The sequence below is a fragment of the Streptomyces sp. NPDC035033 genome (assembly GCF_040636735.1).
GTDB lineage: Bacteria > Actinomycetota > Actinomycetes > Streptomycetales > Streptomycetaceae > Streptomyces.
In genome coordinates, this window is sequence record NZ_JBEZUZ010000061.1 from 1 (window position 1) to 46,734 (window position 46,734).

The 46,734-nt window shown below is 74.1% G+C and carries 46 protein-coding genes, 1 other RNA gene and 1 pseudogene; 20 read left to right on the forward strand and 28 right to left on the reverse strand.

Annotation, left to right across the window (positions count from 1 at the left end; all coding sequences use genetic code 11):
- Positions 1 to 187 precede the first annotated feature (187 nt).
- The 13 genes from AB0E83_RS23200 to AB0E83_RS23260 form a co-directional block, all read right to left on the reverse strand.
- Positions 188 to 856: a DNA methyltransferase gene (locus AB0E83_RS23200; protein ID WP_362114979.1), complete on the reverse strand. Its 669-nt coding sequence runs from the start codon at positions 854 to 856 to the stop codon at positions 188 to 190.
- Between the two features lie 169 nt (positions 857 to 1,025).
- On the reverse strand, positions 1,026 to 2,840 hold the full coding sequence (locus tag AB0E83_RS23205; RefSeq protein WP_362114982.1) for a M28 family peptidase: 1,815 nt from the start codon (positions 2,838 to 2,840) through the stop codon (positions 1,026 to 1,028).
- The gene (locus tag AB0E83_RS23210; RefSeq protein WP_362114985.1) at positions 2,833 to 4,986 is read right to left on the reverse strand and encodes an FAD/NAD(P)-binding protein; all 2,154 of its coding nucleotides are present in this window, start codon (positions 4,984 to 4,986) and stop codon (positions 2,833 to 2,835) included. The genes AB0E83_RS23205 and AB0E83_RS23210 overlap by 8 nt, the downstream gene beginning before the upstream one ends.
- On the reverse strand, positions 4,983 to 6,410 hold the full coding sequence (locus AB0E83_RS23215) for an amidase (protein ID WP_362114988.1): 1,428 nt from the start codon (positions 6,408 to 6,410) through the stop codon (positions 4,983 to 4,985). Before AB0E83_RS23215 ends, AB0E83_RS23210 begins: the two co-directional genes overlap by 4 nt.
- Positions 6,411 to 6,414: 4 nt before the next feature.
- Complete coding sequence (locus tag AB0E83_RS23220; protein WP_362114991.1) at positions 6,415 to 6,648, reverse strand: hypothetical protein; 234 nt, start codon at positions 6,646 to 6,648, stop codon at positions 6,415 to 6,417.
- Entirely contained in the window at positions 6,645 to 8,645 is a 2,001-nt protein-coding gene (locus AB0E83_RS23225; RefSeq protein ID WP_362114994.1) for a hypothetical protein, read from the reverse strand. Before AB0E83_RS23225 ends, AB0E83_RS23220 begins: the two co-directional genes overlap by 4 nt.
- 76 nt (positions 8,646 to 8,721) lie before the next feature.
- A complete protein-coding gene (gene clpX / locus AB0E83_RS23230) occupies positions 8,722 to 10,014 on the reverse strand; it encodes an ATP-dependent Clp protease ATP-binding subunit ClpX (protein WP_362114997.1) in 1,293 nt (430 codons plus the stop codon).
- Between the two features lie 11 nt (positions 10,015 to 10,025).
- On the reverse strand, positions 10,026 to 10,976 hold the full coding sequence (locus tag AB0E83_RS23235; protein WP_362115115.1) for a Ppx/GppA phosphatase family protein: 951 nt from the start codon (positions 10,974 to 10,976) through the stop codon (positions 10,026 to 10,028).
- 46 nt (positions 10,977 to 11,022) lie between these two features.
- Positions 11,023 to 11,868, reverse strand: a complete 846-nt coding sequence (locus AB0E83_RS23240; RefSeq protein WP_362115000.1) for a phytanoyl-CoA dioxygenase family protein — start codon at positions 11,866 to 11,868, stop codon at positions 11,023 to 11,025.
- Positions 11,869 to 11,901: 33 nt separating this feature from the next.
- On the reverse strand, positions 11,902 to 13,134 hold the full coding sequence (locus AB0E83_RS23245; RefSeq protein ID WP_362115003.1) for a hypothetical protein: 1,233 nt from the start codon (positions 13,132 to 13,134) through the stop codon (positions 11,902 to 11,904).
- A gap of 87 nt (positions 13,135 to 13,221) precedes the next feature.
- Positions 13,222 to 13,431: a hypothetical protein gene (locus tag AB0E83_RS23250; RefSeq protein WP_362115006.1), complete on the reverse strand. Its 210-nt coding sequence runs from the start codon at positions 13,429 to 13,431 to the stop codon at positions 13,222 to 13,224.
- Between the two features lie 208 nt (positions 13,432 to 13,639).
- Positions 13,640 to 14,923, reverse strand: a complete 1,284-nt coding sequence (eno, locus tag AB0E83_RS23255; RefSeq protein WP_362115009.1) for a phosphopyruvate hydratase — start codon at positions 14,921 to 14,923, stop codon at positions 13,640 to 13,642.
- A gap of 159 nt (positions 14,924 to 15,082) precedes the next feature.
- Positions 15,083 to 16,051: an alkaline phosphatase family protein gene (locus tag AB0E83_RS23260; RefSeq protein WP_362115012.1), complete on the reverse strand. Its 969-nt coding sequence runs from the start codon at positions 16,049 to 16,051 to the stop codon at positions 15,083 to 15,085.
- A gap of 133 nt (positions 16,052 to 16,184) precedes the next feature.
- On the opposite strand from AB0E83_RS23260, the gene AB0E83_RS23265 reads away from it, so the two are divergent.
- On the forward strand, positions 16,185 to 17,279 hold the full coding sequence (locus AB0E83_RS23265; protein WP_362115015.1) for an aminotransferase class I/II-fold pyridoxal phosphate-dependent enzyme: 1,095 nt from the start codon (positions 16,185 to 16,187) through the stop codon (positions 17,277 to 17,279).
- A 16-nt stretch (positions 17,280 to 17,295) separates the two neighbouring features.
- Here the strand turns inward: AB0E83_RS23265 and AB0E83_RS23270 are convergent, their stop codons facing one another.
- The 3 genes from AB0E83_RS23270 to dhaM all read right to left on the reverse strand — a co-directional run bounded on the left by AB0E83_RS23270 (position 17,296) and on the right by dhaM (position 19,817).
- Positions 17,296 to 18,066 (reverse strand): LuxR C-terminal-related transcriptional regulator, encoded by a 771-nt coding sequence (locus tag AB0E83_RS23270; RefSeq protein WP_362115018.1) that lies wholly within the window; start codon positions 18,064 to 18,066, stop codon positions 17,296 to 17,298.
- A 1,069-nt stretch (positions 18,067 to 19,135) separates the two neighbouring features.
- On the reverse strand, positions 19,136 to 19,441 hold the full coding sequence (locus AB0E83_RS23275) for an HPr family phosphocarrier protein (protein ID WP_362115021.1): 306 nt from the start codon (positions 19,439 to 19,441) through the stop codon (positions 19,136 to 19,138).
- The gene (gene dhaM / locus AB0E83_RS23280) at positions 19,425 to 19,817 is read right to left on the reverse strand and encodes a dihydroxyacetone kinase phosphoryl donor subunit DhaM (RefSeq protein ID WP_362115024.1); all 393 of its coding nucleotides are present in this window, start codon (positions 19,815 to 19,817) and stop codon (positions 19,425 to 19,427) included. The genes AB0E83_RS23275 and dhaM overlap by 17 nt, the downstream gene beginning before the upstream one ends.
- A 92-nt stretch (positions 19,818 to 19,909) precedes the next feature.
- Between dhaM and AB0E83_RS23285 the strand changes: the two genes are divergently transcribed.
- The 4 genes from AB0E83_RS23285 (at position 19,910) to AB0E83_RS23300 (ending at position 23,108) form a co-directional block, all read left to right on the forward strand.
- Positions 19,910 to 20,686 carry an IclR family transcriptional regulator gene (locus tag AB0E83_RS23285; protein ID WP_362115027.1) on the forward strand — a complete coding sequence of 259 codons (777 nt, stop codon included), beginning with the start codon at positions 19,910 to 19,912 and terminating at the stop codon, positions 20,684 to 20,686.
- A gap of 324 nt (positions 20,687 to 21,010) precedes the next feature.
- Positions 21,011 to 22,015, forward strand: a complete 1,005-nt coding sequence (gene dhaK / locus AB0E83_RS23290; protein ID WP_362115030.1) for a dihydroxyacetone kinase subunit DhaK — start codon at positions 21,011 to 21,013, stop codon at positions 22,013 to 22,015.
- A 50-nt stretch (positions 22,016 to 22,065) separates the two neighbouring features.
- Positions 22,066 to 22,713, forward strand: coding sequence for a dihydroxyacetone kinase subunit DhaL (gene dhaL / locus AB0E83_RS23295; RefSeq protein ID WP_362115033.1), 648 nt, complete (start codon positions 22,066 to 22,068; stop codon positions 22,711 to 22,713).
- Positions 22,710 to 23,108 (forward strand): transposase, encoded by a 399-nt coding sequence (locus tag AB0E83_RS23300; RefSeq protein ID WP_362115036.1) that lies wholly within the window; start codon positions 22,710 to 22,712, stop codon positions 23,106 to 23,108. The genes dhaL and AB0E83_RS23300 overlap by 4 nt, the downstream gene beginning before the upstream one ends.
- A gap of 108 nt (positions 23,109 to 23,216) precedes the next feature.
- Here the strand turns inward: AB0E83_RS23300 and AB0E83_RS23305 are convergent, their stop codons facing one another.
- Both AB0E83_RS23305 and AB0E83_RS23310 read right to left on the reverse strand, forming a co-directional pair.
- Positions 23,217 to 24,137 carry a helix-turn-helix domain-containing protein gene (locus AB0E83_RS23305; RefSeq protein ID WP_362115039.1) on the reverse strand — a complete coding sequence of 307 codons (921 nt, stop codon included), beginning with the start codon at positions 24,135 to 24,137 and terminating at the stop codon, positions 23,217 to 23,219.
- Positions 24,134 to 24,919, reverse strand: a complete 786-nt coding sequence (locus tag AB0E83_RS23310) for a hypothetical protein (protein ID WP_362115042.1) — start codon at positions 24,917 to 24,919, stop codon at positions 24,134 to 24,136. The genes AB0E83_RS23305 and AB0E83_RS23310 overlap by 4 nt, the downstream gene beginning before the upstream one ends.
- A 364-nt stretch (positions 24,920 to 25,283) precedes the next feature.
- On the opposite strand from AB0E83_RS23310, the gene AB0E83_RS23315 reads away from it, so the two are divergent.
- The 8 genes from AB0E83_RS23315 to AB0E83_RS23350 all read left to right on the forward strand — a co-directional run bounded on the left by AB0E83_RS23315 (position 25,284) and on the right by AB0E83_RS23350 (position 34,457).
- A complete protein-coding gene (locus tag AB0E83_RS23315; protein WP_362115045.1) occupies positions 25,284 to 26,387 on the forward strand; it encodes a hypothetical protein in 1,104 nt (367 codons plus the stop codon).
- Positions 26,388 to 26,441: 54 nt separating this feature from the next.
- Complete coding sequence (locus AB0E83_RS23320; RefSeq protein ID WP_362115048.1) at positions 26,442 to 27,785, forward strand: TldD/PmbA family protein; 1,344 nt, start codon at positions 26,442 to 26,444, stop codon at positions 27,783 to 27,785.
- Positions 27,782 to 29,110 carry a metallopeptidase TldD-related protein gene (locus AB0E83_RS23325; protein ID WP_362115051.1) on the forward strand — a complete coding sequence of 443 codons (1,329 nt, stop codon included), beginning with the start codon at positions 27,782 to 27,784 and terminating at the stop codon, positions 29,108 to 29,110. The genes AB0E83_RS23320 and AB0E83_RS23325 overlap by 4 nt, the downstream gene beginning before the upstream one ends.
- A gap of 4 nt (positions 29,111 to 29,114) precedes the next feature.
- Positions 29,115 to 30,059 (forward strand): ABC transporter ATP-binding protein, encoded by a 945-nt coding sequence (locus AB0E83_RS23330; protein WP_362115054.1) that lies wholly within the window; start codon positions 29,115 to 29,117, stop codon positions 30,057 to 30,059.
- Complete coding sequence (locus AB0E83_RS23335) at positions 30,056 to 30,805, forward strand: ABC transporter permease (RefSeq protein ID WP_362115057.1); 750 nt, start codon at positions 30,056 to 30,058, stop codon at positions 30,803 to 30,805. The genes AB0E83_RS23330 and AB0E83_RS23335 overlap by 4 nt, the downstream gene beginning before the upstream one ends.
- A gap of 3 nt (positions 30,806 to 30,808) precedes the next feature.
- Complete coding sequence (locus tag AB0E83_RS23340) at positions 30,809 to 31,570, forward strand: ABC transporter permease (protein WP_362115061.1); 762 nt, start codon at positions 30,809 to 30,811, stop codon at positions 31,568 to 31,570.
- Between the two features lie 326 nt (positions 31,571 to 31,896).
- Entirely contained in the window at positions 31,897 to 33,105 is a 1,209-nt protein-coding gene (locus AB0E83_RS23345; protein WP_362115064.1) for an acyl-protein synthase, read from the forward strand.
- A complete protein-coding gene (locus AB0E83_RS23350; protein ID WP_362115067.1) occupies positions 33,102 to 34,457 on the forward strand; it encodes an acyl-CoA reductase in 1,356 nt (451 codons plus the stop codon). Before AB0E83_RS23345 ends, AB0E83_RS23350 begins: the two co-directional genes overlap by 4 nt.
- A 292-nt stretch (positions 34,458 to 34,749) precedes the next feature.
- Here the strand turns inward: AB0E83_RS23350 and AB0E83_RS23355 are convergent, their stop codons facing one another.
- The 6 genes and pseudogenes from AB0E83_RS23355 to AB0E83_RS23380 all read right to left on the reverse strand — a co-directional run bounded on the left by AB0E83_RS23355 (position 34,750) and on the right by AB0E83_RS23380 (position 37,062).
- Positions 34,750 to 35,556, reverse strand: coding sequence for an aminoglycoside phosphotransferase (locus tag AB0E83_RS23355; protein ID WP_362115070.1), 807 nt, complete (start codon positions 35,554 to 35,556; stop codon positions 34,750 to 34,752).
- A gap of 71 nt (positions 35,557 to 35,627) precedes the next feature.
- Positions 35,628 to 35,762 carry a hypothetical protein gene (locus AB0E83_RS23360; protein WP_362115073.1) on the reverse strand — a complete coding sequence of 45 codons (135 nt, stop codon included), beginning with the start codon at positions 35,760 to 35,762 and terminating at the stop codon, positions 35,628 to 35,630.
- Positions 35,759 to 36,058 (reverse strand): annotated as a pseudogene (locus AB0E83_RS23365) (radical SAM protein); the annotation flags it as partial. The pseudogene AB0E83_RS23365 and the gene AB0E83_RS23360, both read right to left, overlap by 4 nt.
- A 490-nt stretch (positions 36,059 to 36,548) precedes the next feature.
- Entirely contained in the window at positions 36,549 to 36,749 is a 201-nt protein-coding gene (locus AB0E83_RS23370; RefSeq protein WP_362115076.1) for a hypothetical protein, read from the reverse strand.
- Complete coding sequence (locus AB0E83_RS23375) at positions 36,746 to 36,910, reverse strand: hypothetical protein (protein WP_362115079.1); 165 nt, start codon at positions 36,908 to 36,910, stop codon at positions 36,746 to 36,748. Before AB0E83_RS23375 ends, AB0E83_RS23370 begins: the two co-directional genes overlap by 4 nt.
- Positions 36,907 to 37,062 carry a hypothetical protein gene (locus tag AB0E83_RS23380; RefSeq protein WP_362115082.1) on the reverse strand — a complete coding sequence of 52 codons (156 nt, stop codon included), beginning with the start codon at positions 37,060 to 37,062 and terminating at the stop codon, positions 36,907 to 36,909. The genes AB0E83_RS23375 and AB0E83_RS23380 overlap by 4 nt, the downstream gene beginning before the upstream one ends.
- A 356-nt stretch (positions 37,063 to 37,418) precedes the next feature.
- Here AB0E83_RS23380 and AB0E83_RS23385 point away from each other — a divergent pair, with 356 nt between their 5' ends.
- The 3 genes from AB0E83_RS23385 to AB0E83_RS23395 all read left to right on the forward strand — a co-directional run bounded on the left by AB0E83_RS23385 (position 37,419) and on the right by AB0E83_RS23395 (position 39,811).
- Positions 37,419 to 38,576, forward strand: a complete 1,158-nt coding sequence (locus tag AB0E83_RS23385) for a helix-turn-helix transcriptional regulator (protein ID WP_362115085.1) — start codon at positions 37,419 to 37,421, stop codon at positions 38,574 to 38,576.
- 11 nt (positions 38,577 to 38,587) lie between these two features.
- On the forward strand, positions 38,588 to 39,061 hold the full coding sequence (locus AB0E83_RS23390) for a hypothetical protein (RefSeq protein ID WP_362115088.1): 474 nt from the start codon (positions 38,588 to 38,590) through the stop codon (positions 39,059 to 39,061).
- 492 nt (positions 39,062 to 39,553) lie between these two features.
- Positions 39,554 to 39,811 (forward strand): hypothetical protein, encoded by a 258-nt coding sequence (locus AB0E83_RS23395; protein ID WP_362115091.1) that lies wholly within the window; start codon positions 39,554 to 39,556, stop codon positions 39,809 to 39,811.
- A 261-nt stretch (positions 39,812 to 40,072) separates the two neighbouring features.
- Here the strand turns inward: AB0E83_RS23395 and rnpB are convergent.
- An RNA gene (gene rnpB, locus AB0E83_RS23400) (RNase P RNA component class A) lies at positions 40,073 to 40,471 on the reverse strand.
- Between the two features lie 88 nt (positions 40,472 to 40,559).
- Between rnpB and AB0E83_RS23405 the strand changes: the two genes are divergently transcribed.
- Both AB0E83_RS23405 and AB0E83_RS23410 read left to right on the forward strand, forming a co-directional pair.
- Positions 40,560 to 41,327, forward strand: coding sequence for a MerR family transcriptional regulator (locus AB0E83_RS23405; RefSeq protein ID WP_362115094.1), 768 nt, complete (start codon positions 40,560 to 40,562; stop codon positions 41,325 to 41,327).
- The gene (locus tag AB0E83_RS23410) at positions 41,314 to 42,171 is read left to right on the forward strand and encodes a hypothetical protein (RefSeq protein ID WP_362115097.1); all 858 of its coding nucleotides are present in this window, start codon (positions 41,314 to 41,316) and stop codon (positions 42,169 to 42,171) included. The genes AB0E83_RS23405 and AB0E83_RS23410 overlap by 14 nt, the downstream gene beginning before the upstream one ends.
- Here AB0E83_RS23410 and AB0E83_RS23415 read toward each other — a convergent pair.
- Positions 42,116 to 43,564 carry an RNB domain-containing ribonuclease gene (locus tag AB0E83_RS23415; RefSeq protein ID WP_362115100.1) on the reverse strand — a complete coding sequence of 483 codons (1,449 nt, stop codon included), beginning with the start codon at positions 43,562 to 43,564 and terminating at the stop codon, positions 42,116 to 42,118. The genes AB0E83_RS23410 and AB0E83_RS23415 overlap by 56 nt on opposite strands.
- A 96-nt stretch (positions 43,565 to 43,660) precedes the next feature.
- On the opposite strand from AB0E83_RS23415, the gene yaaA reads away from it, so the two are divergent.
- A complete protein-coding gene (gene yaaA, locus AB0E83_RS23420) occupies positions 43,661 to 44,428 on the forward strand; it encodes a peroxide stress protein YaaA (RefSeq protein ID WP_362115103.1) in 768 nt (255 codons plus the stop codon).
- A 63-nt stretch (positions 44,429 to 44,491) separates the two neighbouring features.
- Complete coding sequence (gene eda / locus AB0E83_RS23425; RefSeq protein ID WP_362115106.1) at positions 44,492 to 45,142, forward strand: bifunctional 4-hydroxy-2-oxoglutarate aldolase/2-dehydro-3-deoxy-phosphogluconate aldolase; 651 nt, start codon at positions 44,492 to 44,494, stop codon at positions 45,140 to 45,142.
- Here eda and AB0E83_RS23430 read toward each other — a convergent pair.
- Complete coding sequence (locus AB0E83_RS23430; protein ID WP_362115109.1) at positions 45,126 to 45,929, reverse strand: GNAT family N-acetyltransferase; 804 nt, start codon at positions 45,927 to 45,929, stop codon at positions 45,126 to 45,128. The two genes, eda and AB0E83_RS23430, sit on opposite strands and share 17 nt — an antisense overlap.
- A 50-nt stretch (positions 45,930 to 45,979) precedes the next feature.
- Positions 45,980 to 46,734, reverse strand: a 755-nt coding sequence (locus AB0E83_RS23435; protein ID WP_362115112.1) for a histidine phosphatase family protein, incomplete at its 5' end; no start/stop codon positions are given.

A 46,734-nucleotide genomic window follows, 5' to 3' on the forward strand; every position in this document is an offset into this window, starting at 1 on the left:
CGCCCGCGCCCGCCCCCCCCGGCGGGCGCGCCCCGCGGCCGCCCCGGGCCCCCGCGGCGGGGGGCCCCCCCCCCCGCCGGCCCCCCCCCGACGTCACCGACCTGGCGCAGAAGATCGGCCGGGCGTACGGCGCCCGGTAGAGCCCCGCGCCCACGGCGGGCGGTGACCACCCGAGACCTCGCGGCCGCTACTTGGTGGCCATCAGCAGGTACTCGTGCGACCGATTGGTCAGCATCGGGTCGTCACCGCCCGCCGGCCGCTCGTACAGGTGGATGCGCTCGTCGCCCAGGGTGAGGTGGCGTCCCAGCACCCGCGCCGCGTCCCAGGCCAGCGGAACGAACCGGTCGGCGATCCGGCGGTTCTGGACCGCGATCACGGCCCGGGCGCCCGCCCGCATGGTCCGCGCGATCGCGCCGAACGCCTCGTCCAGCGCGCCGAGGTAGTCGTCGTAGTCGCGCAGCGCGTAGAACTGCGCCCCGTCGGTGGCGTCCCGGTTCAGATCGGTGCCGAAGTACGGCAGATCGCACAGGACCAGGTCGACCGAGCCCGCCTCCAGCGGAGGCTTGCGCGCGTCCCCGCAGACCATCTCCTGCCCCGGATAGGCCGCCAGCCGCTTGCGGGCGTCCTCGGCGCGCTCCTCGTCCACCTCGATGCCGAACCCGCGCCGCCCCTCCACCGAGGCCGCGACCAGCGTCGTCCCCCACCCGGCGAACGGGTCGAAGACCAGCTCCCCGGGTGCGCTGAGCTCCCGGATCAGCGGCCGCAACTGGCTGACCAGACCGGCCTGCCCCGCCGCCTCGGGAAGCGCGTGCTCCGGGTCCTCTCCCCCGAGCACGAGCCAACTGGCAACCCCCACCGGAAATCACGCATCCTTTCGCGTTCCCGGCCGCGGTCTGGGCGCCGCGGGACACCGGGAACGCCATGCTACTCAGCGGGAACAGCCGTTCGGGTGATCTTCGGGAACTCAACCCCGTTTCCCCGCAAGGGACTTCGGGACGGTGCCCGGGGCCGGCCCCGGGCACCGGTCAGGACGGGGCCTCGCGGACCCATCCGGACTCCAGCAGGGCGTCGAAGAGCCGCCCGGAGACCGCCGGGTCGATCTCGCGTTCCAGCGCGAGGGAGGTGTCGTCGACGATCTCCCCGCGCGTGCGGCGGCCGTCGGCCCTGATGGCGAAGTGGAAGAGCATCGACAGACAGTGCTTGTCCGCGGCGATCAGGTCGGCCAGCTCGGCGCGGGTCCCGGGCGGCAGGCCGCCCATCATCTCCCGGAGGTTGAGCGGGCCGGGCCAGTGGGCCGCGACGGCCGGCCCCTCCGGCCGGAGGGGCGTACGGGCCCCGGACGGCCGGGGCTCCCCGGCCGCCAGCGCGGTCAGCGCCTCGCACCCGGCCTCCACCCGCGTCAGGTACCGCCGCGCCCACGGCGCCCCGTGGCGCGAGGCCACCGTGCGGGCCCTGGTGCGCTCCCGAGCGCACCAGCGGTCCACGATCCGCGCGAGGCCCTCCCGGTCCGGACCGCCCCCGGCGACGGTCTGCGCGAGCGCCGCGGCGGCGGCCGTGGAGCGCAGCATCTCGATCGGTGACACCTTGTCCGGCGCGTCGCCCGCCGAGTGGTTGAACCGGTCGTCGGGATGGCAGAACTGGACACCCGGCCGCCCGATGCCGGGGTCGGCGTAGAGGGCGTGGTCGGAGAAGCCGAGGAAGGGCGACGGCCGCCAGCTTCCGGGGTGGTCGGCGGTGGCCGCGAAGACCTCCTCCACGAAGTGCTCGGCGAGCGGCCCGAGCAGCGAGGGGACCAGGTCCGGGGGGCGCTCCACCACGAAGGGCGAGGCGCAGCGGGCCTGGTCCTCGCCCACCATGTCCAGATTGATCACGGCGTCGGGGAGCCGGCGGCCGCCGGAGCCGAAGCACTGGTGCAGCACGGCCGCCTGGCCCAGGAACTCCGGCCCCCAGAAGAACCGGACGGACCCGCGGGTGCCGAAGCGGGCGTCCTGCCTCCGCGCCGCGGCGAGGGCCGACGCGACGCCGAGCAGGGCCGCCACGCCCGAGGCGTTGTCGTTGGCCCCGGGGCGCGGGTGGCACAGGTGCGCGGTGAGCCAGACCTCACCGGCGTCGGGGTCCGTGCCGGGCAGCACACCGGAGACCACGGGCATGGCGGCCGAGCGGTCCACCGCGACGGTCATCAGGGCCCGGCCGCCGCGGTCCGCGGCGGCGGCGATGCGGGCGAGCTGGGCCGGGGTGACGCTGAAGGCGGACAGGGGGCTGCCGGGCGGGAGTTCGATCCGCCCCGGATGGGGCGCCTCGTGCGTGCCCTTCCACGGGGCGTCGGTGACGAAGCCGACGGCGCCCGCGTCCTGGAGCTCCCGCAGCATGCGGGCGTGGCCGAAGGCGGACCGCTCGACCACGGCCAGCGCGCCCGCCAGTCCGTGACCGCCGCCCGGGCCCGGCCGGCCCCCCGCCCCTCCTCCGATCCGGACCAGCCTGACGTCGCGGCCGCCCGGTGCGGTGGGTGCCGAGTAGGTGGCGACGGAGAAGGGCTGCTCGGCGTGGTCGACGCGGAGGATCCGCTCGGGACCTTCGTGGACGTCGAGGACGGCCGTGAGCGGGGTCCAGGAGACGGGCGCGCGCCACGTCCACCACTGCGCCTCGCCGTCGGCCGCGTACTGGTCGATCCCGACGTCGGTCAGCCCCGCGGCCTCGGCGGACTCGGCGACCAGCTCCGCGGCCCGCTCCAGTCCGGTCGAGCCCTGGTAGCGGTCGTGGCGGCAGACGCGCTCGACGTGGCGCGTCACCTCGTCGAGCGGGACCAGGCGCAGGCACCGCTCCAGGAGGCCGTCAGTCATGGGACCGCCCCTGCTCCAGTTGCCGCACGAGGTCCTCCGCCCACCGGGCGATGTTGTTGAGCACCGAGCTCCCGGAGTACGGCCGCGCCGCGCTCAGCTGGAAGAAGAACAGCCGCTCGACCGGGGCGCCGAGCACGGTGACGCGCGGTTCCACGGTGCCGTCCGCGCGGACCGCCCGGAAGTCGCGGGTGACGTCGACGGCCCCCGGGACGAAGTCCTCCTCGGGCGTGGCACCGGGGTTGCGCCACTTCCGTACGAGACCGCGGCGGAGCAGGCGGGCGTAGAGCGGCCGGACGTCGTGGTCGGCGTCGAAGGCGTGGCCCTTGCCCTCGACCAGGTACGCCACGGCGCGTTCCGTGCCCGTCTTGGTGCCGCGCAGCAGGAAGCCGCCGTCCGCCGCCGGTTCGACCAGGGGCGCGGGGCCCACGCTCACGTCGACCAGTCCGGCCTCGACGAGGGCGAGGACCTTCTTCATCGCCTCCAGGCCGGTGCCGTTCGACATGCGGGTGTAGTGGCGCAGGTGCTTGCCCAGGAAGGAGCGGTGCGAGGCCGCCGTGAGCCCGCCGTAGTCGATCGCGGCGGAGAAGGTGGAACGCAGGTCGCGCCAGACTCCGTCGCAGGCGGCCTTGGTGGGGTTGCGCAGGTTGCCCTGGGCGGCGGCCCGGTGGTCGCGGCGCATGTGGGCGACGATGCCCCGCCGCCACGCGTCGCCGTCCTTGGTGTCCTCGGGCCCCAGCGGTTCGAAGAACCGCTCCCAGTCGAAGCGGTGGTCCCACGGGTCCGCCGAGTGTCCCCAGGGCGACGGCTCGACGGCCGGCTCGCCGAAGACGGTCGTCCTGAACGCCTCCGCGGCGTCCGTCGCCGCGTAGGGGGCGCAGTGGTCCGGCACGGGCTCCCCCGCGGCGGTGCGGGCCACGTACTCCGCCACCCGCTCGAACTCCCGCTGCACCGGCTCCATGAGCCGGTTGACCGCGGCGTCGGCGGTGCCCCCGGCGCCGTCGAGGAAACGGCGGTAGCGGGCCTCGGCCGCCCGGGCGATCAGCGCGCCCGCCCCGGCGCCGAACAGGGTCGCGTGGTAGACGTACGCCATCTCCAGGACGACGAGGGGGAAGACGTGGTCCTCGAAGTCGAGCTGCCGCACCTCGCCGTCGCGCAGCCGCCGCGGTGTGCCGGCCCCGAGGCGGAGCGCGTCGATCGCCTCGGGGGTCAGGAAGCGCGCGGAGTGTTCGAGGCCGGCGTGCGTCCGCCCGGTCTCGTCGGCGGCCTTGGCGTTCTCGGGGCGGGCCCAGGTGAACATCCCGCTGGGGCTGACGGGGACGATGACGGCGGGCTCGCGGCCGCTGGGGCGGTAGGTGAGGTCGTCCAGCGGTCCGCCGTCGCCGCGCGGGACGAAGGTGCCGCCGCGGCCCTCGGTGAGGTGCAGCAGCAGGTCGACCGAGGTGAGGCCGAGGCCCAGCACCCCCACGGCGGAGCCGGCCGGAACGGTCTCGGGGGTGATGTCGGCCAGCGGGTACGCGCTGGGCACGTAGCGGTCCGGGGCGTGTTCGGTCAGCAGCGCGGCGGTGGAGCCGGGGGCGGGCCGGTTGCGCGAGTGCCCGGTGACCAGCAGCAGGTGGTCGGCCTCGACGGCCGGTCCCGCGCCGTCGTGGTGCACCAGGAACGCCGCGCCGTCCCCGACGGGCTCGACGTCGGTGACCTCGGCGGCGATCAGGTCGACGGTGACGCCGGGGACGGCCCGCAGCAGCGCGGTGTAGCGGCGGAACATGTCGCGCAGCGCGTGGCCGTGCAGATGGCGGCGGGGGGTGTCGGTGGGCCGGACGTCGTACTGCTCCTCGCCCGTGCGGGCGAAGGCGTCCCGGGCCCACTCGGCGAAGGTCGGGCGCAGCCGCCGGGGCAGCAGGTGGCTCGCCGCGGCGGTGGACTCGTCGGCGGCGAAGGCTATCTGGCTGGCCACCCGGTTCAGATAGCTGGTGGGCACCTGGTCGTCGCTGTGGGTGTCACCGGCTCCGAAGCGGCCCGACCGCTCGAACACGGTGATCCGCACGGGGTGCGCGGCCCCGGTGTGCGGCAGCAGGGCGGCGAGCCGCTCCAGGGCGTAGGTGCCCCACGGCCCGCCGCCGACGATGACGACGTGCCGGGCCGTCATACGGCGACCGCCTCGGTGCCGAGCGCCGGACGCCGGTCCGTCACGCCCGCCACGGATTCGAAGGCCTGGCCGATCCGCAGCAGCTTCCGCTCGTCGAAGTGCCGGCCGACGATCTGGAGGCCGAAGGGCAGCCCGTCGCGGGAGAAGCCGGCGGGCACGACCAGGGCCGGATGGCCGGTGACGTTGAAGGGCGCGGTCTGCACGGCGACCGCCAGGCTCGGCGGCGGCCAGTCCTGCGGGAAGTCCGTGAAGGGGGCCGGCGCCGAGAGGGCGACGGTGGTGATGAGGGCGTCGTACCGGCCGAGCGGCCCGTCGTTCAGCTGCCGGGTCAGCTCGTGGCGGACGCGGGTGGCCTGGATGTAGTCCGCCGCGGTCAGGGCGGCGCCGCCGGCCAGCCGCTGGTAGGTGTAGCGGCCGTAGTCGCGCGGCCGCTCGCGCAGGTCCCGCTCGTGGATGGTGTACGCCTCGGCCTGGAGGATCACCCGGCCGCACGCCTTCATCAGCTCGAAGTCCGGCAGGGCGACCTCCTCGACGACCGCTCCCAGGGACGTGAGCCGGGCGGCCGCCGCGTCGACGGTCTCCAGGACCTCGGGCGAGACGCCCTTGGAGTCGGCGAAGAACGCGCGGGCGTAGCCGATGCGCAGGCCCTCCACGCCCTTGTCGAGGTCGAGGGTGTAGTCCTCGCGCGGCCGCCGGACGCTGCCCGGGTCGAGCGGGTCGTGCCCGGCGATGACGTTCAGGGCGAGCGCCGCGTCCCGGACGTTCCAGGCGAGGGGGCCGACGTGGTCGAGCGAGTACGACAGCGGGTAGACGCCGCGCCGGGACACCAGGCCGTACGTCGGTTTGAGGCCGACGGTGCCGCAGTTGGCGGCGGGCGAGCGGATGGAACCGCCGGTGTCGGAGCCGATCGAGACGCGCACCAGGCCCGCGCCGACGCAGGCACCGCTGCCGGCCGAGGAGCCACCGGTGAAGTGCTCGGGGTTCCACGGGTTGCGGGCGGGCGGGGTCGGCAGGTCGAAGCCGGGGCCGCCGAAGGCGAACTCCGCGAGGTTCGCCTTGCCGACCAGGACGGCGCCGCCCTCGCGCAGGCGCTCCTCGACGAACGCGTCGCGCTCGGGGAAGTGCCCCAGCATGAGCCGGGAGTTGGAGGTGGTCTCGACGCCGACGGAGTCGATGATGTCCTTCAGCGTGTACGGGATGCCGTGCAGCGGTCCGCGGTCGACGCCGCGGCGCAGCTCCTCGTCCGCGCGCTCGGCGTCGGCGACGGCCCGCTCCGCGGTGACCGACACCAGCGAGTCGATCAGCGGGTCGACGGCGGCGATCCGCTCCAGGGTGTGCGCGGTCAGCTCCTGGGAGGTGAGGGAACCGTCGCGCATCGCGGCGCCGGCCTCGGCCACCGACAGCTCGTGCAGGGGCTTGTTCATGCGCTCAGTCCTTCCCCGGACCGGTTTCGAAGGTGAACACGTGCGCGGGCTCGTCCTCGGGCGCCAGGTCCGCCGTGCGCAGCAGGGCGGTCATCCGCTTCAGCTCCAGGTGGACCGCGAGGACGCCCGGACGCAGGTCGTCGGGTATGTCGTGGCCGTGCAGGGCCATCTGCCGGTCGAACTCCCGCTCCGCGGCCGTCCGCGCGGCCTCGGCGGTCCCGAGGGCCTCGCCGCTCACCGGGCGGGGCCTTCCCCGGCCGTACGGACCCAGTCCACGGAGGTGGGCGCGGGCAGTGAGCCGCCGTAGCCCTTGCGTTCCACGGCGAGCACCTCGGTGGCGACGCGGACGAAGTCCCACCGGTCGATCGCCGGGTCGTGGGGGCTGACGATCGCGCTCAGCTCCTCGAACGACATCCCCTCGCCGCCGACGGACCCCTGACGCAGCCGCTCCATGTCGGCGGCGGCGATCCGGCCCGACGCCTCCAGCCGGTCCAGGGCCCGGTCGAGGTCGAAGTCGTTGCCGGGGTAGAGCTCCTCCAGCCGCGCCACCTCGGCGCGGGCCCGCTCGGCCAGGTCGCCGGAGAAGTCCCGCCGCACCTCGGTGAAGAGGGTGCGGCGCTCGTCGCGGTCGAGGAAGATGCCGATCTCCCGGACCAGGTCGGCGGGCTCGTCCGCGACGTGGTTGAAGTTGATGACCCGGTTCGGCGGTTCGAGCACGGAGCGCAGCGCCTCGGGGCCGCGGTCCGCGGGGTTCGCCGAGCCCTTGAGGTCGGAGAGCCGGACGGAGGCGGGGATCACGCCGTCGTAGCGGTCGTCGCGCAGCATCAGCAGCACCGTCTCGGTGGCGCCGTGCATCAGGGAGCACAGCGCGAGGCGGTCGGTGGTGTAGACGTTCCAGTCGTAGCGCCACACCTCGCGCATGGAGTGCCGGTTGAGGCGCATCCGGGCCGTGCCCACGACCGTGAAGCCGTTCTCCTCGAAGAAGTCGAGGGTGCGCTCGGCGCGTCGGGCCACCAGGCCGTCCGGCTTGAAGTTGAACAGCGCCACCCGGCTCAGCAGGTCGAGCGCCCCGTCCCCGAGGACGTCGTCGGCGTCGGCCCAGGCCTCGCGGAAGTAGAGATCGTCGGCGAAGAGGTCGCGCTTGCGCGGGGAGCGGGTCAGCGCGTGCCAGGCCCGGTCGTCGGGGATCTGGTCCGTGGTGGTGATGCGGTGCATGAACACGGGGGTCTTCCTTCCGCGGACCGGCTCGGGATCCGCCGGTGGCTGCTGTTCGGTGACGCCGCCCGGGGAGGGCGCGCGGCGCCAGTCCTCGGGGTTCGGATTGGTCAGTACCTTCTCGGCGCCCGGTTCGTCGCAGACGACGTGGGCGGCGCCGAGGATCGCCAGGTCCCAGGGGTCGACGGGCAGGTCCGTCTCGGCCGCCAGCCGGTAGAAGGACCGCCACGGCACCGGCCGGCCGGCCTCCGCCGCAGCGAGGTGTTCCAGCAGGCGCGCTCCCGGCGCGTCGGGGACGGTGCCGGCCGCGCGGCCCTCGCGCACCGCGGCCGCGACCCGCCGGGCGGCGGGCCCGGCGTCCAGGGAGCGGCCGCCGGCCGACCGGTCCCGCAGCGCCGCCTCCAGCATGGCGGCCCCCTCGGCGGTCGGGCCGCCGGCCAGCGCGGCGAGGGCGCGGCGGCGGGCGGGGCCGTCGAGGAGCAGGCCGAGCTCGCGCAGCAGATCGGCGGGCTCGTCGGGGACGTGGACGTAGCTGAAGACCCGGTTGGGCTGGCCGAGCCGATCGCGCAGGCTGCCCTTGGCCTGGGCCGAGAGCGTGGCCGAGCCCTTGAGGCCGCTGAGCCGTACGGTGCCGGGCAGGTCGTGGCCCGCGCCGCTGCGCAGCAGCAGGAGCAGCGCGGTGCGGCCCGGGTGGACGGCGTCGTTGACGGCGAGGCGGTCGAGGGTGGCCGAGGTGAGCTGGAAGCGCCACAGCTCCCGCCACAGGGTGCGCGTGAAGCGGACCTCCTCCACGCCGACGAGCTCGAAGTCGTGCTCGCGCAGGAAATCGACGACCGGAGGCAGCTTGCCGGCCGCCATCCCGTCCGGCTTCAGCATGATCATGGACGAGTTCCAGAGACCGTCGTCGAGGTCCGCGCCGAACGCTTCCTCGGCGTCCGCGAGCCCTTCCCGGAAGTAGGTCTCGCGCTCGTAGAGGCGCGCCTTCGCCTTGGTGCGGGTCATCAACTGCCACTCGGGCATGGGGCTTTCCTGTCTGTACCGACTGCGAGGTCCAACTGCAGCACCGATCAGATCATGTCCGGTGCGGGTGCGGAGGTCATCCGCCCGACGCGGCCCGCCGGGCACCGCCGGCCTCTTCCAGCGTGAAGACCGGCTCGGCGCCGTCCGTGACGACGTCGGGCGTGACGGTGACGCGCACGACGTCCCGCAGGGAGGGGATGTCGTACATGGTGGGGATCAGCGACTCCTCCAGGATGCCCCGCAGTCCCCGCGCCCCGGTCTCCCGGCGGATCGCCTCGTCGGCGATCACCTCCAGCGCCTCCGGCTCGAACTCCAGCTGCACGCCGTCGAGTTCGAAGAGCGCCTGGTACTGCTTCACCGGCGCGTCGCGGGGTTCGGTCAGGATGCGGAGCAGGTCGTCGCGGTCCAGCTTGCGCAGCGCCGTGATCACCGGGAAGCGGCCGATGAACTCGGGTATCAGGCCGAACTTCACCAGGTCCGCCGGCGTCACCCCGGCCGCGCCCGTCCGGTCGGGCCGGTCCTCGGGGACGAGGGCGCCCCCGAATCCCATGCTGCCGCGCGACTGCCGCTTCGTCACGATCTCCTCCAGACCGCTGAAGGCGCCGGCCGCGATGAACAGGATGCCGGAGGTGTCGATCCGCACGGGCTCCCGGCTCTGGTAGCCGCGCCCCCGCACCGCCTGGGCGCCCCGGTCCCCGGAGGACAGCGTGACGACCGTGCCCTCGAGGATCTTCAGGAGGGCCTGCTGGACGCCCTCGCCGGAGACGTCCCGGCCCCCGGTGGCGGACTGGGGGCTGCGGGCGAGCTTGTCGACCTCGTCGAGGTAGACGATGCCGGTCTCGGCCTTGCGCGGGTCGTTGCCCGCCGCGTGCAGCAGCTTGGAGAGGATGCTGTCGACGTCCTCGCCGACGTAACCGGCCTCGGTCAGGCCCGTGGCGTCCACGGCCACGTACGGCACGTCGAGCACCCGGGCCAGGCTCTGCGTGAGCAGCGTCTTGCCGGAGCCGGTGGGGCCGAGCAGCAGGATGTTCGACTTGGCGAGCTCCACGCCGGCCGCGCCGAGGGCGGCGGCGCGCCGGACGCGCTTGTAGTGGTTGTAGACCGCCACGCACAGCGCCCGCTTGGCGGTGTCCTGGCCGATGACGTATCCGTCCAGGAAGCCGCGCAGCTCCCACGGCCGGGGCAGCTCGGAGCCGTCGGAGCCGCCCTGCGCGGCGCCGCGGGCCTCCTCGACCGCCTCGTTGCACAGCTCGACGCAGCCGTCGCAGATCTGGACGCCCGGGCCCTCCACCAGCTGGGTCACCTCGTCGGCCCGCTTGCCGCAGAACGAGCAGGCGAGCTGGGGCTTGCCGCTACCGATGGACGTCATGGGTCCCTCCTTCAGAGCTCGTACGGCACCGGTACGGGCCGGCCCACGAGCCGGTGGACCAGTCCGTCGAGCAGTCCGCGTGTGCTGACGACGATCTGCGGGATGCCCAGCCGCTCCATGGCGGTGAGCAGGATGAGCCCGCCCGCCGGGACGACGTCCGCCCGGCCCGGCTCGATGACCTCGATGGCGGCGCGCTCGGAGCGGTCCGCCCGGAGCAGCCGCTCGCCGGCCGCGCGGACGTCGTCGACGCCGAGCCGCAGCCCGTGCAGCCCGTCCCGGGTGCCGCGCACCACCGCCGCCAGCGTGGTGACGGAGCCGCCGACACCGACGAGTACGGGCGGGGGGCCCGACGGCAGGCGGGCCGCCGCCCGGTCGAGGGCCGCCTCGGCGTCCCGGCGCACGGCCGCCACGCCCTCGGGCGTGAACCGGTCCACCAGGCCGTCGGGGCCCGTCAGGTGCCGCTCGGTCAGGCGGACGGAGCCGATGTCGAGGGAGACCGCCGTGCCGACCTCGTCGGTGCCGACGACGAGCTCCGTCGACCCGCCGCCGATGTCGAGCACCAGACGCGGGCCCGGACCGGACCGCAGGCTGCCGGTCGCGCCGGCGAAGGACAGGCGGGCCTCCTCGTCGCCGCTGATCACCTCGGGCACCACGCCGAGGATGCGCTCCACCCCGCCGAAGAACGCCTCGCGGTCGGCCACGTCCCGGGTGGCGGAGGTGGCGACGAAGGCGAGCCGTTCGACCCGCAGCGCGCCGACGACCTCGGCGAACTCCTCGCAGGCGGCGAAGGTGCGGCGCAGCGCCTCGGGCGCGAACCGTCCGGTCCGCCCGACGCCCTCGCCCAGCCGCACGATCCGCGACCGCCGGGCCAGCTCGGTCACCTCGCCGGTGCGCTCGTCCCGCTCGGCCACCAGCAGCCTGATGGAGTTGGTGCCGCAGTCGACGGCCGCCCCTCGTGTCACCACGTCCCCGTCCCCGTCCGTTCCGTACCGTCCGCCGCCGCCGCCGTCAGACCGTGATGACCGGGAAGCGCGGGTGGTCCAGCGGCTTGTCGATCTCCAGGTCCAGGCCGTCCGTACGGTGGTTGGGCGCACCGGTGAAGCGGGCGGCCGGCGGCAGCCACTGCGTCGTGTAGACCCAGCGGGGGCTGTCGGTGGTGTTCGGCGGGGCGTAGTGCGTGATGCCGAGGTGGTGCACGGTGGCGTCGCCGGGCTTCAGGTGCAGCGGCGGCGACGCCTCGAACTTCTCCGCCACCCAGGGGTTCTCGTCCAGCAGGTTGATGCCGTCGTGCCGGTTCAGGTACCGGCCGAGGGAGCCCACCTGGTGCGAGCCGTTGAGGAACCGCATGGTGCCCTTCTCCGGCGGGCACTCCACCAGCGGGGTCCACATGGTCAGCGCTCCCATGCGGTCCAGCGGGTGGTGGGGGAAGTCCTGGTGCCAGGGCGTCTCGGTGCCGCCCTTCGCCTCGGCGGGCACCTTGACGAAGAAGTGGTCGAAGTAGAAGCGGACGGCGTCCAGGCCCATGAGCCGGGCGGCGGCCGTGGCCACCTCCCTGGAGTGGCTCACCTTCTTGATCCACTCGTCGTGGTGGGTCGGCCCGTCCCAGCGCTCGTACCACTTGAACTCGTTGGGCTGCAGGTCCTTGGGCGCCGCGCTGCTGAGCGTCAGCGGGTCACTGCCCATCTTCGCCTGCGCGTGGGCGAGCAGCTCCTCGACCAGCCACGGCTGCATGAAGCCCTCCAGCTTCACCCAGCCGTGCTCCTGGTAGTGGGCGACTTCCTCATCGGTGACGGCACGCACGCCCCGGCCGGGGTTGTCCAGGTCGGGCGTGGTTTCGGACGTGGCTGTGGACATGGTTCTCGACTCCTTGGTCCCGTTCCGGCTCACTCAGCCGGCGGTGGTTCCGGTGAGCATCCGCTTGAAGCGGCGCAGCAGCGGGAAGGGAACGGTCCGCTCGGTGTGGAAGCCCAGCTGCTCGTTGTACGTGTACTCGACCGGGTCCTTCAGGCTGAGCTCCGACATTCCGCGCGCCAGCTGCTCCAGGTAGCCCGGGAACTGGGACTGCATGGAGTAGACGACGCTGTAGTAGAGGTTGCGGCCGAGCGAGAAGCACGGGTAGCGCGCGTCGTAGTTCTCCAGCGAGAACTTGGGGAAGCAGCCGTCGATGATGCGCTTGGGGCACAGCCACAGCGGCAGCACCAGGGTGACGTCGCCGATGGGGCGGACGGGGAAGCCGGCCGGCTTCAGTCCGCTGGACACCCGGAAGAGGTTCTCGCAGACGATGTCCTCGAGGTTGACGCCGGTGACGATGTACTGGGTGCCGAGCTCGCGGGCGTACTTGGTGAGCGCGAGGCGGATCATCAGGGTGCCGAGGAACTCGAAGTCGTCGCCCTGGAACTCCTGCTCGAAGCGGTCGATCAGGTCGACGGAGTCCCGGGGGATGCCCAGCAGTTCCTTGACCTCGTCGGCCTCCATGACCTTGAGGTCGAGGCCGTAGTTCTCGCAGAGCGCCTGGGCGCGCGGAACGCCGGCGTCCCAGTCCGGAATGCCCTTGAGGATCACCGGGCGCACGGTGATGCCGTGGTCCTTGAGCCGGCTCAGGCCGTACAGCATGGCGTTGCTGTCGCCGCCGCCGCTCACCCCGACCACCAGCGTGGACCCGGCCGGGACGTGCTGGCGGACGGTGTCGCCGACGCGGTCGGCGATGATCTGCTTGCACTCCTCGGGGCTGAGCTTCTTCAGGAAGGCCTCGGCGGTGCCGGTCTCGTTGTCCAGCCGCTGGTACATGTACTCGGTCGCCTCGGCCCCCGGGGTCTCGCTCTCGATCAGCTTGAAGGCGTCGAGCGAGAACTTGAACGGGTTGACGTTGCGGTTGAAGTACAGCAGCACCTCGGCGCCGTCCTCCAGCTCGCCCAGGCGCACGTCCAGCGACGGGAAGAGCTGCGGGGCCTCACCGGCCTTGCGGATGATGTAGGCGGAGATCGCCGACCAGGGCACGTTGTGGCGGTTGAGTACGTCGATCAGGCGGTCGTCGCTGTTGCCGCCCAGGGTCTGCCGGCCATGCGAGGTGACGACGGCGACCGACGGCGGATTACCGTGAAAGGCGGGGTTCGTGGGCATAACCGGTCCTATCTGATCCCTGACAACGAGCGGGGAAGCCGAGACGGGTGGGCCGCCGAGGAGGCGGCCCACCCGGGTGCTGCCTACTTACTGGGCGCCGGTCTCGCAGGAGGCGCCGGTGATGGCCTCCAGGCCGTGCTTCGACGCCGGGACGGCCGCGCGCGCGGTGCGCATGGCCTCCAGGTCGGCGACGGAGAGCGCCACGCGCTCGGCGACGCCGGCGCCGGCGATCAGCTCGACAACCTCGTTCTTGAGGTTGAAGTTGGTGCTCTGAACCGCAGGGGAAACGGCGATCATGCCATCCTCCAGAGGACAGTGCCGGGACCTCTTCCCGACTGACCCCGACACTAGGCCGGGGCGTCGCCCCTCCCGCCGCCCCCTCATCAACATGCCAGTCCCTTCACGGGGGTTGGCAGCAAGATGACAACGGCCCGGCCGGCGGGTGAACCGCCGACCGGGCCGCAGTACGGCGCGAAGGCCTCCTCAAGCCGTCACGCGCACGCCGTCACGCGCGCACGTACAGCGCCGAGCGCCCCGCGTACAGGGCCTGGGAGCCGAGCTCCTCCTCGATGCGGATCAGCTGGTTGTACTTGGCCGTGCGGTCCGAGCGCGACATCGAGCCGGTCTTGATCTGGCCGCAGCCGGTGGCGACGGCGAGGTCGGCGATGGTGGTGTCCTCGGTCTCGCCGGAGCGGTGCGACATGACCACCGTGTAGCCCGCCTTGTGGGCGGCGTCGACCGTGGTCAGGGTCTCGGTGAGGGAGCCGATCTGGTTGACCTTCACCAGGATGGAGTTGGCCACGCCCTCACGGATGCCGTCGCGGAGCCGCTCGACGTTGGTGCAGAACACGTCGTCACCGGTGAGCTGGCACTTGTCGCCGAGCACCTCCATGAGGAGCTTCCAGCCCTTGATGTCGTCCTCCGCCATCGCGTCCTCGATCGAGGCGACGGGGTAACGGGAGACCAGGCCGGCCAGGTACTCGACGTGCTCCTCGACGGTGCGCTTGACGCCCTCGCCGGCGTAGTCGTAGACGCCGTCCCGGAAGAACTCGGAGGTCGCCGGGTCCATGACCACGGTGATGTCCTCGCCGGGCGTGTAGCCGGACTTCTCGATGGCGTCCACCACGAACTGCAGCGCCTCGTCGGCGGTGCTCAGCGCGGGCGCGAAGCCGCCCTCGTCGCCCACTCCGGTGCTGTGGCCGGCGTCGGACAGGGACTTGCGCAGGGTGTGGAAGACCTCGGAGCCGATGCGCACCGCGTCGAAGAAGTTCTCCGCGCCGATCGGGGCGATCATGAACTCCTGGAAGTCCAGGGCGTTGTTGGCGTGCGCGCCGCCGTTGATGATGTTCATCATCGGAACGGGAAGCAGCCGCGCGCCGGCGCCGCCGACGTAGCGGTACAGCGGCGTGCGGTGCGCGGCGGCGGCGGCCTTGGCGGTGGCCAGCGAGACGCCGAGGATCGCGTTGGCGCCCAGCTTGCCCTTGTTGGCCGTGCCGTCGAGCTCGATCATGGTCTCGTCGACCTGGACCTGGTCCTCGGCGGCCATGCCGACGAGCGCCTGGGCGATGGGGCCGTTCACGGCCTCGACCGCCTTGCGCACGCCCTTGCCGTGGAAGCGGGTGCTGTCGCCGTCCCGGAGCTCGACGGCCTCGTTGGCACCGGTGGAGGCGCCGGAGGGAACAGCCGCGCGGCCCAGCGAGCCGTCCGCGAGTACGACGTCGACCTCCACCGTCGGGTTGCCCCTGCTGTCGATGACCTCACGTCCTACGACACTGCTGATGGCAGTCATTTCTCTCCTATGTCGTCTAACTGCACGCACGTCAGTGCGGGTGGCGTATTGCCGGTGGTCCGACGGCGCCGTTGCCGTGCCCCCCGGGCACACCCTATCCGCGTCCGTCCGGGGGCGTGATCTGTGCCCGGCCCTTGGAAAGGGGGGCCCGGAAGGGCCTCAACTCCCCCACACGGCATAGGGGGTGTCGAGTTCGGCGCCGGTCAGCGAGCCGTGCTCGTAGCGGTACTCGGAGGGCGCCAGGAAGGTGTCGCCCTCCGCGATCAGCACCAGTTCGCCGATCCGGTACCGCACCTCCTCGGGGAAGACCTCGTCCGCCCGGGCCACCCGCACCGACGGGGGCAGCTTCCCGCGCAGTTCCGCGGCGAGCGCTCCGGCGGTGCCCGGCGCCGGGTACAGCCAGCGGGTGCGCCCGGCGCCGCCCATCCGGAAGCCGTGCGCGCGGGCCAGGTCGTCGAGCAGCTCCGTCAGGTCGGGGCAGGGCCGGGTCGGGGTGAGGCCGTGGTCGGCGTGGGCGATCACCACCGCCCCGCCGTCCACCAGTTCCCGCGCCGCCCTCTCGACCCCGGCGAGGAAGCGCGCCGCGTGCCGGTCGTACCCGAAGTGGTGGACGTGACGGTCGAGTTCGACGTAGCACCAGACGAGCCGGGGCCCCTCGCCGGGCAGGGCGAGCGTGCTGGCCAGGGCCTCGCGGACGAGCTCCGCCAGCCGCTCCGGGTCCCGCTCGCGGTACGGGCCCTCGTCGGGGGTGTAGAACCGGTGCCCGAGGACCGGCTCGGCGTCGCGCAGCAGGGCGTCGCGCCAGGAGCCGCCGTACGTCTCCATGTCGCCGAGGACGGCCAGCGGCCGGTAGCCCAGGCGGCGGGCGTCGGTGAAGACCGTCTCCCGGGCCGGGGTGAGGTCCTCGCCCCGGTAGGTGAAGGCGTTGATCAGCTCGTCGGTCCCCGTGGGGTCGGCGAACACCACGCCGGGGACCAGGTGGTGGTGCACGTCCAGACCGGTGAGGGCGGAGAGCCAGCCCGCCGAGGACGTCGTGGGGAAGACGGAGCGCAGCCGGCTGATCCGGGCGCCGGGCCAGCACTCCGCCGCGAAGGCGTGGGACAGCCCGTCGACGCCGAGGACCACCACGTCGCGTGGCGCCGCCGTGGCAGATTCCTGCCGCAGCAGGGCGGAGATCCTGCCACGGACGGTAGTAATGGAGGACTCGTGGGAGCCTTCGGGCTCCTCCCCGCCCTCCGCCCACTGAATTGGTGTAGCCGCCGTGGCCCTCGCGAACGCTTCGTACCGGGAACTGCGCTCTCTGACCGACGGGCCGGATCTGCTGAATCTGGCCTGGACCCTGGACGAACGCCGGTTTCTCTCCATCGACCTCTCCTCGCTCGTGGGCGCCGAACTCCTGGCGGAACAGGAAGCCGGACTGCCGTATGTGCACAGCTACTTCGTCCAGGACCCGTACGGCGCCCAGGAGCTCGGTCCGGCCGTGGCGGAGCTCTTCGGCCGTCCCGGCCGGGAGTCCGACGTCACCTGCGGCGCGGGCGTGATCTCACTGCTCCACGCGCTGTCGTCCCTGGCCGAAGGCCGTCCGGTGTACGTCACCGGCGACGTGTACCCCGATCTCCCCCACTGGGTGGAGGAGTCGGGCGGGTCCTGCGTCTCCCGGTTCGCCGACGGGGCCGGCGGCGGCCGGCCGGCCGACCGCGTCCGTGCGCTCGGCTGCCGGCTGGTCCTGGTGGAGCGGCCCAGCCTGGTCGCCTCGTCCGGGCAGGGCGACGACACGGCGGCCCTCCGCGACCTGTGCGAGGCCGTGGCCGCGCAGGGCGCGGTCGTGCTGGTGGACGAGTCGTACGCCAACTACTGCCCGCCGTCGTTCAGCGCGGTCCCGCTCACGGAGGAGGTGCCCAACCTCGTCGTCCTGCGGGGCCTGTCCAAGGCGTACGGGATGGGGGGACTCCGACTGGCCTACGCCGTGACCCATCCCGCGCTCACCCCTCGGGTGCGCGCCGTCGTCCCGCCCATGCTCGCCTCCTCCCTGTCGATCCGGCTGGGCCGGGCGGTGCTCGGCCTGGGTGACGCGACCGCCGCCCTGCGGCAGCGGGTGCGGAGCGCCAAGGCCGAGATGACCCGGTTGCTCACGGCCGCGGGGCTGCCGCCGGCGGACGCCTCGCACCCGGACGTGCCCTATGTGATGTACGACGAGCGGGACACCGCCGCACGCCGGGGGCTGGAGGGCCGGGGCGTCGTCGGCAAGCTCCAGCCGCTGTGGTCGGAGCGCGCCCTGGGCGTCGCGCACAAGTACCGGGTCAGCGTGCCGCTGAGCGAGGAGCGGATGGCCGCCTTCCGGCAGCGGCTGGGGTGAGGAGGGCCGCATGCGGTCAGACGGGCGCGTCGATCAGCCCGAGCTGGGCCGCTCGCACCCCGGCCTGGAACCGGGAGGTCGCGTTGAGCCGGGAGAGCAGCGCGGCCACGTGGCGGCGGTAGGTGCGCACCGACAGGCCCAGGACCCGGGCGGCCTTCTCGTCGGTGTAGCCCTGGCTCACCACGCGCAGCACGCGCACGGCGCTCTCGTCGCCGGTCCAGTCGGCGTGCGCGGAGCCGAGCTCGACGGCCTGGAGCCAGACGGCGTTGTGCAGGGCGGACAGGGCCCGGGCGAACTCGGGATCGTTGATCACGGTGGGCGCCGCGCCGCGCTCCGCCCCGAGCAGGCCCACCCTGCCGTCGAAGACCGTGGCGGTGGGCAGGTCACAGGGGTGGAGCCGGATCCGCGCGCCCGAGGCGGCCAGCTCGGTCAGCCGTGCGAACGCCTCCTCGTCCTTGAGCAGCCGGCTGGGGGCCAGGACGCGGATCTCCGCGCCCTGGGCCAGCAGGGCGTTGTGCAGCCGTCTCAGAAGGGGGTCTCTGGACTCGTGCGGGCCCTCGGCGTAGCTGCTCTGCACCCGCACCGTCCGGTGGCCGGCCTGCTGGAGCAGACGGGCCGTGAGCGAGCGCGCGTCCTCGGCCGGGACGCCGGGCGGCGTGCCCGGCGCCTCCGCCGGCGGGCTCCCGGAGAGACGGTTGGCCAGCTCCGCCAACTGCTGCGCCTGCTCGCGCAGTTCCTGAAGGGTCGGAACGACGAAGTCCTTCAACGGCTCTGCGGTGGTGGGCAACTGCCTGCTCCTCAGGTCTTCGGGCTCATCCGGCCGCGGACAGCACACGGCGGCCGGTGATCGTTGGCGAGTGGGGAAGACGACTGGTGGAAGGTCGGGCCGGGGTCGGAGCCCGGGCACCACAAGGCTGTGGCGGTCCGATCAGTGGCGATCCGCCCCCCTTACGGTCGACCGCTGTTCGTCATCGCGGAACATCAGGTGAAATGATCAGCGCGTAGCCCATGGCTCGTCAAGGCCCTTCCCATAGGGCAGCACGATTCCGCTTCCGGGCCGGGGGACGACCGCCGCCCGGCACCTGCGACAACGGCCGGCTTCACCCGAATGGCGATGTTTTCCGCCACCGCGCCGGCGGATCCGCTCGGTGCCGCGAGCGGTGTCGCCATGACGGACTCTTTCATTCCGCACGAGAACGCGACGGGACACGGCCGCGTCGCCGCATGGCCGGGGGACGCGCGACGGCGGGCGACGCCCTTCTCGCGGTGTCCGAATTCACCCGTGCCGTCCGCTGCGGAATTCCCCCATGACGGAACAAGGACCGCGGAAAGCCGCGTCCGCCGCCGGACGGAGGGGACCCGCGCCCGCCCCGAGGGCGGAACGGCGCCGGGCGAGACCGGCCGGCCGCGCCGCCCGCTCGGCGGCCGCGAAGGGACGACGGCGGGGCGGCGTCATCGCGCCGGCCGCGAAAAGAATGCGCCGCGTGCGTTCCGCGGCTGCCGCGACTGCCGCGACTGCCGCGACTGCCGCGACTGCCGCGGCGAAGAATTCCGGGCCGATGTCGGCGGCCCGGTCCGCGGAATGCTTCTCGCCGAACCGGAACCCGTCGTCATTCGTTTCACCGGACGGCCCCCCGGGCACCGCGTCCCGATGGACCGGAAGCTTCCGATCCACGTCCGGCGGATGCGAGGGGAATAAGGGAAAAGCCGAACCACGGCCGGGTGACGACCGGTCTTTTCCGAATTCCCCGGCAGATCGCCGGCCCTCAGCGGGCCATATCACGCCACTTTGAGCACGGGGAGCGTCCGAACGCGAGAAAACGCCTGATGGTGGCGCCGCCCGGCGGGGCGGCGCGTCATTCGGCCGCCGCGAGCAGTTCCGCGACGGCGGCCGCCGCGGCCTCGGCCCCGGCGCCTTCGGCCCGGACGTGGACCGTCTCGCCGGCCCGCGCCCCGAGAGCCATCAGGGCCAGGACGCTCGCCGCGTCGGCCGACCGGCCGGCGGCCTCGACGTACACGCCGCCGGGCAGGCCCGCGGCCCGGCGGGCCACGGCACCGGCCGGACGGGCGTGCAGATCCGCCGGCAGCACGACGGACAGCCGGACGCCGGACGGGGTCTCCGCCCGGGCCTCGGGGCGCCCGGCCTCAGAACTTGCTGACATGGCGGGCCTCCTCCGCCGCTTCGGCCACGGCGGACACGTCCGCACCGCCTTCGGCGGCCACCACCGCCGCGACCGCGCCCTCCAGGAAGGGCGCGTCGACGGTGACCGCGTCGATGGCCGGGTCGTCGTCCAGGACCGCGCGCGTGGTGAGCACGGAGCTGCCCAGATCCGGCAGCACCACCACCCCCGCGCCCGTGTCCGCGGCGCGCAGCGCCCCGCGGATCTGCTGGTAACTCGTTCCGATTCCGCCCTCGTCCGTACCTCCCGCCGCGATGACGGTCACCGCACCGGAACCGATCTGCCCCAGAAGGGACTTCAGCCCGCGGGCGATTTCCGAACTGTGTGAGACGAGTACGATGCCAACCAAAGGATCCACGAACGCTGACTGTATTCACCGGAACGGTGTACTGCAATACTGAACGACAACACGGGGGAATGTTGCTCGTAGGAATCTCTGAGGGAACAGCGATGATTCAAGCGGTACAACGGGCGGCCCACGTCCTGCGGGAACTGGCGACCGCGACGCCACGGCTCGGCGTGACGGAGCTCGCCGGCCGGATCGGGGTCTCGAAGCCGACGGCCCACGCGCTGCTGCGCACCCTGGAGTCGGAGGGACTGGTGCGCCAGGACCCGGAGACGGGGCGGTACCAGCTGGGACCGGGCCTGGTGGCCCTCGGCAACTCCTACCTCGACTCGCACGAGCTCCGCGCCCGCGCCACCACCTGGGCCGACCATCTGGCCAACCGGACCGACGCGGCCGTCTGGGTCGGCGTGCTGACCGAGCCGGACGTCCTGGTGATCCACCACCGGTTCCGCCCCGGGGACGCCCTCCAGGTGCTGGAGACCGGGGCCACGCTGCCCTGGAACGCCTGCGCCCTGGGCAAGGCGATCGCGGCCTTCCTCCCTCCCCAGCGGCGCAAGGAGCTGCTGGCCGGCGAGTTGCGCCGGGTGACCGGCGTCAGCGTCGACGAACCGGCCGCGCTGGAGGCCCAGTTGGACCTGGTGCGCGGCACGGGGTACGCCGTCGACGACCAGGAACTGACCCTGGGCGACGCCGGGATCGCCGCTCCTGTCTTCGACCGGACGGGGCTCGTCGCGGGCGCGGTCGGCCTGGTGGGACCGGTCGAACGGCTGCTGGCCGAGGACGCGCGCCAGGAGTGCACGATCGCCGTCCGGGAGGTCGCCCGGGGGATCTCCCGGGACCTCGGCGCGCCGCGCACCGCGGGGATGTCCGCGGGCGCGTGAGCCGCCGCCGGACAGCGGCCGGCCGGCCACGCGCCGCCCGTCGTCCGGGACCCGGACACCGGGTGCCCCCCACCGGTTCCGGACGCCGAACGGGGACGACTCTCCCGCAGCCGGACGACCGAGGGGCTGTTTTGCGCCAACCCCTTGACCGCAGAGCGCAGTTGAGCGTTACCTCTACGCTGATCTTCAGTCATGACGAACAGCTTTCAGACCCGGCCGTCGTCGGAAGCGAGAGGACGTGACCAGCACCGTGACCCGCCGCGCTCTCCCGCGACCGGTCCGCCTCGCCCCACGAACCCCACCGGATCGAAGGAGCACCCACCTGTGACCGGCAAGAAGCTCATCAACACACCTGAGAGCCTTCTGGACGACGCGCTGGCGGGCATGGCCGCCGCCCACCCCGAGCTGCGGCTGCTCGCCGAGAGCCGCGTGATCGTACGGGCCGAGCCGCCCCGCCCGGGCAAGGTGGGGATGGTCTCGGGCGGCGGCAGCGGCCACGAGCCGCTGCACACCGGGTTCGTCGGACCGGGCATGCTCGACGCGGCCGTCCCCGGAGCCCTGTTCACCTCGCCCACGCCGGACCGGATCCTGGCCGCCACGCGCCACGCCGACACCGGGTCCGGGGTCGTCCACCTCGTCAAGAACTACACGGGCGACATCCTCAACTTCACGATGGCGCAGGAGCTGGCCGCCGACCACGGCCACGAGGTCCGCCAGGTCGTCATCGCCGACGACATCGCGGTCGAGGACTCGACCCACACGGCCGGCCGCCGCGGCACCGGCGCCACCGTCTTCGTGCACCGGCTGGCCGGCGCGCTCGCCGAGCGCGGGGCCGGCCTGGACGCGGTGGCCGGCACGGCCCAGCGCGTGGCGGACAGCAGCGCGTCGCTCGCGGCGGCGCTCACGCCCTGCAGCAGGCCGGGCGAGACCGCGCCCGGCTTCCGGCTCCCCGAGGACGAGATCGAGTTCGGCGTCGGCATCCACGGCGAGCCCGGACGCCGCCGGGAGAAGTACCGCCCGGCCCGGGAACTCGTCGGCTCCCTGACGGACACGCTCCTCGACCACCTGCGTCCGGCGCGCGGCAGTGCCGTCCTGCTGCTCGTCAACGGCCTCGGGGCCACACCGCTGGCCGAGCTGTACGTGTCCTTCGCGGAGGTCTCGGCGGCCCTGGACGGCCGTGGCGTGACCATCGCCCGCAGCCTGGTGGGCAACTACGTCACCAGCCTCGACATGGCCGGCGTCTCCCTGACCCTGTGCCCGGCCGACGACGAGACGGTCGCGCTCTGGGACAGCCCCGTGCGCACTCCCGCACTGCGCTGGGGCCTCTGACCCCGCCCCGCACGGCCACCTGAACGACATTCGGAACGAGGGGGATACGAGTGGATGTCCTGCAGACCCATGAGTGGATACGCGCCATCGCGGCGGTCGTCGCCCGGAACGAGAAGGAGCTGTGCAACCTCGACGCGGCCATCGGTGACGGCGATCACGGCACCAACCTCAAGCGCGGGTTCGACGCGGCCCTCGCCGCCCTCGACGCCCCGGACACCGCTTCCGCCGCGGCCCCGGACTCCGTCGGCGGCGTCCTCGTCGCCACCGGGACCACGCTCATCTCCTCGGTCGGCGGCGCCTCCGGGCCGCTCTTCGGCAGCGCCTTCCGGGGCATGGGCAGGGCGCTGGGCACCGACGCGGAGGTGACCGCCGGGCAGTTCGCGGCGGCGCTCTCGGCCGGGCTGGGGGAGGTACAGCGCTTCGGCGCGGCCGTCCCGGGCGACAAGACGATGGTCGACGCCCTGCTGCCGGCCGTCACGGCGTTCCGGGAGAGCGCCGCCGGGAACGGCTCCTTCGCCGCGGCGGCCAGGGCCGCCGCCGAGGCGGCCGAGGCGGGCGCCCGGGCCTGCGTCGCACTGCAGGCCCGCAAGGGACGCGCCTCCTACCTGGGGCTGCGCAGCATCGGTCACCCCGATCCGGGCGCGACGTCCACCGCCTTCGTCTTCGCGGCTCTCGCGGACACGGTGGAGCCGGCGTGAGGACCGCCGCTCCGGACGCCGCCTTCCGCGGGTACGCCTGGCCGGCGCCCATGGCCCTGTGGCCCCTCGCGCAGCGCGTCATGCCGGCCCCGGCCAGGCGGCCGCAGGGCGGGGGCACCCGGCGCCCGGACGACGAGGCGGTGTTCGCCTCCGTCCTGTACGTGCTGGTCAGCGGATCGTCCTGGCGGGGGGTGCCGGGCGCCTTCGGCACCCCCTGGCAGACCGCGCACCGCCGCTTCCTCCAGCTGTGCGACGCCGGGCTGTGGGAGCGGCTGGAGGAGGCCGCCGGCGTGCCCGGGACGCCGCCCCACCTGCGCCACTGGGCGACGGTCGTGCGCCGGGCCGCGGCGGCGCGGCGCACGTCGCGGTCGACGGCGGGCGCGCCCACGGCGTGAGCGTCTCGCCACGAGCGCCACGGCACGAGCCCGAGACCGCGGCCGGGGGTCGCGCGCCCGTGCCGCCGGCGCCGGCGCCCGTCCCGGCCGGCGCCGGCGCCCGCCCGCTCACAGCCCCAGCTGTCGCAACAACGCCAGCCCGGCCGAGTCGAGTTGGTAGAACACGCGCCCGCCGAGGCGCTGCTTCCACACGACCCCCGTCTCGGTGAGCACGGTCAGGTGCTGGGAGACGGTGCTCTTCGCCACGCCCAGCGACGCCGCGAGCGCCGTGGTGGTCTTCGGCACCTCCAGGGCGCGCACCACCTGGGCACGGCCCTTGCCGAGCAGCAGGGCCAGCCGGTCCTCGGCCACCGGGTGCGGGCCCGGCGCGGCGGTCAGGACGTGGAAGTAGCCGGTGGCCCGGGCCTGGTACGACATGGCGACGACGCCGTCCTCCTCCATGAAGAGCCGCTGGCCCCCGGTGAACACCGTGGGCACCAGGAGCAGTTTCGAGCGGTTCAGGGAGACGTCCAGATCGCGGTGGTACGGCGCGGTCAGCCAGGGCGGCGTCCAGGTGACGCGGCCGCCCAGCTCGGCGAGCATCGGCTCCACCCCGCCGACGGCGAGGGTGCGGCCCCGGAAGAGGATCTCCTCCTCCAGCGAGGAGCGGATCGAGGTCCAGTGCGGTTCGATCGCCCACTCCCAGTACCGCTCCAGCAGTCCGGCGAGCCGCTCCACCCGGGCCGAACCGGCGTGCCGCTCGCGCATGTGCCGCAGCTCCGCCTCGATGGTGTTGCGCGCCGGGTCCGGAGCCGGCACGAGGCCCGGCGGGAACAGCGGCGGGTCCGGCCGCCGTACGGCCTCCACCAGGTGCTGGACGAGCTCGGCCGGCATCCCGTCGCGGACGCCGCGCGCCCAGTTCGTGTACGGCGACGGCGCCGCGCCCCGGTAGCGCGCCAGGACGGCGAGGCTGCCGATGGTCTCCCAGAGCGGGCTGAAGGCGAGCCGCGTGGTCTGGAGGCTGTCGTCGTCGACGCGGAGCCGTATCACGGCTCCACCCGCATGGCCAGGTCCTGGCAGAGCGTCAGCACGTCCTTGATCCAGGGCCCCGGGTCGGCGGCGTCGTACCCCTGCATCGTCTCCACGCGCCAGTACTCGTCGAAGCCGATGGCCTCCGGGGCGACGGCCTTGAACCGGTTCGGCCGCCACTTGGGCAGGTGGCTGCCGTACTCCCCCTGGCTCTCCAGCAGCGCGTCGACGACGTGCCCGAAGGCCAGCCGTGCCGATATCGTCGCGCTCTGGAGGTCACCGGCCTCCAGCTGACCGAGCGCGTCCTCGACCGCGTCGTCCGCCGCCCCCAGGGAGCGGACGACGGCGAAGGAACGGAACGCCGACTCGGCGAGCCGGGCACGGTTGCGTTCCAGCCATTCCCGCCCCAGCAGCGGCACGCAGCTGCCGAGCCGCGACAGCAGCAGCTCCTCGCGGAGGTCGAGGGTGTCCTCGGTGACCCGGCCGCTCTCGAAGGCGTCCCACGAGACCTTGGCCAGGATCTGGTCGACCTGGCCCTCCAGCCAGTACGTGACGTCCCAGCGCCGCTCGTTCGCGACGAACGCCTCGGTCCGCAGGAAGGGCGGTTCGAGCGGGACCGGGACGGTGCCGCTCGTGGGGGAGACGCGCTCCGCGCCCGCCACGATGTAGACGTCGAAGTCGCTGCGCGGGTTGTGCCAGCCGCGGGCGGCGGAGCCGACGACGAACGCGGCCAGCGCCCCGCGCGGCACGAGTCCGCGTTCGCGCAGGGGACGCAGCCACTCGTCAGCCGTCAAGCCGTTCATCCCAACGCTCCTTGTCCCGGGGGATCTTGGCGGATCTGGGCCGGATCCTAACCAGCGCCGCACACCGTCATGCACGGGTGTTCGGTCAGAGACGAATCCGTGGCAGGCCGCACCCGCCCGTGATCCAATCCAGTCCCACGCAAAACCGAACTCTCGTTTGAGGAGGTGTGCAATGGAGAACGTCGACATCGTCGAGATCGACGAGGACATCGTCGAGTTCGACACCGACGAGGAGGCCGCGGTCAACGTCGTGAACGTGGTCAACGTCGTCAACGTCTGACGACCCCGTGGCGGGAGTCGGACCGGCTCCCGCCACTTCAGGATCCCCCCGACTCGCAAGGCAGCACGAAGGGAACGACAGCACATGGGAAGCCCCGCGGTGGAGGAGAAGCTCGCGGCGGCCCGGAAGCTCGGCCGGGCCCTGGCCGCCGACGCCGGCACGGACATCGACTCCGTCTACATCGGCGGCAGCCTGACCGCCGGACTGGGCAACGCCACCAGCGACGCCGACCTCTTCGTGCTGCTCGGCCCCGGAGTACCCGTCGGGGACGAGGCGACCCAGTACACCGTCGACGGTCACCGCGTCGACGTGGAGCGGTGCTCGCTCCCCGAGGTCGAGGAGCGGGTCGCCGGGCTCACCGGCTTCGAGCTGCACCGGGAGAACCTGATGGCCCTGCACAAGGTGCCGGGCCCCCTCGACTTCGTCCTCCGGCTGAACTCCTCCGAGACCGTCGTCGGCTCCGAGCGGCTGACGGCCCTGCGCACCCGCGTCACCGAGGCGCTCCCCGCCCTGCGCCGCACCGCGGTCAACCACTCCGCCGTCGCCATCAACAGCCACCTGGAGGACTTCGTCGGCGCCGCCGCGGAGGGCGACCTGGACACCGCCGCGTTCGCCGCGCAGTCCCTCGTGGCCCACGCGGGCAAGGCGGTGGCGGCGGCCGCCGGGGACCTCTACTTCAGCAACAAGTGGGTCTACAAGCAGCTGGCCCGCACCCCCGTCGAGGGCTTCCCCCTGGACCTGTTCGCGCACTACCAGCGCGGTTCCTGGACCGAGGGCGGCCAGGCGGCCGCCGAGGAGCTGATCCTCTTCGTCCAGACGTGCGTGACGGTCGCGCAGCTGCTCGGTGACGCCGACGCGCCGATCGGCGCCTGGCCCGGCTGGCGGCCCTCCGCGGCCGAGGACGGCCTGTGGCGCAGCACCGGCTTCAACGTGCTGCGCACCGGCGAAGGCATCCTGCTCCACTGGGAGCTCGGCCGCCAGCTGCTGCTCAAGGAGGTGCCCGCGTACCTCTGGGCGCTGTGCGACGGCCGTTCGGCGGACGCCGTCGTGGACGCGGTGGAGCACCTGGGCGAGAGCGTGCCCGCCCTGAAGGGGATGACCCGGTCCCGGATCGAATCCGTCCTGGGCGCGCTGCGGAACAAGGGCCTGATCGACACCAAGCCCTTCTCCCGCCTCGCCGCGGTCTGAACGGCGTCGACCGGCCGGCACGGTTCGACCAGCACCGAGGGAACGAAAGCCATCATGAGCACTGCGCAGTTGTCCGCGCCGGGCGTCGAGCGGCTGCGGGAGGTCGCCGACCGGACCGTCCGCGAGCTCGCGGGGGCGGCGGACTACCTCCAGGTCTTCGCCGAGTCGACCCTCGCGGTCGGCGTGGAGCACACCGCCGGCGAGTCCGCCGCGACCTGCGGCGACCTGAGGGAGGGCCTGGGGTGCCTGGCCCTCAGGGACGGCCGCTGGCGCTACAAGGCGGTCACCCCGGACCAGGCCGGCTCCCTCGCCGACTGGCTCGGCGTCCCGCGTCCCGCCACCGCGCCCGACTGGGCGCCCGGCCCGGACACCGCGGGCTTCACCCCGCTGCCCCCCGGCGCCTGGGAGGTGGCGGAGCCCGGCGTCCCCCACTCGATCCGGTCGATGGAGGACTTCACCTACCGCCGGTACGCCGTCGCCGACACCGAGGGCACCGTCCACGCGGGCGCCACGCACACCCTGCGCCGCCGGGTCGAGGCGGGCGTGATCGTGTCCGGCCGGCGCTACCGGGGCCTCAGCCGCTGGCTGCGCAAGGGCCCCGACGCCGTCCGGGCGGACGGGTCGGTCCAGGAGCTGGTGCGCACGGCCCTCGACCGCGCCCGGGACTCCGCCGCGGCGTCGGTCGGCGGCAAGCACCGTACGCCGGTGGTCTTCGGCCCCTCGGCCGCGGCCGGCTTCCTCCACGAACTGGTCGGCCACGCGCTGGAGGCCGACAACTTCCAGCTCGACAGCGCCTACGTCGCGGGCCTGCGCCGCCCCGGCGCCCTGCCCGCCGCGCTCGCCGTGCGGGACGACCCGACCGTGGAGCACGGCTACGGCTCCTACCCCGCCGACGACGAGGGCCGCCCCGCCACGGTCACCACCCTGCTGGAGAACGGGGAGATAGGCGCGCCCCTCACCTCCGTGCGGACGGCGCGGCGCGGCGGCCACCGGCCCACGCCCAACGCCCGCCGTACGGACTTCCGCAGCCCCGCCATCCCGCGCGCCAGCAACACGGTGGCGCTGCCGGGGACGGACGATCCGGAGCTGATGCTGCGCGGCGAGGGCACGGGCGTGCTGTACGTCGGCTGCCTGGGCGCCGGGATGATCCAGCTCGGCACCGGCGAGTTCTCGTTCGCGGCGCTCGACTGCCACTACGTGACGCCGGCCGGCGACCGGGTCCCCGCCCGTGACGTGAGCGTGGTGGGCAACGCGCTGGGGGCGCTGTCCCGGCTGGAGGCCATCGGGTCGGACTTCGGCGGGGACAACGTCACCTGCGGCAAGCAGGGTCAGATGATCGGCATCGGGCTCTACTCCCCCTCGATGCGCTACGCAGCCCTCGACTGGAGCGCCGCATGAGAGAACTGGACAGCCGCGGCGGCGAGGCGCTCGCCGTGGCGGACGCCGTGGAACGCGCGCTGCGGCCGGGCGAAGAGGCGTTCGTCCACCTGGCCCGCACCGCCCGGCGCCGGCTCACCGTCGATCCGGCGGGCGGCGGCAGGCAACTGCGGGTGGGGCAGGGCCGGTTCGAGGGGTACGTGCGCCTCGCCCGGGACGGCCGCGAGGCGTACCTCAACGCCCCCGCGCCGACGCCCGCCACGACCGGCCGGCTGCTGGAGGCGGGACGGGCCCTGCTGCCGCTCGGCACCGCCCGCACCCCGGTGGCGGAGCCGGCCCCGCACCGGGGCGGCTGGCGCAACCGCGAGGGGAGGGTCGAGCTGGAGGCGGTCGCCGCCGACCCGGCACCGCTGCTGGCCCGGATCGCCGAGGGAGCCGGCCCGGGCCACACCGTGCGCGAGCTCACCGTCTCGGAGGTGCTGAGCGAGCAGGTCTACGCCGACTCCACGGGCCCCCGCGGCGAGAGCGTCTGCCGCGGCGCCGAGGTGCGGGCCGTGGTGACCGCCGACGACGGCACCACGACCGCCGCGCTCTCCCACTACGCGGCCGACCTCGAACGCGTCGACGCCTACGCCCTCGGCCGCGAGCTGGCGCTGACGGCCGCGGCGCTCCGCCCGCCCCTGCGGACGTACGGCGGCGACGGGATCGGCTTCCTCCCCTCGGCGGCGGCGCAGCTGCTGCGCGCGCTGGCGGCGACGGTGCTGTTCCACCCGATCACCGAGCCGCGTCCGCTGTGCACGGCGGTCGTCGACGACGGGCGAGCCGTGGACGGCCACGGCGCGCGGGCGTTCGACTGCGAGGGGACCGCGACGGGCGCGATGGAGCTGGTGACCGCGGACGGCGTCCAGCACTCCGTCGCCAGCCGGCTCAACGTCGTCGCCGGCACCGCCGGCCGGACGGCGCGCCGCGCCACGGGCCACGCGGCGTGGGAGGCCCGCCGGTACCAGCCCCAGCCCACCGCGACCAATGTGCGACTGGCACCGGGCGGTGACGCCCCCGACCCGTGGAGCGGCGAGCACTGCCTGGTGACCGAGGTGCGCAGCCTCGGCGTGGAGGAGTTCCGCTCGGGCGGGCAGCTGGCGTTCCGGCTCCTGGCGGTGCGCGCCGTGGACGGCGTGCCGGCGGGTGCCTGCGCACCGCTCGTGGTGGAGGGCGAGGCCGCCGACTTCCTCGCCGCGCTCACCGGGGTGGGCGACACGGTCTCGTACCACCCCGGTCCTTTCTCCGTCGGCGGCGCCCCGCTGTCGATGGACCTGTCCCGTCTGACCGCCAGGAACGAGGTCTGAAATCTTGTCTGCCAACAGGGGGCTCCACGTCACCGGCCTAGGCCGGGAATTCACGTCCCGCGACGGAACCGTCCGCAAGGCGGTGGACGGCGTCGACCTGACCGTACGGCCCGGCGAGCTGGTCTCCGTGCTCGGCCCGAACGGGGCGGGCAAGACCACGACGGTCCGGATGCTGACCGGTCTGCTGCTGCCGACCTCGGGCACCGTCCTGCTGGACGGCCACGACGTGGTCCGCGACCGCAAGCGGGCCTCCCTGGCCTGCGGTTTCAGCCTCGGCGGCGACACCGGTCTGTACCCGCGCCTGACCGCCCGCCAGAACCTCACCTTCTTCGGAATGATGTACGGCCTGCGCGGCGCGGCGCTGGAGCGCAAGGCCGGCGAGCTGCTGGAGACGGTGAACCTGCACGACCGGGCGGGAGACCTGGTCGGGTCGTTCTCGCGCGGCATGAAGCAGCGGCTGCACCTGGCCCGCGCGCTGCTGCACGACCCCGCGGTGCTGATCCTGGACGAGCCGTCGGCGGGGCTCGACCCGCAGTCGGCGGCCGCCATGCGGGCCCTGGTCTCCGAGCTCTCCGCCGAGGGCCGCAGCATCCTGCTGACCACGCACGACATGCGGGAGGCCGAGGAGCTGAGCGACCGGATCGTGCTGATGAAGGACGGCCGGATCCACGCCGAGTCCACCGCCTCCGCGCTGCGGCTGGCCGCGGCCCAGCGGCTCGGCCACACGGTGCGCATCGACTTCGCCGACGTCGCGGTCCCCGACGCGATACGCGACTGCCCCGGCCTGCTCGACGAGCGGCGCGACGGCTCGACCGCCATCCTGCGGGCCGGCGACGGCCCCGCCGCCGTGCAGTGGATCCTGACGCGCTTCCCGGGCCGCACCCTGAGCGTGGCGGTCACCCCGCCCACCCTCGAAGAGGTCTTCCTGGAGATGGTGGCCCCCTCATGAGCAACACGTTCCTGAGGTCGGTGGCCGACCAGCTCCGCATGCACGCGACGAGCCCGGTGGCCATCCTCGGCACCCTCGCCCTGCCCTGCGTCTTCGCCTTCGTCATCCACAGCAACCGGACGGACGTGGCCGGTTCGCCCGGCACCACCAGCGACCTGGCCGTGTCCTCCGCCGGCATCGGCATCCTGGACTCCGCCATCGTCCTCGTCGTGCTGAGCCTGCTCGGCGAGAAGCAGTGGAAGACGCTGTACGCGGCCCTCGGCAGCCCCGGCGGCCTGGTGCCGCTGGTGCTCGGCCGGCTGACCGGCATCGCGGTGCAGACCCTGGTCGCCGTGCCCGGCACCTTCGCGGTGCTGGCCCTGCTGTGGGGTCTCGACGGCACGTTCGCGTGGGGACGCTGGCTGGCCGGCGGGGCGTTGCTGACGCTGGCCACCACGGCCGTGGTCGGCCTGCTCGCCGTGGCCGTGCTCCGCTTCCCCTACTCGTCCGGCATGGTCAACGGCCTCAGCGGCCTCGTCATGGCGCTCTCCGCGCTGGTGGTCCCGCAGTCGGCGCTGCCCGCGCCGGTCCAGGCGGTGTCCCAGCTGCTGCCCCAGGCGCACGTCATGGCCTGGGTGCGCGGCGGCCCGGCCGGCGACGTGGCCGTGGCGCTGGCCCTGACCGCCGTCTACGCGGCGGTGGTCGTGCTGCTGGTACGGCGGGTGGAGCACACCGCGCGCCGTCGGGCCGTCCCCATGGAGGTGTGACCGGTGACCACGTACATCAAGGGCGCGCTGCTGTCGTACAAGGCGCTCTTCACCTGGCTCAACCCGCTGGGCTACCTCAGCTCGCGGATCGTCGGGCCGATCGGCATGTCGATCGCCTTCGTCTCGCTCGCCAACCACTACGGCGCGGCCATCGGCCGCATGCTGGTCGGCGCGAGCCTGCTGGCCGGGTCGAGCGCGGTGCTCTACGGCATGGCCCTCGCGGTCGGCAACGAGCGCTCCTACGGCACTCTCGGCATCTGGCTCACCTCACCGCAGAACAAGCTCGGCGCGGCGTGCCAGCGCGCCGTGCCGCACGTGGTGGACGGCGTCCTCGGCGGCCTGTGCACCTACCTGGTGTGCTGCGGGCTGTACGGCTCGATGCCGGTGGGGATGGTGCCGTACACCGGGCTGCTGGCCCTGGCGGTGGTGACCACCGCCTGTCTGGGGCTCGCCCTCTCGGCGCTGGCGCTGCTGGTCGAGGACCTGTTCATCGGTCCGAACATGGCCGACCTCGTCCTCATGACGCTCACCGGGACGCTGATCCCGTACGACCGGCTGCCCGCCTTCCTGCAGCCGGTGGCGGACCTGCTCCCCCTCACCCACATCATGGCCTGCGTGACCGGACGCCTCGCGGGGGGCGACTGGGACGGCGGCGAGCTGCTGAAGGCCGTGGGGGCGGGAGCCGGCTGGTTCGTGGCGAGCTCCCTGTTCATGGCATGGGCGGTACGGCAGGCCGCGCGCCGGCTCGGCCGGGCCCGCGAGTGAACCGGCGGGCCCGGCCGGTCCGGGCGCTCCGCCGGTGCGCGGCCCGGCGGCGCTCCGGGCCCGCGCCCCGCGCCCGGACGGCCTGACCGCGAGGGCGGCCGCGCGGCCGCCCCGACCGTCGCGACGCCGTACTCCCGCGCGGGGCGGCGGAGGCAGTGGCCGGCCCCGCGGCGGCGGTGTCAGGGCCGGGACCGTCGCGCGCGCCGCCTCCCAGGACGGTCCCGGCGGCGCGGGTCGCCTCCGCCCCGGCCTCTCGGGTCCGTCGCCGGGTCCCGCCGCGGCCGGCTCGACGAGACCCCTGTACGCGATGATCAACAAGGAGTGTCATGACAACCGCGTCGACCTCTGACGCCGACCTCGCACGCCGACTCCCCTCCCTCGCGAAGTACTTCCGTCCCCTCCAGGTGCCGGACGCGCAGGAGCTGCCCCGGGTCCAGGAGCTGTGCGACCTCTCCGACCCCTTCCGTACGGACGCGGCCGCCGACGCCCTGTTCGTCGCGGCCATGCGGGAGATCAACACCTGGCACGCCGCCCGCAACCCGCTGTACGGGGCCATGTGGAAGGGCGCGGGCGCGCCGGACATCACCGGCGTCGAGCAGATCGCCGACCTGCCCTACATCCACGTGAACCTGTTCAAGCGGCATGCCCTGAGCTCCGTCGCGGACGACGCCGTGGCGCTCCGGCTCACCTCCTCCGGCACGGGCGGCGAGAAGACCGAGATCGGCTTCGACGCCTGGTCCATCGGCACCGCCCAGCGCATGGACGCCTGGACCCTCAAGGCCCTCGGCCTGATCGACGTCGAGCGCCCCGCCAACTACCTGGTCCTCGGCTACGAACCGGATCCGCGGCTCACCGTCGGTGCCGCGCACGGCCTCAACGAACTCTGCGACTTCGCCCCCGTCGCCTCCGCCGTCCACGCGCTGCGGAACACCGGCACGGGGCACGAGTTCAACCCGATGGGCTCCGTCGACGCCCTCCTCGACTTCGCCGCGCGCGACGAGCCGGTGCGGATCGTCGGGTTCCCCGCCCTGCTGCACGCCGTCCTGGAGCGGATGGAGGCGATGGGCGTCCCCCGCCTCGACCTGCCGGAGGGGTCCCTCGTCCTCACCGGCGGCGGCTGGAAGGGCCACGCGGACCGGCGCATCGGCCGGGCCGAGTTCCGCGACGCGGTCGAACGGCGGCTCGGCATCCCGGGAGAGCGGATCCGGGACTGCTACGGCTCGGTCGAGCACTGCCTGCCGTACATCGAGTGCGCCGCGCACCACTTCCACGTACCCGTCTGGTCCCGCTGCGTGGTCCGGGACGTGCGCACCCTGGAACCGGTGGACCACGGCACCCCCGGCTACCTGCAGTTCGTCTCGCCGTTCATCACCTCGCTGCCCGCCCACACCATCCTGATGGCCGACCTCGGCACCCTGCACCCGCCGGGCGACTGCGGGATCGCCACCCCGTGGTTCGAGGTCCACGGCCGGGCGGGCGTACGCCGCAACCGCAACTGTGCCGTCGCCGCGGCGGAACTCCTGGAGGCCCGATGAGGACCGCCCCCCGCACCACGCCCTACTACTGGCAGGGGGAGTGGGTCGACGAGCAGGAGGCCGGCCGCCGTCTCGGCACCCTGGGCGACATCCTGCCCGCCCTGCCCGGGCCGCTCGACGTCCATGACGTCCTGGCCGCCTGCGGCAGGCTCGCCGCCCTGCTCTCCGACCCGGACAGCCCCGAGTACCGCCGGCTCCACGCCGATCTGACCGACCCCGCCACGACCGGTCTGCCCGCCGTCGACGCGGAACTCTCCCTCGCCGCCCTCGCCTCGGCCCTCGCCCCCGAGCTGCTGGTCGCCCAGCTGACCGCCGAGCTCGGCGGCACGACCCCGCACCGGCCGGCCCCGGCGCCCTTCGCGGACGGTGCGACGGAGCTGTGGCAGCCGATCGGCACCCTGGTCCACATCGCCCCGCGGAGCGTGGCCGCGGGCGGAGTGCTGAGCGTCGTCGAGGGCCTGCTCGCCGGAAACGTCAACGTCGTCAAGACCAGCGGCACCGAGAGCCTGTTCACCCAGCACGCCCTGGCCGCCCTGGCCGACGCCGATCCGTCCGGACGGCTCCGCGGCCGACTGGTGGTGCTGCGCTTCTCCTCCCGCGACACCGAGTGGCTGCGCGCACTGTGCCGCCCGGCCGACGCCGTGGTGGTCTGGGGAACCGAGGAGGCCGTCGAGGGGGTCGCCAGGCACCTCCCGCCCGGGTGCCGGCTGGTCGAGTGGGGGCCCAAGATCTCCCTCGCCTACCTCGACCGCACGGGTGCCCGCCGGGACGGCGAGACGCTGCGGAAGCTGGCCCGGGACGTGCTCCGCAACGGCCAGCGCACCTGTACCAGCCCCCAGGTCGTCTACGTCGACACGGCCGACCCGGAGGCGCTGTTCGCCGAGGCCCGGGCCGTCGCGGACGCGCTGTCGGCCGAGGCGGCCGGCTTCCCCGTGTTCCCGAGGGAGACGGCCGAGCAGGCGGAGATCACCAACGTGGTCACCCTCGCGCACCTGGAGGAACACCTGGGCCTCACCCGGACGTTCAGCGCGCCCGACGGCTCCTGGCACGTTCTCGCGGACACCCGCCCCGGCCTGTCCGCCTCCCCCTTGTTCGGGACGGTCTGGGTCAAGCCCCTGCCGCGGGAGGAGATCGTGCGGGTCCTCCATCCGATGCGCCGCTACCTGCAGACCGTGGGCCTCCACGCCGAAGCGAGCAGCGTGGCGCCCCTGGCCGCCGAGTTCTTCCGCGCCGGTGCCCTGCGCGTCGTACCGCTCGGGGCGATGCTGGACAGCTACGCGGGAGAACCGCACGACGGCCAGCTGGCCCTCCAGCGCTACAGCCGCCGGGTCAGCATCGCCATGGCGGGGTGACCGACCGAGGAGGCGACGGCCCGAGAAGGCCCGGCCGCGGCCGGACGGGGCGCCCCCTCCCCCGCCCCACGTGCGCGATCGCGCGGGCCCTCACGGGAGACCGCAGGTACGGGCGGGAGCCCCGCCGAGACGCGACATGGCCCTGACCAGGGAGGAAACCCCTGGTCAGGGCCATGACGACCCCGATTCGGCCCCGGTCGTAAGACACGCGGTGGGAGGCCGACACCTCGCAGCACCGCACACGCGAAAGGCCCGGCGAGGAGCAGACCTTCCTCGTTGCGGGGGCCGCTGCTCACCCGCGGGCCTGGGTGCTCGCGGAGCGGTGATCCGCCCAGCGGCGCGCGGCCGTCAGCATGTCGAGTGTCCACGGCTCCGGGTCGCCGTCGGCGATCTCTTCCCACACGCTCACGGTCGCGGCGGCGAAGGCGTTGACGGCCTCCGTGGGCGCGGTGTTCCAGGAAGGGATGCGGGCGGCCCACGCCTCCGCTTCGGCGGGCGTGTGGCCGTGCTTGACGAGCCAGACGGCCCACAGGGCCGGGTCGATCCACGCGGCGCCGCGTGCGGCCCATGCCCAATCCACGAGGACGGCCCTGCCGCCGGTGATCAGGACGTTGGTCGGGACCCAGTCCGTGTGCAGGAGCGCGGCGCCGGCGAAGAGTTCCGGAGTGCTGGTGTGGGCCTTCATCCGGTCGGGCATGTCACGTGCCACGACGTCCGGGGCCCGGACGCCGGACAGGCGGGTCATGGCGGCGACGACGAGGGGGAGATCCGGGGAGCCGGGCGTGTAGTCGGCGTGCGGGCCGTCGACGTCCTCGAACGCGAGGAGATCCCACCCGGCGTCTTCGGAGCGCCACAGCAACCGCGGGGCCACGTCCGTGACGTGCGGGTTGACGTCGGCTTCGCGCTGCTGGGTCCAGACCCGGCGGTGACCGCTGTGCAGACCCTTGACGAACACGGTGGCGGCGGGGGTGCGGACGCGGGCGGCGATCTCGCTGTTGAGGCCCGCGCTCAGGTTCTCGATCCTGAGGGCGGGGCCGGTGCGGGTCTCGATCAGGGCCAGGACTTCCGGCGGGATCTCGGTCAGGCGCACGGTCGGCATGAGGCCACCTTTGCACAAAGGGCGGGCCCCTGGCGCCGGACGGCGTCAGGGGCCCCGGAGTCGGGTGGTGGTCAGTTGTACGGGTTGTCCTCCCCGCAGCCCGGGAGGGTCCCGGCGGCGGCGGTGAAGGCGTCGATGTCCTCGATCACCTCGATCGTGTCGGGCTCCTCGGTGCGGGTCGGGCCGAGTTCGATCATGACGGTCATCGTGCGGTCTCCTTCGTTCCGTGCTGGCAGTAGTGGTGCAGTGGTGCCTTCGCCTCCTGGAAGACTTTCGCCATCGGCCTGCACACCCGGCAGGTGCCGGACAGGGTGCAGCCGGTGCATCCTCCGGTGCGAAGCATGAGGGATCCGGCGATGGCGCCGAGCCGGGAGAGCCCTTCGGCGCCTTCCGCGATCAGGTCGACGTTCGGTTCGCGGCCGACCTTGCAGATCGAGGCGCGGCCGAAGGGGTCGGCGTGGAAGAACGTCACGCCGGCGGGGCAGCCGGTGAACGGTGCCCGGCTGATCTCGTACGGCCCGGGACGCCGGACGAGAACGCTCCCGGCCGCCGGGCGTCCCGCGAGGTCGACACCCCATGCGCGCCGGACGGGGTCGACGAGCCATGGGGGGACCGGGGCCGCGTCCGCCACCGCCGCACGGAGTTCCGCGAAGCGCGCGGCGGGATCTTGACGGCTTTCGGTTGTCCCGGACGCAAGACGAGGTGGTCGGCCTGGAACGGAGTCGCGATCAGGTCGTGCACGTGTCTCCTTCGGTCTCTGACGCCGGCCGCCGGGGCTGACGGGGCGCGGGCTGGAACCGCCCCGGCGAACGGCGTGCGGCGTGTTGACGGTCGGGCTGCTCGGCGCGGGACCGCGTGGTGATGCCGGGGGCGCCGAGCGACAGCGGTGGCAGGCCGAGCCCGGGGGTGAGCCGGTCGCGCCATGGCAGGGGCGCGGGCTTGGGGGGGCGAGGGCCGTGACCGGGGCTCGTCGACACCGACCCATCGGGCGCTCACGGCTGCGCCCAGTTGCCGCGACGGGCGATGATCCCCAGGGCTCCCGGCGCGGACGTCCACGTCGGTCCGCTTCCGTACCTGAACCGCAGCACCGGACGACCGTCGGTGTCGGTGTCGGTGACGACGGCGTCACAGCCCCGGGCCTGGTCGCGGACGAGGTCCCCGATCTCGGGTACCTGCTCGCCGGCGGAGGTCACCGGGACACCTCCGCGCTGTCCCGGCGGTGTGCTTCGCGTGCACGCCGGCGGACGATCGCGTCCATGGTCACGGTGGTGGACTCGCCGCCGGAGACCCGTTCGCGGTACTCCCGCCAGTCGGCGGCCGTCCAGCCGTCCAGCGCTTCCGGGAAGTCGGTCATGCCGCGTTCCGGTGGTGCGGGCAGCCGCAGGCGGGCCACGTGCCGATGGTCTCCTCCGCGGTGGCCTCCGCGTGCTGTACGGCCCCGGCCGTGTCCTCCACGGGGTCGTCGCCCGTCCGCTGGTGCTCCTGCTGTGCCGGCTGTGTGGTCATCGCCATCGCCTCTGCGTGTGATCTGCGGGGAGAGTGCGACCCGCCCCCGGCGGTGGACGGGGCCGGGCCGCGCTGTGCCGCCGGCTGGATGCTCCGGAACGGCACGCAGCAACCGGGCCGAAAGCGACCCGAGTCGGCTGCTGATGGACAGTCAACGGTCACTCAGTGCTGTGGGACCATCACCGATGCGGCACCCGCATACGGATACGCGCTCAGCGGGTACGGGCAGGCGTCCGGAGCCGCACGGGCTCTTAGCGTGGGGGTACGTCGTGGACTTCCAGACGGGGCCGATCCGGGAGGCATCCCGGGCCGGCGACTACGGGCGAGTGATCGAGCTCGCCCGTAGCGGACGACGGATGACGCAGACCGCATTGGGCCAGGCCCTCGGCATGAGCCAGCCCGCCGTCTCCCGCCTGGAGAAACGCGGCGTGAACACGTACAGCACAGACATCCTCGCGGCGGCTGCCGCACACCTGGAGATTCCGCCGTCCCTGGTCGGGCTCGCCGACAGCCGACCGTCAGGGCCACAGAACGACGGTGACGACGTGAACCGACGACGATTCATAGGCGGAGCGGTAGCCGCTGCGGCGGCCCCCGCCCTGGCCGCACTCCCCGACCCCGCCGACACGCACGGTGGCCAGGCCGCCGCCCTGCGCCTGTCCACGAGCGCCTATCGGCGGCTCGACGCCTCCACCCCCTCCCGGGACCTCTCCGAGGCCGTACACACCCACATGCGGCTCATCCGGACCATCACCCACCAGGCCACCGACGCCCACCGGCTCCGGCTCGCCGCCGTCGCCAGCGAGGCCGCGAGCCTCGCGGGGTGGCTGGCGTGGGACATGGGCGACAACGGCAGTGCCCGCACCTGGTACGGGTCGGCGATCAAGGCCGCCCGCGCGGCCGGTGACCCGCTGCTGACCGCCTACCAGGCCGGAAGCCTGGCCCAGTTCGAAGCGCACGCCGGGAACGGCGCCCAGGCGCTCAACCTCACCGGCCGGGCCCGGCGGGCGCTCGCCGACCGCTGCCCGGCCGTCGCCGGCGCGTGGCTGTCCAGCGTGGAGGCCCTGGCGCACGCGGCGGCCGGAGACCGGCGCCGCGCCGACCACGCGCTGACCGCTTCCCGGGCAGCCGTCGCCACCCTGGACGACCAGGACCCGCCGCCGTGGCCCTGGGTGTTCAGCTTCACCGAAACGAAGGTGTCCGCCGCCCGGGTCGCATGCGGCGCTCACCTCGGCATCGCCTCATGGGTCTTGTCCGAGGACACCGAGGCACTCGCGACCGGCCACGCGAAACAACGGGCCCTCCTGATGCTCGACATCGCCGCCGGGCATCTCGCCGGCGGACGGCTGGAGGCAGGGTTCGCCCTCGCCGGGCGAGCCCTGGACTCCGGCCTCACGTACCGGTCCGGACGGATCGTCGAACGTGCGCGCGCCGTGCGCCGTACCCTCACCACCACTACGCCGCCCAAGGTGGTGCGCGACTTCGACGAGCGCCTACACGGTGTCTATCTGTGAGGAGTGACGGGATGCGGGTGGGGATCACTGGACACCGCGGGCTGAGCGCCGAGGTCGAGGAGCGGGTGCGCGTGCTCCTGGCCGAGGCCGTGGCGGCGTACGGGCCGGGCGAGCTGGTCGCGGTGTCGTGCATCGCGGACGGCCCCGATGCCTGGTTCGCCGAGGCGGTGCTGAATGCGGGCGGCCGTCTGGAGGTGGTCATCCCGGCCACGGAGTACCGCGAGAACCTGCCCGAGTGGCATCACGCCGTGTACGACGCGCTGATCTCCCGCGCGGCCGACGTCCACGAGACCGGCATGACCGAGTCCACGTCAGAGGCACACCAGGCCGGTTCCGAAATCCTCGTCGGCCTGGTGGACGAGCTGTTGGCCGTGTGGGACGGCAAACCGGCGTGGGCGTACGGCGGGACGGCGGACGTTGTCGCGTACGCCGAGCGCACCGGCGTCCCCGTCCGCGTGCTGTGGCCCGAGGGCGCCAGCCGCTGACCGGCACACCACGACAGGCCCGGCCCCAAATGGGATCGGGCCGTCGCCGGTTCCGGCCCGCGGATCGACAGGCCGGCTTTCCAGGCGAGCGATTTACCCGTTATGCGATGTGGCCTTTTTCACTCGGGCCATCGAAGTTCATCGGAAGCGAAAAGTGCTTGGAAACGCGCCGATCGACCTGCGGCGATGCCGGATCACCGCAGGTCGGAGTCGTGCGCGTCACGCGCTTGGGGACACGGTCATAACAGACACCCGAACGGCGATATACGCGTGCGACATCCGCTGGTCAGGGGCTTGACCGGGCCGAGTAAGGCCGTCTGTATCTCCGCCCCCAATTCGACGGCGCGGGCAACGACTTGAGTCTGTTGGCGCACGTCAGATGGGGTGTACTGGTCCCAGCACGGAGAAGGGCCGCCCTGCCAGGGGCGACCCTTCGAACCTCCGTGCATTCAGCAGGTCTCTCATTCCACGTCCGCAGGAGGTACCCCCATCATGACCCACCCCGAAGGCCCCCGCGCCGTTCCGGCGCCGTCCGACGGCGGCAGCGGGACCGGCCGCACGCGCGCCCCGCTCGCCCATATCGACCCGCCCGAGCCGGTAGCGGTCGGAGTGGTCGGGCTCACCCTGGTAGTCGCGGCCGACGTCGCCGGCATCATCCCGCCCGGGCCGCCGTCGCAGGCGGCCGGGGGCCTGGTCGCCCTCGTGGCGCTGGGTGCGCTCGCACGACACTGCATCCGCCGCAACGCCTGACGGTCCGCGACCGGCGGCCCGCTCCCGCTCCGGGCGGCGGGCCGTCGCCGGTTGGCGTGCGCGGTGTCCTGTGAGGAGTGAGGCACCACACGGGCTCCGATCCGTGCCACGACCACTTCGGGTATTGGGCTGGCCATCGCAGTGTCGCGAGGCTGGTCGCGCTCGTGGAAACGGCACGGGCTTCCGGAACGACCCCGGTTCGACCCCACCGGCACGACCGAGCAGTCCCGCCCTTTCTGACCAGGTCGGAAAGGGTGACGACAGACGAGTCGGGCTGTACGCCGGGTTCTGTTCCCCGGGACCTCGCGGTCGTCGGGGTGACGGCCATCCATCTAGGACCGGCGTTGCCGCCGGTCTCGTGCGGTCTACCCGCGAACTCGGGCGAGCAGCCCTCGATCATTCGCGCAGGGACACCGGGGTGTCCCCTCTTGACCTTGCTCCGGGTGGGGTTTACCTAGCCGCCTGAGTCACCTCAGGCGCTGGTGGTCTCTTACACCACCGTTTCACCCTTACCGTGGGCCGAGGCCCCCGGCGGTCTGTTTTCTGTGGCACTGTCCCGCGGGTCACCCCGGGTGGCCGTTAGCCACCACCCTGCTCTGTGGAGCCCGGACGTTCCTCGGGGAGATCCGGGGATCTCCACGCGGCCGCCCGCCCGGCTCGTCTGCCGTGCCGACCATGCTACCTGGCGGGGCGGAGCGGGACGGACACCGCTTGACCTTGTCGTAGCGTCAGGGTTTCTCATGGGGGCATGCGTATCGGAGAGCTCGCCGCGCTCGTCGGGGTCACCCCCCGCGCCGTGCGGCACTACCACCGTCTGGGGCTGCTGCCCGAGCCCGCACGGCTGCCCAACGGCTACCGCGCGTACGGCATCCGGGACGCGGTGCTGCTCGCGCGGGTGCGGCGGCTGACCGAGCTGGGGCTCGGCCTCGACGAGGTGCGGGACGTGCTCGCCGACGACGAGGGGCGGGAGCTGGTCGAGGTCCTGGAGGAGCTGGACGCCGACCTGGCGCGGCAGGAGGCCGTCGTCCGGGAGCGGCGGGAGCGGCTCGCCGGGCTGCTCGGCGAGGCGCGGGCCGGACGGCTCACCGCCGAGGGGCCCGTCTCGCCGGAGCTGGCCGCGCTGCTCGCCGGGGTCGGCGAGCTGCCGGACTCGCCGATGGCCGTGAAGGACCGGGAGATCCTCGCGCTGCTCGACACCGTCGTGCCGGCCGGGGAGCGGGAGCGGCTGATGGGGCTGATGCACGAGGTGTCCGGGAGCGCCGGGCGGGTGTACGGGCTCCTCGACGCGCTCGACGGCGCCGGGGCCGACGACCCCCGGGTCGAGGAGGCCGCGCGGGCGCTCGCCGGGGTGCTGCCGGACGGCCTCGGCGGTTTCGAGCTGCCGGCGGAGGGCGCCGGCGGGCTCGCCGACGTGTTCTTCGCCGATCTCGCGCCCGCCCAGGCGGCGGCCGTGCGGCGGGCGGTGGCGCTGGTGGCGGAGCGGGCCCGGGGAGGGGACGGCCATGGCGGGGCGTGAGCGGGGGCCCGTGCTGCGGGCGCTGCGGGCGGTCGCGTACGCCGCGCTCCCGGCCGAGCTGGTGCTCCTCGTGCTGCTGCTCGGCGGGGTGCGGATGCCCGGGGCCGTGCTGCTCGGCGCGGAGCTGGCCGTGGTCGTGCTGCTCGCCGCCGAGGCGGTGGTGTGGCTGCGGCTGCGGCGGCGGGGGCTCACCCGGCGGGAGGCGCTGGCGGAGCTCGTACCGGAGCGGGTGCTGCGGCTGATCGGGCACGAGCTGCGGCTGATGACGAGCCTCGGCCGGTGGGCGGCGCGGCGGCCGCACGGGACGGGCGGGGCCGAGGGCGTCTTCCCGCACGCGCGGGACCAGGCCGCCCTCATGTACGGCTTCGCCTTCGTCTGCCTCGTGGAGACCGTCGGCATGTCGTGGCTGCTGGCCGGCCTGCCCGTCGTGCACGCGGTCGTGTTCGTCCTGGACGTCTACACGGTCCTCTTCGTCCTCGGCCTGCACGCGGCCTCCGTCACCCGGCCGCACGTGCTCGCCGGCGGGCACCTGCGGGTCCGGCAGGCCGCCCACGTCGACGTGCCGGTGCCGCTGGACCGGATCGCGGCCGTCCGCCGCGAGAACCGTTTCACCCACGAGAAGAAGGACGGCGAGCTGAACCTGGCCGTCGGGTCGCGGACCTCCGTGACGCTGGAGCTGGACGGGCCGGTGGACGTGGTCGGGCTGCTCGGCCGGATCCGGCCCGTCACGACCGTACGGCTCCACGCCGACGACCCCGGGGCGCTGTACGAGGCCGTGCGCGACGCCGTCACGCGGGCGCGAACAGCACCTTCGCCCGTCCCGGGTCCGCCTCCGCGAGTCTGACCCGCAGCCACTGGCCCAGCGGCAGCGGGGCCGTGCCGCCGGCGACCCGGGCGACCACCGCCGGGTCGTCGACGTGGACGGTGCCGACGGACGGCTCGCGTTCCTTGACGTCGATCACGTACGCGTCGAAGAGCTCCCCCACCCGGCCGCTGAGCAGCGCCGCCTCCACGATGTCGACGGACTCGCGCTCCACGGTCCCCGCCCGGCGCGCACCGGCGGCCATGGTGTCGGGGAGGCCGGGCAGCGCGGCCCGCACCCACTCGGGCGGCTCGTTCCCGGCGACCGCCGCCACGCACAGCTCGGAGGCGTACCGGTCGACGAGCCGGCGCAGCGGGGCCGTGCAGTGGGTGTACTCGTCGGCGACGGCCGCGTGCACCGCCGGGTCGGGCAGCCGCCCGTCGGTGAAGACGGTGTAGCCGGCGCCGCGCAGCAGGGTGGTGCACTCCTGGAGGAAGGCGGCCTGGCGGGGGTCGGTGGGATCGGCGTTCCGGACCACCTCCGCGTACGGCACGTGGTGCGGCCAGGCGACGCCGAGCGCCTCGGCGGAGCGGCGCAGCCGGGCGACGGCCCCGTCGGGGGCGGTCGGCAGGGTGCGCAGGACGCCGGTCCCGGCGGCGGTCATGAGGTCGGCGGCGGCCATGCCGGTGAGGAGGGAGATCTGCGCGTTCCACCCCTCGGCGGGCAGCGGCGCCCGGTAGGCGAGGGCGTAGCCGCGGCCCCCGGGGGCCTCGACGATCTCCTGCTCGGGGACGGCGAGGGAGATCCCGCCGCGCTCGACCTCCCGCTCCTCGCGGAGCCGGCCGATGTCGCGGAGGAGGGCGAGGGGTTCCTCGGCGGTGCCGGAGTCGATGAGCCGCTGGGCGGTGGCGTAGTCGAGCTTGGCGCGGCTGCGGACCAGGGCCCGGCGCACGTCGGTGGCGACCCTGCGGCCCTCGGCGTCGAGGTCGATCCGCCACAGCAGGGCCGGCCGGGGCTCGCCGGGCAGCAGGCTGGCGGCGCCCTCGGAGAGGACCGGCGGGTGGAGGGGGACCTTGCCGTCGGGGAAGTACAGGGTGAGGACCCGCCGGTGGGCCTCGGCGTCGATCTCCCCGCCGGGCGCGACGAAGGCGGCGACGTCGGCGATGGCGTAGTGGACGCGGTAGCCGCCGTCGGCCCGCCGGGCCAGGTGCATGGCCTGGTCGAGGTCGGTGGAGGCGGGCGGGTCGATGGTGAGGAACGGCAGGTCGGTGGCGTCGTCCGCGGGGAGGCGCGGGTTCTTCGCGGCGGCCTCGGCCTCGGCGAGCACGGCGGGCGGGAAGCCGTCGGGGACGGCGAGGCCGGTACGGAGTGCGCGCAGGGCGGCCCGCAGCGGAGCCTCGGCTGCGCCGGTCACGTGGATGTGGCGGCGGGGCATGGAACCGAGCGTAGGGCGGGGGGCGGGGCCCGGCACCTCGTACGCTGGCAGGCCGGGGCCGCATCCCCGTTCCCGTCCGTACGAAGGAGAACCACCGTGCTCGTGCTGCTGCCGCCCTCCGAGGGCAAGGCGTCCTCCGGCTCCGGAGCGCCGCTCAAGCCGGAGTCGCTGTCGCTGCCCGGGCTCGCGGACGCGCGCGCGGCCGTCCTGGACGAGCTGGTCGAGCTGTGCGCCGCCGACGAGGAGAAGGCGCGCGAGGTGCTGGGCCTGAGCGAGGGACTGCGCGGCGAGGTCGCGAAGAACGTCGAGCTGCGCACGGCGGGCGCCCGCCCGGCCGGGGAGATCTACACCGGCGTCCTCTACGACGCCCTGGGCCTGGCCACGCTGGACGCGGCCGCGCGGGAGCGGGCGGCCGGCGCGCTGCTCGTCTTCTCCGGCCTGTGGGGCGCGGTCCGGGTGACCGACCGGATCCCGTCGTACCGCTGCTCGATGGGGGTGAAGCTGCCGGTGCTCGGCGCGCTGGGCGCGCACTGGCGGGGCGCGATGGCGTCGGTGCTGCCGGAGGCGGCCGGGGACGGCCTGGTGCTCGACCTGCGCTCGTCGGCGTACGCGAGCGCGTGGAAGCCGAAGGGCGAGGTGGCGGCGCGGACCGCGACGGTACGGGTGCTGCACGCGCCGACCCGGAAGGTCGTCAGCCACTTCAACAAGGCGACCAAGGGCCGGATCGTGCGGAGCCTGCTGGAGTCGGGCGCGGCCCCGGGCACGCCGGCGGAGCTGGTGGAGGCGCTGCGGGACCTCGGGTACGTGGTGGAGACGGGGGCGAAGGCGGGCGCCCTGGACGTGCTGGTGGACGAGATCCACTGAGCCGCCGTTGCGCGGTGTGCAACGATCGTTGCGTGGGCTGGTGGTGCCGGTCAGGATGAGGTCATGCTCAGCACCCCCGGCCTCTTCGCGCTCGCCCCGCACGTCCCCGTCGTCCCCGTCGTGGTGATCGAGGACGCCGCCGACGCCGTGCCGCTGGCCCGGGCCCTGGTGGCCGGCGGGCTGCCGCTGATCGAGATCACCCTCCGCACCCCGGCCGCGCTCGACGCGGTGCGGGCGGTCGCGGCCGAGGTGCCGGAGGCGGTGGTCGGCGCGGGGACGGTGGTCTCGCCGGCCGGTGCGGCGGACGCGGTACGGGCCGGGGCGCGCTTCCTGGTGAGCCCCGGCTGCTCGGGGCGGCTGCTCGGGGCGCTGCGGGAGTCGGGGGTGCCGTTCCTGCCGGGCGTCTCGACCGCCTCCGAGGTGCTGGCGCTCCTGGAGGAGGGCGTCACGGAGCTGAAGTTCTTCCCGGCCGGGGCGGCGGGCGGCGTCCCGTACCTGAAGTCCCTGGCCGGGCCGCTGCCGGAGGCCCGCTTCTGTCCCACCGGCGGCGTCTCGGCCGCCTCGGCCCCCGCCTACCTCGCCCTGCCGAACGTGGCCTGCGTCGGCGGCACCTGGATGCTGCCGCCGGACGCGCTCGCCGCCCGCGACTGGGCGCGGGTGGAGGCCCTCGCGCGGGAGGCGGCGGCGCTGCGGGCGGCTACGGCCGGGGCGTGAACCGGACGCCGAGGTGGTCGGCCACCGGCCGGTAGCCGAGGCGCGGATAGAGGGCGTTGCTGGTGGGGTTGGCGAGGTCGGTGAAGAGCAGGACGTGGGCGGCGCCGGAGCCGAGGGCGACGCGGCTGACGGCGGCGGTGACGCCGGCCGCGTAGCCGCGGCCGCGGTCGGCGGGCGGGGTGTAGACGAGGTGGACGCGGGCCTGGCCCCCGACGGTCCGGGAGACGGCGGCCATCGACACCGGGCGGCCGTCGGGGGCCTCCCAGAGGTGGAGGCGGCCCTCGGTGATCCGCTCGGTGAGGAAGTCCGTGTAGTCGTCCCGCGGCTCGTAGCGGTGGAGGCGGGCGAAGTCGGCGGTCCATTCCGCGAGCGGCGCGAGGTCCGCCGTGGTCGCGGGCCGGGAGCGCCCGGCCGGCGCCGGGTCCCGCGGGGTGAGCTCGCCGAGGCGGAAGAGCCGGATGCCCATGGCGGGCTCCCAGGGGAGGCCGGTGGCGTTCGCGTACGCCTCCACCGCCGCCGTCTCCCCGCGCAGCGTGGCCGGCTCCGTCCCGTCCGGCAGGACCAGCGCGGCGGCCGCCTCGACGGGCACCGCGCCGAAGGTGAGGTCGGGGAGCGGGGCCGCGGCGAGGACACCGGTCACGGTCCCGTCCGGCCCGGTCCACCAGCCGAGGAGCGCCGCTCCGTCCATCGTGGTCAGCACGGCGGTGTTGCGGGCCGGTTCGGCGGCGAGGTGCGCGCCGGCGGCGGCCAGGAACGCGCCGCGGTCGGTGGTGAAGTGCCAGGTCATGTACGGATGGTGGTACGGGTGCCCCCGCCGCCGCCACCGGTTTGCGGCGCTCAGCGCCGGAGGTGCGAGGTGTCGTTGAGGAGGCGGACGGAGGCGTTGCCGTCGGCGTAGTAGGCCACGGCGGAGAGCGAGGCGGCGGACAGCTCCATCTTGAACAGGGACTCCGGCGGGGCGCCGAGCGCCAGCCGGACGAGGGTCTTGATGGGCGTGACGTGGCTGACCAGGAGGACGGTGCGGCCCGCGTGGGCGGCGGCCAGCCGGTCGCGGGCGGCGGCCACCCGGCGGGCCACGGCGGCGAAGCTCTCGCCGCCGCCGGTCGGGGCGGCCTTCGGGGAGGCGAGCCAGGCGTCCATGTCCTCGCGGTACCGCTCGCGGACCTCGGCGAAGGTGAGGCCCTCCCAGGCGCCGAAGTCGGTCTCGCGCAGCCCCGGCTCGATCACGACGTCGAGCCCGAGGCGGGCGGCGACGGTCTCGGCGGTCTGGCGGCAGCGGGTGAGCGGGGAGCTGACGACGTGCTGGACGGTGCCCCGGGCGGCGAGCGCGTCGGCGACGGCGGCGGCCTGGCGGCGCCCCGCCTCGGAGAGCTCCGGGTCGGAGCCCCCGCTCCCCGAGAACCGCTTCTCGGGCGTGAGCGCGGTCTCCCCGTGCCGCAGCAGCACGAAGGTGGCGGGGGCGGCCATGTCCGGCGGGGCCAGCCGCCGCGCGGGGGCGGCGGGTACGGGCTCGGCGGCGGACGCGGGCGCGGGCCCGACGGGTGTGGGCGCGGGGCCGGCGGGCGCGGAGTCGACCGGAGCGGGCGCGGGCT

What these genes read in the sequence shown, in the direction of transcription:
- AB0E83_RS23205 (WP_362114982.1), bottom strand. Translation starts at nt 2,840, where the DNA reads ATGACTGACGGCCTCCTGGAGCGGTGCCTGCGCCTGGTCCCGCTCGAC.
- AB0E83_RS23210 (WP_362114985.1), bottom strand. Translation starts at nt 4,986, where the DNA reads ATGACGGCCCGGCACGTCGTCATCGTCGGCGGCGGGCCGTGGGGCACC.
- AB0E83_RS23215 (WP_362114988.1), bottom strand. Translation starts at nt 6,410, where the DNA reads ATGAACAAGCCCCTGCACGAGCTGTCGGTGGCCGAGGCCGGCGCCGCG.
- AB0E83_RS23225 (WP_362114994.1), bottom strand. Translation starts at nt 8,645, where the DNA reads ATGCCCGAGTGGCAGTTGATGACCCGCACCAAGGCGAAGGCGCGCCTC.
- clpX (WP_362114997.1), bottom strand. Translation starts at nt 10,014, where the DNA reads ATGACGTCCATCGGTAGCGGCAAGCCCCAGCTCGCCTGCTCGTTCTGC.
- AB0E83_RS23240 (WP_362115000.1), bottom strand. Translation starts at nt 11,868, where the DNA reads ATGTCCACAGCCACGTCCGAAACCACGCCCGACCTGGACAACCCCGGC.
- AB0E83_RS23245 (WP_362115003.1), bottom strand. Translation starts at nt 13,134, where the DNA reads ATGCCCACGAACCCCGCCTTTCACGGTAATCCGCCGTCGGTCGCCGTC.
- AB0E83_RS23250 (WP_362115006.1), bottom strand. Translation starts at nt 13,431, where the DNA reads ATGATCGCCGTTTCCCCTGCGGTTCAGAGCACCAACTTCAACCTCAAG.
- eno (WP_362115009.1), bottom strand. Translation starts at nt 14,923, where the DNA reads ATGACTGCCATCAGCAGTGTCGTAGGACGTGAGGTCATCGACAGCAGG.
- AB0E83_RS23275 (WP_362115021.1), bottom strand. Translation starts at nt 19,441, where the DNA reads ATGTCAGCAAGTTCTGAGGCCGGGCGCCCCGAGGCCCGGGCGGAGACC.
- AB0E83_RS23285 (WP_362115027.1), top strand. Translation starts at nt 19,910, where the DNA reads ATGATTCAAGCGGTACAACGGGCGGCCCACGTCCTGCGGGAACTGGCG.
- AB0E83_RS23310 (WP_362115042.1), bottom strand. Translation starts at nt 24,919, where the DNA reads ATGAACGGCTTGACGGCTGACGAGTGGCTGCGTCCCCTGCGCGAACGC.
- AB0E83_RS23315 (WP_362115045.1), top strand. Translation starts at nt 25,284, where the DNA reads ATGGGAAGCCCCGCGGTGGAGGAGAAGCTCGCGGCGGCCCGGAAGCTC.
- AB0E83_RS23320 (WP_362115048.1), top strand. Translation starts at nt 26,442, where the DNA reads ATGAGCACTGCGCAGTTGTCCGCGCCGGGCGTCGAGCGGCTGCGGGAG.
- AB0E83_RS23325 (WP_362115051.1), top strand. Translation starts at nt 27,782, where the DNA reads ATGAGAGAACTGGACAGCCGCGGCGGCGAGGCGCTCGCCGTGGCGGAC.
- AB0E83_RS23335 (WP_362115057.1), top strand. Translation starts at nt 30,056, where the DNA reads ATGAGCAACACGTTCCTGAGGTCGGTGGCCGACCAGCTCCGCATGCAC.
- AB0E83_RS23345 (WP_362115064.1), top strand. Translation starts at nt 31,897, where the DNA reads ATGACAACCGCGTCGACCTCTGACGCCGACCTCGCACGCCGACTCCCC.
- AB0E83_RS23350 (WP_362115067.1), top strand. Translation starts at nt 33,102, where the DNA reads ATGAGGACCGCCCCCCGCACCACGCCCTACTACTGGCAGGGGGAGTGG.
- AB0E83_RS23355 (WP_362115070.1), bottom strand. Translation starts at nt 35,556, where the DNA reads ATGCCGACCGTGCGCCTGACCGAGATCCCGCCGGAAGTCCTGGCCCTG.
- AB0E83_RS23360 (WP_362115073.1), bottom strand. Translation starts at nt 35,762, where the DNA reads ATGACCGTCATGATCGAACTCGGCCCGACCCGCACCGAGGAGCCCGAC.
- AB0E83_RS23375 (WP_362115079.1), bottom strand. Translation starts at nt 36,910, where the DNA reads ATGACCGACTTCCCGGAAGCGCTGGACGGCTGGACGGCCGCCGACTGG.
- AB0E83_RS23380 (WP_362115082.1), bottom strand. Translation starts at nt 37,062, where the DNA reads ATGACCACACAGCCGGCACAGCAGGAGCACCAGCGGACGGGCGACGAC.
- AB0E83_RS23385 (WP_362115085.1), top strand. Translation starts at nt 37,419, where the DNA reads ATGACGCAGACCGCATTGGGCCAGGCCCTCGGCATGAGCCAGCCCGCC.
- AB0E83_RS23390 (WP_362115088.1), top strand. Translation starts at nt 38,588, where the DNA reads ATGCGGGTGGGGATCACTGGACACCGCGGGCTGAGCGCCGAGGTCGAG.
- AB0E83_RS23395 (WP_362115091.1), top strand. Translation starts at nt 39,554, where the DNA reads ATGACCCACCCCGAAGGCCCCCGCGCCGTTCCGGCGCCGTCCGACGGC.
- AB0E83_RS23405 (WP_362115094.1), top strand. Translation starts at nt 40,560, where the DNA reads ATGCGTATCGGAGAGCTCGCCGCGCTCGTCGGGGTCACCCCCCGCGCC.
- AB0E83_RS23410 (WP_362115097.1), top strand. Translation starts at nt 41,314, where the DNA reads ATGGCGGGGCGTGAGCGGGGGCCCGTGCTGCGGGCGCTGCGGGCGGTC.
- AB0E83_RS23415 (WP_362115100.1), bottom strand. Translation starts at nt 43,564, where the DNA reads ATGCCCCGCCGCCACATCCACGTGACCGGCGCAGCCGAGGCTCCGCTG.
- eda (WP_362115106.1), top strand. Translation starts at nt 44,492, where the DNA reads ATGCTCAGCACCCCCGGCCTCTTCGCGCTCGCCCCGCACGTCCCCGTC.
- AB0E83_RS23430 (WP_362115109.1), bottom strand. Translation starts at nt 45,929, where the DNA reads ATGACCTGGCACTTCACCACCGACCGCGGCGCGTTCCTGGCCGCCGCC.